Genomic DNA, 56338 nt, shown 5'->3' on the forward strand with positions numbered 1-56338 from the left:
TTGTGAGCGCGAATGGCACCGGCGCTCTCGCATCGATGCCATATCGTGGCTCATGAAGAGCGACGACCCGCTCAGAGTTCTCGATGCCGCCCGGCAATTTGACCATCTCATAACGGAGATGACGCAGCGGCTTCCGCGGCGCACGCCATCGGGACTGCGCGCGCAATTGTCGGAGGCAGCGCAATCAATTAGTGCGCTGCTCGCTGAGGGGTTTGGACGCCAAACGACTGCGGAGAAAATCCACTACTCGCGAATGGCAAACGGATCCGTGGAGGAGAGTCAGGACTACTTACGAAAGTGCATCAACGAACGCCTTATCGATCGTAAGGCGTTTTTCAAGCTCTGGAATCTGTCTGTAGTCGTCGGGCGAATGATCCTGTCTCTCATCGCCCATTACGAGCGAAGCCCGGAGCGCAAACCGACCTAGCTTCGACGCGTTCTGTCTCTTGCGCCGTTTTCTTGCGCCGTTTTCGACGCGCCGTTTTCGACGCGCCCTTCTCGACGCGCCGTTTTCGACGCGCCCTTCTCGACGCGCCGTTTTCGACGCGCCCTTCTCGACGCGCCCTTCTCGACGCGCCCTTCTCGACGCGCCCTTCTCGACGCGCCCCTCTCGACGCGCCCCTCTCGACGCGCCCTTCTCGACGCGCCCCTCTCGACGCGCCCTTCTCGACGCGCCCTTCTCGACGCGCCCTTCTTCCACCCGATCCGCATCGCGCACGCGTTCCCAATTGATATTCTAAGTGAGCACCTGCATACTCCATCAGAATGTCTAAGGGGAAGACATGCCGGACGCGAATGTGAGCTTGTTGCAGGGGAGCCTCGACCTGCTCGTTCTCAAGACCCTCTCCTGGCAGCCGATGCACGGTTTCGGGATCGCGCGTTGGATCCAACGGCTCACCGACGACGCGCTCCAGGTGGAGGAGGGCTCGCTCTACCCCGCGCTCTACCGGCTCGAGCAGCGCGGACTCGTCAAGTCCGAGTGGCGGCTCACCGAGAACAATCGCCGCGCGAAGTATTACCGCCTCACGACAACCGGGAAGCGGCGTCTCGCCGAGGAAGCCGATACCTGGCAGCGATTCACCGTGGCGGTCGGGAAAGTGCTGCAGGCGACGGAGCAGCCGGCCTAACGATGGGCGCCGTGGATCCCACGCCGGCGTGGCGTCGGTACCTGCGCTTCTGGCAGTCGAATCCCCGCGCCGACGTCGCCGAGGAGTTGCGCTTTCACCTCGAGTCGGCCATCGCCGAGTATGTCGCTGGCGGCATGAGTCTGGACGCGGCACGCGCTGAAGCGATGCGCCGCTTCGGCGACGTCGACGCAATTACCATTACCCTGCACGCCCTGAGCCACCAGCAGGAGCGAACGATGGAATGGAGAGACCGGCTGGAGACGTTACGGTCCGATGTGCGCTTCGCCCTTCGCCAGCTGCGCAAGTCGCCGGCGTTCACGCTCGTCGCGGTGCTGACGCTCGCCCTCGGGATCGGCGCCAACAGCGCGATCTTCAGCATTGTCTACAGCGTGCTGCTCGCGCCGCTGCCGTATGCGCACGCCGACCGGCTGCTCGACGTGCGCGAACGTCACGATGCTCGCGACACGGATGGGATGGTCGTGACATTCGGGAACTACGGCGCCTGGCGCGAGCGCGTGAAATCCTTCGACGCCTTCGGAGCGTACAGCTTTGGCGGCTTCACCCTCACCGGCGCCGGCGATCCGCGCCAGATCCAGGTGCTCCGAGTCACGGCCGATTACTGGAAGGCGCTCTACATCCCGCCGGCGATCGGCCACTACTTCGGCAACGCCGACGACGTTCCGGGCGCGCCGAACGTGATCGTGTTGGCACACGATTTCTGGTGGTCGACGTTCAACGGCGATTCGTCGATCGTTGACCGAAGCATCACGCTGAGCGGCGAGCCCTACACCGTGCTCGGCGTCGCGTCCGCGGAGTACCCTCCACCGCGGCGTGCTGGCTGGATCCCGCTTCGGATAACGTCATCACAGTTGCTGGAGCATGCGGACCACGAGCTCGGCGTCGTCGGCCTCGTCCGCGACGGCATAACGACGGAGCGCGCCGTCGCCGAGCTCACGCAGGTCGAGACCGACCTCGCGAAGATGTATCCGAACTCCAATTTCGACGGCGGCATCATCGCGACGCCGCTGCGGGACTCAGTGGTCGGTCCGGTGCAGTCGCTGCTTCTCATTCTGCTCGGCGCGGTCGGCCTGGTATTGCTCATCGCGTGCGTCAATATCGCCAACCTACTGCTCGCGCGTGCCGCGGTGCGGCGCAAGGAGATTGCCGTGCGCAGCGCGTTAGGCGCCAGCCGATCGCGCATCATCGTGCAGCTGCTCATCGAAAGCCTCCTCCTCGCCTTCGGCGGCGCAATTGTGAGCTTTGCCGTCGCCGCAGCCGGGATGCGCTTTCTGGTACGGCACAATCCGTTGGGCGTGCCGCGACTGCAGGATGCCGCGATCAACGGCCCGGTGCTGGCGTTTGCGATCGTCCTCGCGTTGGTGTGCGGAATTGGATTCGGATTGCTCCCGGCGGTGCGCGCATCGCGCCTCGACCTGCAGCAGACGCTGCGCGACGGCATGCGCAGCGACGCTACGACATTGCGCAATCGCCTGCGCGCCACGCTTGTCGTCGCTCAAATCTCGCTTGCGATGGTTTTGCTCATCGGCGCGGGACTGCTCGTGCGGAGCGCGATACTGCTGCAACGCGTCGATCCGGGCTTCGATTCGCATAACCTGCTCACTGCCGGCATCAATCTCCCCGACGCGCGCTACCGATCCGACACGGCGGCGGCCGAGCGATTGAACGAGATTCTCAGCGCGGTGTCGTCGGTGCCGGGCGTAGCGTCGGCCGCATATGTCTCGCTGATGCCGATCGCCGCTTCCGGGAGCGACTGCAATTGGCGGCGGGAAGGAAGCACGGAGCAGGACGGCGCCTTCAATGCGAACGGACGCGTTGCGACGCCGAGCTACTTCGAGACGCTGCGCATTCCTCTGCTTCGCGGCCGGATGTTCGGCTCCGCCGACGGTTCCGACGCGCCGAGGGTCGGGGCGATCAATCGCCGGCTCGCCCACAAGCTCTTCGGCGACGAGGATCCGATTGGGCGGCGCATCACCTGCGCACCGGTGACGTCGACAAAACCGACCTGGGTGACGGTCGTCGGTGTGACGCGCGATCTACACGCGAGGGGCCTCGCTGACGAGATACGCGACGAAGTGTACATGCCGGCGACGCAGAATAGCCGGCGCGACATGACGCTCGTCGTGAGAGGATCGGTTCCCGTGAGCACGCTGGCGCCGGCCATTCGCCGCGCCGTGTCGGTCCAGGATCCGTTGTTGCCGGTGCCGATGATGACGATGGACGAGGTCATCGACCGGAGTCTCGCGACGCCGAAGTTCACGTCGCAGCTCCTTTCCGCGTTAGGCGCACTGGGGCTCGTGCTCGCGGTGATCGGTATCTACGGCGTGATCGCGTACTTCGTCGCGCAACGGACGAACGAGATCGGTATTCGCATGGCGCTCGGCGCCGACACCGGGCGTGTCATCGGCATGGTCGTTCGGCAAGGCGTCATGCTCGCCGCGATCGGTATCGCGATCGGCAGCGTGGTCTCACTGCTCGTCACGGGGATGCTCGGACAGTTGTTGTTCGGGGTGACGGCTCGCGACCCGCTGACATTCGTCGTGGTGGCGGTGGTGATTGCGGTGGTCTCTCTCGCGGCGAGCTTCCTTCCAGCCCGTCGCGCGGCGCACATCGATCCGTTGGAGGCGCTCCGCACGCCGTGAGATGGTGGCCCGAAGATCTGATCTCAATATCCGGCGTGCGCCGCGCTAGAATAGGCGCACCCACACCACCTTCATCTCCATGCGTATCGTATCAATCATTACCGCGCTCACGTTCGTCAGCTCGGCGGCTCTGGCTCAATCCCAGGCGACGCTCATCGTCAACGCCAAAGTCATAGACGGAACGGGCTCGCCTGCGCGTAACGCCGAGGTTCGAATCGTCGATGGCAAGATCTCCGCGATCGGACACTGGACGCGCAATCCCGCTGATCGTGTCATCGATGCCCATGGGCTGACGCTCGCCCCAGGCTTCATCGATACGCACAGCCATCACGATCGCGGACTTCTGGAGCATCGTGATGCATTGGGTGCGGTATCGCAAGGCATCACGACGATCGTCGTCGGGCAGGACGGTGAGTCGCGCTTTCCACTCGCGAGCTTCTTCACTCGGCTCGACAGCACGCCCGCCGCGCTCAATGTCGCGTCGTACGTCGGTCATGGGACGATTCGCACCCGCGTGATGGGCGACGACTTCCAGCGCGTGGCGACTGATTCGGAGGTCGCGCGGATGCGCGAGCTCGTCCGCGAAGAGATGGCTGCTGGCGCGATCGGCCTGTCGACGGGGCTCGAGTACGATCCCGGCATCTACTCATCGCCGTCCGAGGTGTTGGAGCTGGCGAAAGTCGCTGGCGCGATGGGTGGACGCTACATCAGCCACATTCGTAGCGAGGACCGGAACTTCTGGCAAGCACTCGATGAGCTGATCACCATCGGACGCGTCGCGAAGATGCCCGTGCAGGTCTCGCACATGAAGCTCGCAATGCGCTCGCTCTGGGGTCTGGGAGACAAGCTCATTGCCACGCTCGATCGCGCGCGCGCCGAAGGCGTTCAGGTCACGGCCGACGTCTATCCGTACACGATGTGGCAATCGACGCTCACCGTGCTCTATCCCAAACGCAACTTCAGCGACCGCGCCGAAACAGATTTTATCCTGAAGGAAGTCGCGGCTCCGGAAGATCTCGTCATCGGCGACTTTGCGCTCGACACGACGTATGTCGGCAAGGACGTCGGGCAGATCGCGGCGACGCGGAAGTCTGATCCGGCGACGACGCTGATGGCGCTCATCGCGGAATCGCAGGCACAGCAGGCGACGGAGAGTGTCGTCGCGAAGGGCATGGACGAGCGAGACATCGCGTCGATCATGCGATGGAGGTACACCGACTTCTGTAGCGACGGCGCGCTGGACGGCGCGCACCCGCGCGGCTTCGGTTCGTTCCCGCGCGTCCTCGGCCACTACGTGCGCGACTTGAAGGTGCTTCCGCTCGAGGACGCGGTACGCAAGATGACGAGCCTCGCCGCGGCCAACGTCGGTATCACCGATCGCGGAATCATTCGCGCGGGACTCGCCGCCGATCTCGTGCTCTTCGATCCCGAGACGATCGGTGATCTCGCGACGATCAGGAATCCACACGCGCTCTCAAAGGGCATCAAGACTGTCTGGGTGAATGGGGAGATTGCCTTCGAAGATGGTAAGGCGAGCGGGCGCTTCCCGGGGCGTGCGCTGCGGCGGGAGCCCAAATCTTCAGCGGTCGATGATTTCGTCGAAGCCGAGATGAAGCGGCAAGGCATTCCGGGGGTCGCCGTCGGCGTCGTGAACAAAGGGAAGGTGATGACGCGAGGCTATGGCTTTGCGAACGTCGAGCTCAGCGCGCCGGTCACCGACGAGACGATCTTCGAGAGTGGATCGTTAGGCAAGATGTTCACCGCCACGGCAGTGATGCTCCAGGTCGAGGATGGCAAGGTCTCCCTCGACGATCCGCTGACGAAATTCTTCCCCGACGCACCGGCAGCCTGGCAAGCGATCAAGGTTCGGAATCTCCTCAATCACACGTCCGGCATTCCCGACTACACCACGTCGACCTTCGACTATCGAAAGGACTATACCGAGGACGAACTGGCGCGGATTGCGTTCGCGCAGAAGCTCGAGTTTCCGGCGGGATCCCGTTGGAACTACAGCAACACCGGCTACGTGCTGCTCGGCATCATCGTTCACAAAGTCTCGGGGAAGTTCTACGGTGACGTGCTCGCCGAGCGCGTCTTCAAGCCGTTAGGCATGAGAACGGCGCGCATCATCGACGAGGCCGACATCATTCCGAACCGCGCGGGCGGCTACCGCCACGAGAACGGTGAGCTCAAGAACCAGGAGTGGGTCGCGCCGAAGCTGAATACCACCGCGGACGGCTCACTCTATTGGTCGGTTCGCGACCTCGTCGCCTGGGATACCGCGGTCAAGCGCCGCGCCATTCTCAAGCCCGAGAGCTGGGCCCAGATCCTGACGCCGGTTCACCTAACGAGCGGCAAGACATACCCGTACGGAATGGGATGGTCGCTCGAGGAGCGCGGAGGGAAGCCGCTCCAGGAGCATGGTGGCTCGTGGCAGGGCTTCCGAACGCAGCTCTCACGCTTCGTCGGCGACAGCCTCGACATCATCGTACTTGCGAATTCGGCCGAGGCCGACCCGGGTCGCATCGCCGACGGAATCGCGGCGCTGCTTCACTCCGATCTCGCGATCCCGAAGCCGTCGCCCATCACGGACGCGGAGCCACAGGTCACCGCGCGAGTCGGCCGACTGCTGGATACGATCCGCAGCGGGGCGCTCACACCTAACGAATTCGCGTACGTGCGTGCCGGCTTCTTCCCGGACGCGGCGGACTACTACAAGCACCAGTTGCAGACGCTCGGCGAGCAGCAGCGCCTCGTGCTGCTCGACCGCCGCGAGCTCGGCGACGATCGGGTGTACACGTATGAGGTAGTCTTCCCGTCGGGGTCGCGGTACGTGCGAGTCGCCCTGGCGCCCGACGACAAGGTGTCGTCGTTCTCGCTCCGGCCGCGACTGTGAAGCGACGCAAGCATTGCCGCTTGCGTCGCTTTGGCCACCGCTAGATCGAGCTGGGGCGCGGCACCGCGCTCGCCGCCATCGCGGGTGTGGGCGCGGCGATCGACATCACGACCGGGAGCGCCAGTGCCGCCGCGCCGGCGAGCGAGAGGCGGCGCACCACGGCGCGACGCGTGAGCTGCTGCGCGGTATCGCCCGATGTCTCGAGCAGATTCGCTCGCGAGAGCTCGTCGAGGGCGTACTCGACGAGCGAATCGTTAGGCTCCATCCCGAGCTCGTCGCCGAGAATCGCCGCAAGCTCCGGCACCGATCGCTGGCCGTCGCAGCCACGCCAGACGATGCTCGCCGAACGATTCAACGAGTGCATTTCCTGCCGCGCGCCATCGTACACGACAACCTCGCCGGCAACCTGCTCGCTCAGCAGGCCATTCTGCCGTGCCTTCGGATAAAGAGGGGCGTCCGTCATAGTCCGCTCACTGTTGGTTTTGGCCCTGGTCGTTGTTGTTCTGGCCCTGACCGTTCTGGTTGCTGCTCGCGGCCATCGCTTCCGTCGGCGCGACCATCGAAAGCACGACCGGTAGCGCGAGCATCGCGGCGCCAGCGAAGGTCATCCGTCGGACCACATCGCGACGACTGATGGTGTTGTCCTCCATCAGGTGAGCGTCGGCAAGTTTGTCGATCGCGTACTCGACGAGCGAATCGTTCGCATCGATCCCGAGCGCGTTGCCGAGTAGGTCGGCAAGCTGCGGAACCGAGTGCTCGCCGTCGCTGTTGCGCCAGACGATACTCGCCGAGCGATTGAGCGAGTGCGCCTGTTGTCGCTCGCCGTCGTAGACGATGGTCTCGTCGCCAACCTGTTCGACCATGAGGTCGTCTTGTCTTGCCCTCGGGAAACCGGAATCGGACTGTCCCATCGTACCCTCCTCAGGTGGTGCAGCAGGTCGAACAACGGTCGAGAATCAGGTCAGCGAGGCATGCCGCGTCGCCGCGGTCACCAGAAAGCGCATCCGCGTCGTTGACGGAGGCGCAAAGAATCTTGAGGGCGTCGGCTGGGCGACTACGCACCGCGAGTGTGTTCGCCAGGAGAGCGAGCACGGTTTCGCCGGGCGACATGCGCCGCGGAAGCCAGTCGGCTCCAGAGACGTAGTTCGTAACCATGACCATGCGTATCGGCAATGGTGCGCCTCCAACGGTCGACCCGAGGGATGCGGCGTCGACGGGCCAGCTGCGTCCATTTGGGTCGCGAATACCGAGCGGACGCGCGAAGGGATGAACCGAGCCCGCCTCATCGAGGACGGCGTATTCATCCGAGTAGTAGGTAGCGCCCGCGCGAACGAGTGCGGCGACGAGTGAGCTCTTGCCGGAGTGCGTCCGTCCCGGGATGACGATCGCGCCGCCCTGCCAGCCCACAACTCCGGCGTGGACGAATAATCGTGTGCGCGCACCGGCTGCAACCTTGAAATGCAGGCGGCTCTGAAACTCCATCAGGAGCTCGTCGAGATTCGCGCTGCGCGCGGCGCAGTCCGCGTCTTCGTAAAGCGTGTGGATTTGGTCACGGTCGTCGCCAATGACGAGCGAATACAGGGAATCCACGACGTGTGCGTCGCAGACACGCGCTCCCGGTGGGACGACTCTCCGAAGCGCCGGCAGCGCGGCCGAATGCGACGCCCGAAGTCCGATGAGCATGCCGTGCGCGTCGAGGGAGAACCCCGCCCGCCACGCGAAGCGGTCGAGGTGCGCCGTTCGGGCGCTGCCATGCGCGAGCATAGGGACCACCAGACTCTCCCTCGAGTGAGGCGGATGCAGGGGTGAAGTGGCGACGTACCGGGAGGGGACCACAATAATCGGTACAAAGTCAGCACGGCGCAAGCGTGTCGTTATGCGGCGTCGTGCGGGTTACCGTAGCCGCCCGAAAAGTGTAGCAAACACGCAACACTTTCCGCAAAGTTCCTACTCGAGAGGCCTGACGCGACTAGAGCGACACTTCGATTGGCTCCTAACCAGCAACGGGAAGACCAGAATTCCCTATTTCCCGAGCCGGTACGTCAGAGCGAGCTCGCCCTCCCCGCCGTATTGCCTTCTGAATTCGCGTCCGACGAAGTCTCGGACCATGAGCTCGATAGCGAAGCGGCCGACCGACATGCGCGTTCCGGCGCCAAGGCCCGACGAAGCCACCGCGCCCATGCCTCGCACACGGAAGTAGGGGCACGTTGGGCTCGATGTGCATCTGACGAAATTGTATCGATGCAACATGCCGACTTCCCCGTACGGCGCCGCGTACACCGCGAGAGACGCCGCACCATTCCCGTCGCCCAAAGTCAACGCGAGTGGAATCGTTAGGTTCAGCGCGGCCGCATTGCGAGGATATCCCTCGTGTAGATAACCAGCGACCGCCTGTCCGCCGATGCTGGTCTGAACCCCGCTAAGCAGCTGCTGGCGGACGAACGTTCGAGAGAACGCTGCACCGATGTCGAGGGATGGAGAATGTTCGAAGTTGCTGGAAAGGAATCCACGCAGTGCCCCGCCGGCAAACCCAACGCCGCCCGCACCCATCAACAGCGAACCGCCGACTCCGAGTGCCATGCTCGCACCGCGAGTGACGCCGAGTGCGCTCGCGTCGACTGGAGCGAATATCGCGGCCCCCGTCGATGTGCCAGTGATCTGCGCGAAGGAAGAAGTCGGCGCGAGCAGGATGATGCCAGCGGAAATCGAAAGGCGGCAGATGCGCAACATTGTACGCTCCATCGGCGGATTCCTTCACCATAACGACCCGCACGGAGGAGCAGAAGAGGAGTCGACGGCCGTCCCGCGCGGCCGGCGTTGGCGGCTGGGTCGTTAGGCAGGCTCGGCCTTGCGGTAAGCCGGGTGCACGGCGCATTCTATTCTTGTCGTGCCTCCCTTCCTCGCCTTCCACATTGGACACACCGTGAGCGCTCGCCATCTCGTCGCCCTCGTACTCGTCGCCGGGTCGCTCCCCGCCGCAGCGCAGCAGCGCGCGCACATCGACGTCAACCAGGTCGACAGCATCATTCGCCGCAACGTCGCCGAGAAGCACATCGTCGGCGTGTCCGTCGGCATCATGCAGAACGGCCAGGTCGTGTTCGCGCGCGGCTATGGCGTCGCGAATACAGCGTCGAGCGCGCCCGTGACGCCGCGGACGATGTTCGCGATTGGCTCCGTCACGAAGCAATTCACCTGCAGCTCGATGCTCATGCTGCAGGAGAAAGGACAGCTCTCGATCGACGATCCGGTCTCGAAGTACTACCCGCAGCTGACGCGCGCGAAGGACATCGCGCTCAAGGACCTCGGCGGACATCTCTCCGGCTACCGCGATTACTATCCGCTCGACTACGTAGACCGCGAGATGGCGCAAGCCGAGCCGGCGGACACGATCATCATGCGCTATGCAACGCGTCCGCTCGACTTCGAGCCACGGTCGCGCTGGTCGTACAGCAATACCGGCTTTCTCATACTCGGCCGTGTGATCGAGAAGGTGAGTGGAGAGCCGATCGGCACCTTCTTCCAAACGCATATCTTCACGCCGCTCAAGCTGGAGCGCACACAGTACGAGCCCGCGCCTAATGGGACAGACATGGCGACGGGATACACGTCGTTCGGCTTGTCGGATCCAATCCTCGCTGTACCAGAGGCGAGGGGCTGGGCCGGCGCTGCGGGCGCGATCTGGTCCACGCCGACGGACCTTCTCACATGGGATCGTTCACTGCTCGACCATACACTCATCTCGCCCGCGTCGTACGCCGTGTTGACCACGCCGCGTCGGCTCACCGACGGCCGTTCGAGTGGCTACGGCTGTGGGGAAGGCATCAACGATCGTGGCACTGCGGTGACGTTCTCGCATGGCGGCGCGGTGTCGGGATTCGTCGCGCAGAACACGATCATTCCGAGCACGAAGTCGGCGCTGGTCGTGCTGTCGAATAGCGATTTCTCACCGGTCGGCGCGCTCAATCAGGAGCTCATCGCAAAGCTCCTTCCGAGCGCCGACGTGCCGGTCGTGCACGGGCTGTCGGCACTGGACGCGGCAAGGAAGTTCCTCACTGATCTCGAGCAGGGCCGCGTCGATCGTTCGACGATCTCGCCCGACTTCGATGCCTATCTCACGGCCGACAAGCTCGCGACGGCGCAGAAGTCGCTCAGCGCGCTTGGGCCGATCTCGAATATTCGTATCGCGGGTGTGAGCGAGCGGGGTGGGTTGGAGGTCGCCAGCGTGCGCTTCAATGTCGGAACGACGGCCACGCAGGGACTCATGTACCGGCGGACGGATGGGAAGCTGGAGGAGTTCCTGTTTTCGAGGAGTTGACGGAGACGCGTCAGTTGTGCCCTTCGCCTTCCACCAGCTCATGGCCGATCTCCCAGTGGTGCCCGAACGGATCGACGACGCGTCCAATCCGCCAGCCGTATTCTTCACCCACGGGATGCACCTCCTTCGCGCCGGCGGCGATTGCGCGCGAGAACACGGCGTCGGGGTCGGCCACGGTGAGAATGAGTCGTGTCGTGGCGCCCTGGGTCGTCTCGGGGCTGAAGTTGCCGTGCTCCGGTGATTCGTCGCCGAGCCAGAACTCGGCGCCGTCGATCGAGAGTCTCGCGACGACGCTCCCGCTCGGATCCTCGAGACGATAGACCTCGACCGCGCCGAAAGCAGCTTTGTAGAACTCGACGGCGCGCGCACTGCCGCGAACGGAGAGCCAGGGAGCGAGTGAGGTCTGAATGGAAGTCGCGGCCGGTTTTGCGCTCATAATGTCCTCGTTGCGACTCGATTGGCGTTGGTCGTCATGAGCGCTCCCGTTCCTCGATGTCCGCACTCACCGAGTCGAAGATGCGGACCGTGGTCCAGAAGCTCCCGCATTCCTTGCGGAAACGATCGTGCACGGGGTCGTCCTGATAGACGTCGTGCGCCAGCTCATCGTCGAAGACCAGGACGAGCGCGCGCGTGTAGCCGCGCTCGATGACCGGCCGCTCGGTCGGCGCTGGAACGCCGACGTATCCATGACGAACGCCCTCGATGTGGCGCAGCGAGTCGAGGCCGTCCTCGAATCGCCGGCGCTGCGTGGGCGTCAGATCGTTGCGGAGCCAGAAGTAGACGGCGTGAACGAACATCGTTAGGCGTGTTGGAGCGGGAAATGCTAGCGTGCGCGGCGTGTCGAATCTTCGAAGCCGAGCCAGCGATCCATCCGCCAACTGCCGTCGGCTTGGCGCAGGAGAAAGGAAACGTACCGCCCGAATTCCGTCATGCGCACGCCGCCGGAGTCGGTCCACGTCTGCTGAAAGGCGCCAAACTCCGTCGCGTGATCCGGCCCGAGTCGTCGCGCCGCGACATCCAGCCGCAGATCGACGTCCCGCTCCGCCGCCCAGTTGCTTTGCGCCATCTCGGCCAGTTGTGCCCTTCCTCGCACCGTGTTGAACGCCGGCCACTCGAAGGTGGCGCTGTCGGTGTAGAGAGCGGCATAGGCGCGCGGGTCACGATTCCGATATGCGCCGACCACGCGCGCGTTCAGGGAATCGATACCTGCGTTCGCGTCACGTGCGGAAGGCGCCGATCGCGAGCAGGCAGCGACGACGCCAATGGTAATCGCAATGCTCGAGCGAATTATCGAGTGCACGACGCGGGCGATTCGTTATGAAGTCGATCTCGTAGAACGAGACCAGACTGTACCTATTCCGATCGCAGTGCGCTAGCCGGGTTCGTTCGCCCCGCCCGCAACGCGGGCGCGAGCGTCGCAATCGCGCCGACAAGGAGCAGCAGTCCGCTCGCCGTCGCGATGCTCGTAGGGTCCGTTGGCTCGACGCCGAAAAGGACACCAGCAAGCACGCGGCCGAAGGCGACTGCCGCCAGCACTCCGACGATCGTCCCGAGCACCACCGGCGCCAAGCCACGCTGGAACACCTCGCCGAGCACGCGCGTCGGCGACGCACCGAGCGCGACGCGAATCGCGTATTCGGCGCGGCGGCGCGCCACGGAGTACGACACCACGCCATAGACGCCGATGGCGCCAAGCGCGAGGGCCAGCGCGCCGAAGAGCGTGAGGAAGAAGCGAAGCCGCAGTGGCTGTGCGAGCGCGGTCGCGAGCACCTGGTCCATCGTCTCGATTCGCGCGACGGCAACCTGTGGATCCAATTCGGCGGCCGCGCGCCGGACGGCCGTCGTTAGGCTCGCCGGATCACCGTTCGAACGGACGACGAGCACCGCGCCATCGGGCGCGGTGTGCTGCTCGAGAGGAACCCACATCGTGAACGGAATCTCGCCCGTCATCGTGGTCATGCGCGTCTCGGCGGCAACGCCGACAATCGTGCGCGAGATAATCGTTCCGGTGTAGCCCGTGTTGATGTGCTTGCCGATTGCGCTCTGTCCGGGCCACATGCGACGGGCGAAGGATTCACTGATCACCGTCACCGGCAGCGAACCCGCGACGTCGGTGGAATCGATGCCGCGCCCTTCGCGAAGGTGCATGCCCATCGCGCGGAAGAGTGCCGGTGTCGCTGTGCGATAGAGACTGTTGGGTCGCTTGGGCCCCTCGAGCTCGGGATGGCCCTCCGGCAGCACGGGACCCTGAAAGCCGCCATCGCGCACCGGCAGCCGATTCGTTAGGCCGGCCGCGGTGACGCCAGGCATCGCACTCACACGGGCAGCGAGATCGCGGACGAACTGCCGCCGTGATTCGGCCGGCTCATTCTCGCTTGGCATGAGTGTGAACGTCGACACGCCGCGCGGGTCGAAGCCGAGGTCGAGCGACCGGAGTCGCTCGACGGAGCGAACGAGCAACGTCGCACCCGCGACGAGCAATACCGCAAGCGTCACCTGACCGGCGACGAGCGCGCCGTGGATGCGCTTGGTGCTGCGTCGGAGGCCCATTTCGCTGCGCTCGCGATTCAGGCCGCCGATCGCATCGAGCCGGCCGCGAAGCACATTGCGCATCGGCGCCAGCGCGATCGACGTCGCCACGACGAGCGCCAGAATGAACGCCGCGACGAATGTCACCCAACCCATCGTGACCGCTTCGTCCAGGCCGCCCTGAAGAGGCAGACTGGCGATCAACACACCGAATCCACCGACGGCAATCGCGGTGCCAAGCACCGCCGCGCCAAGTGCGAGGACGAACGCCTCGGTGAGAATCTGGCGCGCGAGCCTTCGATGATTGGCGCCTAACGCGACGCGGACCGCGAGCTCGCCGGTACGGTCGCTCGTTCGGGCGAGGATGAGGGCCGCGGCGTTGGCGCAGGCAATGAGCAGCAGCAACGTCACGGCGCCAAAGAGCAACAGCACAGCGCCCCTGACGTTACCGAGGAGGTAAGTGCGGACCGGTAGCGAGCTGGGATTCTTCGCCTTGTCCCAGCCTACCGTGTATGTGTATTGCGCACCTAACGCACGACCGATTCGTTGGATATCGCTCTGTACGAGCTCTGGTGCGACACCGGCACGGATGCGGCCGAGGAGCGTCAGGTAGCCGACGTCGTGATAAAACGAAGTCGACGCGTCGAGCTGCAGCGGCCGCCACGCGCGCATCTCGGGGGTTGGGAAATAAAAACCCTTGGGCATCACGCCGACGACAGTCACAGGCTTGCCGTCGAGAACCAGCTGATGGCCGATCACGTGCGGGTCGGCACCGAGGTCCTGCTTCCACATTCCGTAGCTGATGACGATCACCAGCGGCGCTCCAGGGCGATCGTCCTCCACGTTCAGCGTGCGGCCTTGATAGGCGTGGGTCCCGAGGACGTCAAAGAGCGACGATGTCGCAACGGTGTAACCGAGCAATTTGGCGTCGCCAGGGTCGTTCGCGCTCACGTGATACGGCGCCCCATTGGTGGAGAACGCAGCCACAGCCTCGAACACCCCGGGTCGCGCTCGCACGAAATCGTACTCTTCGCCGCGCCAGTCGTAGTCCATCCAGAAGATCCGGACGTTTTCCTCGTGCGCGTAGGGAAGTGGCCGAAGGAGCAGCGCGTTGACGACGCTCAATAGCGCGACGGTGGCGCCGATCCCGAGTCCCAGCGTGAGGATGACGGTGGCGGTGAACGTCAATCGGCGGCGCATCTGCCTAACGGCATGCCGGACGTCGGCGGCGAATTCGCTAGCGAGACGGGTGAGCACGTGGACCTCCGGGGTGACCCCTGTAAGACAGCGGCACTGAGAAAAAGGGTTGACGTCCGTCCCATGTGATCACCATCCTGAGAAGCATATGGCTCTCGTCGCGTTCTTGCGGGGCGTCAACGTGGGTGGACATCGAAGATTTCGCCCGAGCCTGCTCGCGAAGGAGCTGGGTAAATACGACGTCGTGAACGTCGGCGCGACGGGCACCTTTGTCGTGCGCAGGCCGGAATCGCGAGCGCGCTTTCGCGCCGCGCTGCTCGAGAAGCTGCCGTTCGACGCGGTGGTTGCACTGTGCGACGGCCATGACGTGGCGGCGCTCGCGTCCGACAACCCGTTCGAAGGAAATCCGGCTCGTCCCGACGTCGTGCGGTTCGTGAGCATTCTCTCGAAAGCGGGCCACGTTCCCAATCGGCTACCGGTCGTGCTACCGGACGAGGGAGAGTGGTTCGTACGCGTCATCGGGTCGAGGAAGCGATTCGTCTTTGGCGAATATCGCCGCCACATGAAGACCATCGGCTACCTCGGCAAGATCGACAAGCTGTTTGGCGCGCCGGTCACGACGCGGAACTGGAACACGATGCTGTCGATCGTGCGGATCCTGAAAGTCGGCGAATCCGCCGGCGAATGAGCCACGTACGGTAGGCGTTCTCGTCCCGCTGCTCCCCCCCGCGCCGACCCGTCAGTTCTTCCCGCCCGTTTCGTTCGGAGCGAACACTATGGAACGTCTGCTCGCAGATCTCCGAGTCGCACTTCGCCGAGTGCGCAAACGCGTCGGCTTCACCATCGTCGCCGTGCTGTCCCTCGCACTCGGGATCGGGGCCAACACCGCAATCTTCAGCCTCGTCGATGCCATTCTGCTGAGGCGCGCGCCGCTGCCCGATGCCGCGCGCGTCGCGGAGATCTATCAGAAGCAGCCGGATTTCCCGTTCTCGCCGTTCTCGTATCCCGACTACCGCGATTTCCGCGACGCGACCCATTCCATCTTTTCGCAAGTGTCGCTGTCGCGCTACACGGCGGCCTCGCGCGACATGGGCGATCACGTCGAGCCGATGATGGGCGAGATGGTGAATGGCGATTATTTCCCATTGCTCGGGATCAAGCCAGTCATTGGCAGACTCCTCGGCAACGAAGATGACATATCGCCGGGCGGGCACGCGGTGATCGTGCTCTCATACCAGTACTGGCAGCGCGACTTCAACGGCGACCCGCACGTGGTCGGCAAGCCACTGCGCCTCGCTGGCCGCGAGTACACCGTCGTAGGAGTCGCGCCAAAGTCGTACGGGGGCTCAGTCGCCGGCATCGCGCCGTCGTTCTATGGCTCGGTCCAGATGGTGAACCAGATCGAGGGCGGCAACACGGACGAGCTCACGGCGCGCGGCAACCATTCGGGCTTTCTCAAAGCGCGCCTCGCGCCCGGTGCATCGATGGCGCAAGCGCGTGCGGTGGCAGCGCGCTTCACCGCCGATATGCAGAAGCGCTATCCGAAGGACTGGGCGGGTTCGTCGCTCATTGTCCTGCCAGAGACGGACATTGCCGTCAACCCCCTGCTCGACAGTGTCGTCGTGCCGGCAGCGGGAGCCCTCATGGTCGTCGTGGGACTCGTCCTCCTCGTCGCCTGCGCGAATCTCGCCAGCTTCCTGTTGGCGCAGGCGCGGGATCGCCAGCGAGACATTGCCATTCGTCTGGCGATCGGAGCGAGCCGGCGGACGCTCGTTCAGCAGCTTCTCACTGAATCACTCCTGCTTGCGATCGTCGGCGGTGTCGCGGGGGTGCTCCTCTCGCGCATCGCCCTCGCGGCGCTCCTCGGAGCCAAGCTGCCGGTCCCGCTTCCGATCTCGCTCGACGTCTCGCTCGACGCGCGGGTACTCACGTTCGCGATCGCGGCGTCGGCTGTCGCAGGCCTCCTCTTCGGCCTCGTGCCGGCGCTCCAGGCGACGCGTCCGGCAGTGATCGAGTGGATCAAGAACGAGAACGTCGGCGGTGGGCCGGGCCGTCGCCTAACGATGCGCAGCGCTCTCGTCATCGGCCAGGTTGCCATATCGTTGCTACTGGTCGTGACCGCGGCGCTGTTCCTGCGCAGTCTCCAGGCCAGCATGCATGTGGACCCTGGCTTCGGCAAGGCGCCGGCCGCCATGGTGTGGTTCACGATTCCCGCGGACAAGTTCGACTCCACGCGGCGGGTCGCGGTGCTCGACGAGATCGAGCGACGCAGCGCCGCGGTCCCAGGGGTTCGTTCGGTTGGCGTGACCGACAACATCCTTCTCAATCCGCTGAGCCAGCAAGGGAAGCGGATCAACGTCGCCGGCTTCACCCCACCGAAGGGACAGCTGGGCTTCGACATCGATTACGCTGCCGCGGACTCCGGCTTCTTCGACGCGGCCGGCGTGACCATTCTGCGCGGACGAAACTTCACCACGGCCGATGGTCCCAGCGCGCCCCGGGTCGCGATCATCAACGAAGTGCTCGCTCAGCGTTTCTGGCCGAACCAGGATGCAATCGGCCAGACCTTCCGCGCCGACACGACGACGTTTCGCGTGATCGGCGTCGCTCGGACGACGAAGGTGCGCTCGTTAGGCGAAGCGCCACGGCCTTTCATCTTCGGCGCCTACAAGCAGCAATTCTCGAACAATCCCATGCTCATCGCCCGCACAGACGGCAACGCCGAACGAACGGCGGTGCGACTCCTCGCCGTGCTGCGGGAGACCTCGCCGGATCTGCTCCTGCTGCAAACGAAGACGATGTCGAGCCATCTCGCGGCGATGGTGCTGCCGGCCCGACTCGGCGCGATCGCGTTCTCGCTCTTCGCCGGCCTCGCGCTGGCGCTGTCGGTGCTCGGTGTGTACGGCGTGGTCAGCTACGCCGTTGCGCGACGGACGCGAGAGGTGGGGATCCGGCTCGCGGTCGGGGCATCGCCGGCTGGAGTCGTCAGGCTCCTGATGCGCGAGGGGATGACACTCGTCGTCGTCGGCGCCGCGATCGGCATCGCGTTAGGTCTCGTGGCGACGCGACTGCTCGAGGCGCTCCTGTTCGGTGTGCGCGCCGGGGATCCGCTCACCTTCGTCGGTGCGCCGCTGCTGTTGCTTGCGGTCGGCGCGGTGGCCTCACTCTTACCAGCGCGACGCGCGAGCCGTATCGATCCCGCGCGAGTACTCAAGACGGAGTGAGGGGTGAGAAGGGGCTAGGGGGATACGGGCTAGAGATTCAGACCCTAGCCCCTATGCCCTAGACCCTAGCCCCTCAACGTATACGTGTCGACGACGATGCCGCTGGCGTAGGCAACGGATTTCTGCAGCGCAAGCGCCGTGCGCTGTGAGAAGATCCGCAATCCTTTCCCGATCGCCACGGGATTGATGAAGAGATTCAACTCGTCGATGAGCCGATTCTCAATGAGCGATGAGACGAACGTCGCGCCGCCGTAGACGACGAGGTCCTTGCCGGGTTGATTCTTCAGACGGTTGACCGCCTCGGCCAGCGGACCGTTCTCGACGCGCACATTCTTGCCGTCGATCTTCTTGGCGCTCTTGCTGAAGACCACCTTCGGCATGCCGACCATCTTCTTCGCGAACTCGTATTCCGGGCTGTCGGGCTTCACGTTCTCCCAGTATTTGACGAAACCCTCGGTCATCTTCCGGCCCATGAGGATCGTGTCGCTCGAGTCGGTGAGATGGGTGATGAACGCGAGGAGCTTGTCGTCCATGTCGAAGGTCATCCAGTCGAGTTGCCCTTCCGGTCCGGCGACGAAGCCGTCGACCGACAACTGCATCTGAAGCTTGAGCTTTTTCATGAGTCGCCTCGTGAATCCTGTTTATTAGGCGTCGAACGAGCAGGCCGGTTATCGACATGCGACAAGCGACTCTTTGAAAGCGTTCACCGAGGAAGCACCTGCACCTCGACCCCGCTTGCCGCATCACGTCCGACCCAGACGCGCTCGGTTGCTTTGATGAAATCGCTTGCCTTTGCCTCGTAGATGTTCGGGACGTAGCGCTGCGGGTTGCGATCGAACGCCGGGAACCAGCTGCTCTGCACCTGCACCATGATGCGATGTCCTTTCCTGAACGTGTGCAGGACGTCCTGGAGCCGGAACGCGAGGCTGGTCACCTGGTTCGGCGTGAAGGCTGTGGGCGTCGCGAAGGAGTTGCGGAAGCGGCCGCGCATGATCTCGCCGCGCACGAGCTGCTGGTAGCCGCCCAGGTGCACGCTCGTATCCGGCTGGTAGGGGCTGTCCGGCATGTCGGGCGGGTAGACGTCGATCAGCTTCACGACGAAGTCGGCGTCCGACCCGGTAGTGCTCACGTGAAGTCGCGCCGTGATCTCGCCACCTAACGTGACGTCGTCGCGCAACGTATCGCTCTGGAAGACGAGAACGTCCGGCCGCGACGTGAAGCAGCGCTGGTCGTCACTCATGTAATGATAGAGCGTCAGCCCCTCGATCGTGGGCTCGACGCATCGGCTCGGCACCGGCTTCATCGGATCGCTCGGGTACTCGAGCGAGACGTGGCTCCCGGGCGGCACCGTCGTCGTGAGTGACCCGTCGGCGTGGAAGTAGTACATGCGCCTCGTAGCGTTAGGCGCAGGCCATCGGCTGAACCGCTCCCACTCCTTTCGTCCCGTGTCGAACATGAGCGCCTCCGGGAGCGTGCTCGCGCCGCTGCCCTTGAGATACGCACCGAAGAAAGGCGCCTCGACGTCGCGCTGGAACTTCGTCTCGAGCGAATCGCCGAAGTAGATGTCGCCGTGCACGGTGTGGACGACGTTTCGCGCTCCCCAGCCGCCATGCCGGAACGGACCCATGACGATGCGTGCGTTGGCTGCGTTATCGTACTTGCGAAGTGTCTTATAGACCGTGAGCGGCCCGTACAGATCTTCCGCGTCGAACCAGCCACCGACGATGAGGAGCGCGTGCTTCACGCCACGCAGATCCGGCGGCACGGCACGCGTCTGCCAGAACGCGTCATAGTTTGGATGCGTGATGATGTCCCGCCAGAGCGTGTTGTTCCTGTAGAAGCGCTCGGTCGTATTCGACAACGGGCCTAACGAGAGCTGGTAGAAGTAGTCGTCGGGCGTGCCGCGGGCGGCGATCTTCTCGACCTCGGGTCCCCACCAGTTCTCGGTCGTCAACGAGGGACGTGGGATGCCGAAGATCGGATAGGCGTAGAAGTAGGCCTGCGTCAAAGCGCCGTTATGATGGAAGTCCTCGAAGAAGAAATCGGTCACCGGCGCCTGTGGCGAGGACGCGACAAGGGCCGGATGACGCGAGAGCGCGCCCATCGACGCATAGAAGCCGGGATAGCTGACTCCCCACTGGCCGACACGTCCATTGTTGACTCGGACGTTCTTGAGCAACCACTCAATGGTGTCGTATGTGTCCGACGCCTCATCGATGGCCTTCGGGTCGCGCGCCTTGATCGAGTCCGGAACGAATGGCCGCGCGTTGACGAACTCCCCTTCCGACATGTACCGGCCGCGAACGTCCTGATAGACGAAGATGTACTTCTCACGAAGCATGAAGCGATCGGGGCCCAGCATCGCCGGATAAGAGGTAGGCCCGTAGGGCGCCACCGAATAGCAGGTGCGCTGGATGACGATCGGGTACCGGTTCGCGTCCGATGCGTCGTTCGGGACGTAGGCGATCGTGAAGAGATGCACGCCGTCCCGCATCGGAATGCGAAACTCGTGCTTCGTGTAGTGCTGGCGGACGAACACCGAATCGGCGACGTTCGGCCCTTGCGCGAGCGCGCGGCTCGCGAGTGCAATGCACGCCGCCGAAAGAGTGAGTGTACGAATGGAAAGTTGCATTTGGCGAATGGAGATCACTGCCGACGCATCGAGATTCCCGAGTTGATCAGATCATCTCCTGGCATCTCAATTGCCTCTGAAATTACGCCTCTTCCCGACAGGATGAACGACCACTTCATCCGGTTGCTTCGGTTTTCACTCTCTAAAGCCCGCGCTTCGCTCCTCGTCGCGGCGAGCCTTGCTGTAGCCGTCGCGTTTCCAGCCGTTGGACAACGCCCCGAACCGCCGGACACCACGAAGACCGATTCGGTGAGCCGCCGCCCGGTGATCTTGCCGACGGTGCATACCGAGGAGACGCGCGTCGAACGAAAGCTATTCGACGCCAAGCCTAACGTGAGCGACCTCTCGATCAGCGCACGAGACCTGAGGAGCGCTCCCCGGTTCTTCGCCGAAGCCGACGTCCTTCGCTCGCTGCAGCTGATGCCCGGCGTCGAGGCGCGCAACGATTTCACCGCCGGGATGAATGTGCGCGGCGGCGAGGCCGATCAGAACCTCGTCCTCCTCGACGGCTATCCCGTCTACAACCCCTTTCACTTCGGGGGGCTCTTCGGAACGTTCATCGACCCGTCGGTCGGTCGCGTCGACATGCTCACGGGCGCGTTCCCCGCACAATTCGGCGGGCGGCTCTCCAGCGTGCTGAACGTGCGGTCGGCCGAGGACGACCGGCTGGGCATTCACGGGACCTCGGAAGTGTCGCTGATCGCGTCGACGCTCTCGTTAGGTGGCGCACTCGGTAACGGAAGGTGGTCGCTGGCGGGAAGGCGGACGTACGCCGATCAGGCGATCAATCTCGTGAAGAAGAACGCCTTTCCATACCACTTCTACGATCTCGAGGCGCACTTCGGCTATAAGCTGCCGGGCGGTCTCCGCCTTTCGGCCACCGGCTATGGCGGCGATGACCTGTTGCATCTCGATGCAACGAACGCCGGCGACCGGCAACGCGTGCTGTGGGGGAACCGCGTCGGTGGGGCGACGTTGTCGAAGGTGTTTGGAGCCGGTGCGTTAGGCGACAGCATCGTCGTCGAGCAGCGCGCGTCTCAGTCGAACTTCGACCTCGACGCGCAGATCTCGGGTGGCGGCCTGAGTCTCACGAGCACGGTGCGCGACCTTCGCGCGGCGGGCTCTCTCGACGCCTATTCGGCGAACCACGCCCACCGCATCGGCTACGAGATCGCCGGCCAGCAGCTCGGCTACTCGGTGAATTATCCAATCCCGCTCTTTCCGCCGGATTCGCTCGCTCAGCGTGTCCGATCGGTGAGCGGTTACGTCGACGAGCTCTGGCGCCTAACGCCATCGCTCATGATCGAGGGCGGACTCCGCTACGATCGCCTGCAGAATACCGGCGAAGGCGCCCTTCTGCCGCGTCTCTCGATCAAGTATTTCGTAAATCCGAACCTGGCTCTGACCGCCGCCGCAGGCGAGTACACGCAGTGGATTCGCTCGCTCGCACGCGAAGACATCCCCCTACGCCCCGTCGATTACTGGGTCGGCAGCGATTCACTATCGCCGATGTCGCGCGCTCGTCATTACGTGCTTGGGATGGAGCGCTGGGTGACGCCGTCGCGATCGGTCCGCGTCGAGGGATTCTACAAACGCTATAGCCGGCTCCTCGAACCGAACCCCTTCGATGATCCGCAGGTGCAGGGGGACGAGTTTCTGCCGGTGAAAGGCTGGTCCAGCGGGGCCGACGTGCTGCTCCGGCAATTCGAGTCGCCCGATCGGCGTCTCAGCGGTTGGCTCGCATATACGTATACGCTCAACAGCCGCACCGACGTGACGGGGTATCGATTCTTCCCGAGCCAGGATCGGCGGCACGACGTCAATCTCGTCGGCAGTTGGCGGCTCCCGCGGTACACGCTCGCCGCGCGCTTCAACCTGGCGACGGGGACGCCATACACGCGAATCCTCGGTGAGTTCGATCGCATCGTATACGACCCGCTCGGCGGTTCGTACGGAACGCGCACCGATCTGGATCTGCTATTTCTCACCGGTCCACGGAATGGCGAGAGACTACCACTTACTCAGCGGTTGGACGTGAGCATCACGCGCACTTTTGTGCCGGGACGCATTGCCGTTACTCCCTATCTCAGCGTCATGAACGCGTACGACGCGCACAACGTCTTCGGGTACGTGTTCGATTACTCGCAGGCACCGCCGACGCGAATCTCCCTGCCGCAACTGCCGATCTTTCCGACGTTCGGGCTTTCCGTGAGTTGGTGAGTGAATGCTTACGCATGGCAGAGAATTCGCTGTTCGCTTGGTCGGTGCTGCTGGTCTCGCGGGATCGATCGCCTGTCAGAGTCTCGAGGATCCGGCGCCGGCTACGATGCCGCAGCTCGTCGTCCAGTCCGTCATGAACACGCAAACCCTCAGGGAGATCGTCATTGTGACTCGGGCGCGGACCGGAGTCATCGCGACGGTGAGCGGCGGCATCGGCGACGACGAGCCAGTACTGGGCGCGAATGTCATGGTGATGGCGCCTAACGGGCGAACGATGATCGCGGCGAAGCACGATCCCGACTGCGACTGTGCGCCAGGCATGTATACTTTCTATCCGTCGCGCAACGGCGTCGACCTGAGCCAAGGTGGCACGTACACTTTGCACGTGCGCACTGCGTCGGGCGAGGAGGTTTCGGGAAGCACGACCATTCCGACAAATACGTCGCCGCTCCTCGCGGCCACACGACGCGTCTTCTTCCGTTCGCGAGACACCCTTCGCCTCAGCTGGCCGCGCATTCCGGGCGCGCGCAGCTACCAGGTGACGATCGGAGCCGCGACAAATACGTATCAAGTCTTTACCGATACCTCGATCACGATGGCTGGAACCGCATTGACTGTAGGAGGCGAAGACATCTTCCCGGTTGGGCCAGTCGACGCGCTCGTGAATGCGGTCGATGTAAACTACTACGAGTACTATCGAGCGCAGAGCGACCCTTTTGCGGGCGCCCCGCCCACGAATCTCGTCGGGGCGGTCGGCGTTTTCGGCTCGGTCGTGCCGATGCTTATCGCCGACCTGCTGGTGCGTTAGGCGTCACGTCCGCATGCTGCGTCGACAGGCGCTCGGGGCTATTTCGTCCAGATCACTATCGCGCCGCACAGCGGATCACCCTCGAACCGAAGAGGCCTCGGCTGCTCGGTCGAATAGACCTCGATGCCCTTGACGTTCGTCGGCGTGAACGGCGCTTCCGCCGGCGTGTTGGGAGTGAGATCGACCGCGGACCCCGTGTGCGGATTCCACAAGAATCCGTCGACGAAAATCGAGGGCTCGCAGTACGCTGGTGGAATCACCGCCGAGCGCATCGAGGCCTTGCCGCACTGCGAGTTGCGAGATCGCTCGGGGCCGCAGGCACCGATCGTCACGCCGCGTGCCTTCACGAGAAGATCAGCGATGTTCTCGCTCTGGTGAACTGCGAGCACCGAATCACCGAAGCAAGTCGCTGACTTTGTCTGACAGCGCTGCGCGAAGCCTGCCCATCGTCCCGCGTCGCGGTCGATGCGGTAGCGCTCCGTCGTGATGACCGGGGCGAGCGTCGCTACATGGTCCAGCAGTTCGGTGAGTGACACCGTGTCGTCCTGCGCTACGAGGATCGTTTTCGCTTCGTACCCGAGCTTCATGAGTTGAACGACTGCCGCGGTACCGCGATAAGAGAGAAAGCTGAGACGAACGGTTCCCGTTGCCGTCGTCAGCGCATACGTCCCGGTAAGTGCGTCCCGCACCTGCACGCCGGCGAGCGGTTCACCGCTCTGCGCGTCGAACACGCCGAGAATCGGTCCACTGACTGGGCGGCTCGTCGAGTCGCGGCCCTGAGCCAACGCCCCACGCGCGAGACTGATGGTGAGGATGATCACCGTTAGGGTGGCATGTCGCATGCGACTACGAGGTGGCGGCTTCGACATTACTCGGTCAGGCTGGATCACTCGTAAGGCATCTCGATGGTGATACCCGCGTCCCGCAAACATATGCCCAGCAACGCCATTACCGGAGCACACATGAATTATCTCATTCGTCAAGCTGGTGTCGCCACCATGGCCGCGATTCTGCTCGCGTCGGCCGCATGCCAATCGTTAAACAAGGAGGCGCAGGGCGGCGTGATCGGCGCCGCGGGCGGTGCGGTCGTCGGCGGTGTTGTCGGCCACGCCACCGGATCGACGGCGCGCGGCGCGATCATCGGTGCTGCAGTCGGCGGCGCGGCGGGAGCGATCATCGGCCATCAAATGGATCAGAAGGCGAAGGAGATCCAGCAGACGGTGGCGGGCGCTACAGTCACGCGGGTCGGCGAAGGCCTCGTCGTCACTTTCGAGAGCGGCCTCCTCTTCGACTTCGATTCCGATCAGCTGCGCGAGGCGTCGAAGTCGAATCTCGATAACCTCGCGAAGAGCTTGTCGCAGTTCGGGGACTCGAAGCTGCTGCTCGTGGGCCACACCGACGACAAGGGCACGGAGACATACAATCTGGATCTTTCACGCCGCCGCGCGGCCGCGGTCGGGAGCTATCTGAGCGCGCGCGGTGTGCCGAGCGCACGTATCGCGACGTCGGGTCGCGGCGAGGCGGAGCCAGTCGCGCCTAACGATAACGACGCGGACCGGCAGAAAAATCGGCGCGTCGAGGTGGCAATCAGCGCCGGTGACGAGATGAAGGCGCAGGCGAAAGCCCAGGCGGGTGCGAGCAACTGAACTCCCTTTGTCATCCCGACCGCAGCGCGGGATCTCTTGTTCGGGATCTCAGACCGTTTCTTGGTGCCGTCTGGGGGCGACCATCGAGGGCTTGATCACGGACAGGGCCGAACGAAGCCGGACACTGCCGGACTAAACCAAAAAAGCGTGAATGAATCTTGGAAAGGAATCGTCCACGCTCCTTTGATTTATCCGGCAGTGTCCGGCTCTGTCCGGCCATGTCCGTGTTAACCCGTTGATACGTGTTCTACGATGAGACTCCCCTGGCGACAGAAGAGTTGTGAAAACTGCAAAAAGGAAGGACGGTCAAGAGTGAAATCATGACCGTCCCGGGAAGGATGCCGGCAGGCTCGGGCTACTTGAGGTTCTGACGGAGGAACGCGAGGGTCCGCGGCCACGCGTCCTTCGTCGCCGCGAGGTTCGCCTGTTCCTCGGCCTCGTCGCGCTTCGGCGTCTTCGGATCATCTTGCGCGCGCAGGAAGCCGTGGATTGCACCCGGATAGTTGATGCCGACGTACGACTTGCCGAGCGCCTTCATCGCCGAATCGATCGCGGGCATCGCCGCGCCGATGCGCGCGTCTTTCGAGCCGCTGAGCAGCATGACGGGCTTGTTGATCCTGGCGAGTGAATCGCCGTTGGGCGCGGCGCCACTCATGTAAGGCGTCCCGTAAAAGGCAACGCCACCGACATAGCCGGTAGTGCCACCATTGACCGCGTGCGCCCAGACCGTGCTTCCACCCCAGCAGTATCCGATGACTGCGTACCGCGGCGCCGCCGAGGGCTGCGACATGGCATAACGAGCCGCCGCGGTGATGCCCATGTTGCGGTCGGTCGTATTGACGCTTGCGATCAGCTTCCGCGCCGAGTCGCCGGACAGCTCCTGAGTGCTCGGTCCGCCACGCGCGCGCGAGACGAGATCGGGCGCGATCGCGATGAATCCGTCGGCGGCCACCTGGTCGGCGACCCCGCGGACCCACGTCGCGAGACCGAAGATCTCGTGGACGACGACGACGACCGGCGTCTTCGCATTCGACGTCGACGGATAGACGATCCACGCCATGAGCGAGTCGGACGAGGCGGGTGCCCAGGCGATCTTGACCCACTCGCCATGGCGCGGGCTCGCCGCCAAACGGGCCGCGGCAGTGTTGTAGCTCGGCGGGAGCGCCGGATTGCCCTGATCGACGGCGGCCATCCCGTTAGGCACCGCCATGTCGGCGGGGCTCATGTGCCCCATGTGTTCGTCGGCGTTGGGGCGATGGCAGGCGGCGAGAGAGAGCGCAGCGAGAGAGCACGCAATGAGACCACGCGTTCGCATGAGGGACCTCGGGGTGGATTGTCGCACGTTGTCGCCGGATGGATCTTGGTGACCGAAATCTACCAATCCACACCAGCTCCAGAAGAGACTGGTATAGAGGAGTGCAGCCCGAGACCGACGGATGAACTGTATCGCTGCTCCGTCATTGGAAAACCTAACGAGTAGCGCAATGGCCATTGTCAAAGCTCCCCGCGCAAATACTGCTGCCGGCGAGACTCCGGGAGCCGCTCGATCGCGTAGCGGAGCATCGTGCGCGGCATGTTACGATAATGCTCACGAAGGAACTTCTCTTCTACCGCGCGATCACGCTTGCCGACCTCGCGCAGCATCCACCCGACAGCCTTGTGGATCAGATCATGGGAGTCTTTCACGAGGAGATTCGCGATGCGAAGCGCCGGACGGAACTCGTCCTGCTTGATCCAGTGGAACGTCGCCAGCATGGCGATCCGCCGCTGCCACAATGATTCCGAGCGCGCGAGCTCCTCGAGTGCGCGCACGTTCCGCGGATCGACGTGTGCGCCGACGATGTGCTGCGCGGAGCAGTCGACCAGGTCCCAGTTGTTGACGTGCTGACTGTGCGCGAGGTAGGCGCGGTAGATCGTGTCGCGCTCGGCGTCGGTGCCGCGCTTGAAGCGCTCGACCAGAAGCAGCAGCGCGAGGAGCCGTTGCTCGTGCCACGGTGACTCCAAGAGTCTGAGCGCCTGCTCATGCTGCAGCGTGCGGAATCGGCGCGCCAACGCTCGAAGCTGAGGAACACGAATACCGAGGAACCGGTCGCCTTCGCCGTACTGTCCGGGGGCCGTCTTGAAGAAACGCTGGAGGAATTCGGCGTCTCGCGAGTCGGCCAATTCGTGCAATGCGCGCTGGACCTCGGCGAGCGTGGGCATTGGCATTAAACCTTAACGATGCGGTCCTAAACTTATGATTCACCGCGGCGAACTGAGCTTCTTGACAGCGCGTCCGGAAATCGCCAAGTGTCATCCACCTTCCGTCGTCAACGTAGCGTCCCGAACTCCCGAGGTTCGCAATGCGGATCATGCTTCGCGTCGTAATCGGCTGCACCACGGCTCTCGTCATCGCTGGCTGTGCCAAGAGCGATCAGACCGCGAAGGACACGACGTCGGCTGCTGCCGCGACACCAGCACCAGCCGCCGCTCCGACGCCTGCCCCGGCGGCGACACTCTCACTGGCGGACGTCGCGGGCAAGTGGCAGATGCGATCGGCCCCCGAGACAGGGAAGGACACCGCGGCGACGACGTATGTGCTCACGGCGTCCGCCGACACGACGGGATGGATGATGACCTTCCCATCCGGCGTCAAAGTCCCGGTGCACGTGATGGTCTCCGGCGACAGCCTGATCGAGAAGACGGGCACCTTTGCCAGCCAGCGCCGGAAAGGCGTGAAGGTGACGACCGAAGGCTCGCTCAGACTGGAGAATGGAAAGCTCGTCGGAACGACGACCGCGCACTACGCGCATGCGGGTGCGGATTCGGTACTTCGCCTTCACACCGAAGGAACAAAGACGCCGTAGTTCTCAGCGCTCGGCCTGCCGGCGATGCCTGTCCGTCGCCGGCGGTGCCCGAACGGGCGCAGTGAGTATCGGGAGCGAAGTGGCCGCTTCGCGTGCCCTTCACTTCCGACGCCTACGCTTCTTGGCAGGTTGGTGTCGCGCTCGCGCGGTGTCGATTGCCCGCTGCGCCCACTGCTGCAGCGTCTCGGGCTCCTCGAGGACCTCTTCCGGAATTTGATAGTAGCTCATCACCGGTCCGTGTTCATCGAACGGCCGAAATGGCGCCATACCTAACGACTCGAACGCGGGTCGGGTTGTCTCGTCCGTCCTGAAGTAGAGCACATCATTCGCGATCAATGCGAAGAAGATCTTGCCGGCGTACAGGCCGACGCCGCCGAACATGGCGCGAGCACGCACGGGTGGGACCGCGCGATTCAGTTGCTCGAGCACGAATGTTCGATAGCTGTTCGTCACTGCCATGGAGAATCATACAGCGGGCGGAACGGGCTTCCTGGCAGTTCCCATCATAGAGCCCGCTATTCTTCATGACGTATTCACTGAGCAATTGCAAATCCCACGAATCCCGGAACGCCTCCTTCTCGTATCGCCTTGCCAGACCATCGGAGCGTCCGTCATGAGCACAGATGCGGTGGAAGCCCTCTCGTTCTTTTTCGGTGTTGCCGCCGTAGCGTGGGCCGCCGCATTCGCCTGGGCGAAATGGCTCAAGCATCGCTATGACGGTGAGAAACGATCAGTGCCCGCGCCCGCCGTCGACGCAGAACGCCTCGCTCGGCTCGAAACCGCGGTCGAAACACTCGCGGTGGAGTTGGAGCGGATCGGCGAGGCGCAGCGTTACACGGTGAAGGTCCTCGAGGAGCGTCTCCCGCGAGCTATCCCGGCGGGTCGGCAAGGCCAGGCGCCCGAAGGCGGCCGGATCGTCACACCGCACTAGCCGAGAGGCCTCCCTGGCGCAGCCTAAACCGTGAGATCGCCGAGCGCCGCGACGGGGACAGCATCTCGATCGCACCACCACGCCCCGTCACGATAGGTCAGCGCATGCGATGGATGCCGCGGGCACGGCGGCCAGCTCGAGTCGATGAGAACGTCGTTTAAATATTGCTGAACGTCGCTCACGAGCTTCTCGACGCGAGTCGCTATGCCGAGGCTTGCGACGTTCGCGCCTGTGTCGCGCACGATCGCCCGATGACGTGCGCCCACTGTGCGCGCGACGTCCTGCTCGAGGCGCGGGATCGCCTCGGCGAGACCGAACGACTCAGGCTTCTGGCTCACGAGTCTGCAAGTCATCCGGACGCAATTTCGTCCGGCGCCACTCGTAATGCGCGAGCAGGGCACGCTCGGCGTCGTCCCACTCGGCGTTGTAGAGATGGGCGTGCGACGCGGGGATCGTCGGCCATCCTTCGCGAAAGCCACCCGATTCGAGCAGCATGGTGTAGCGCTCCAGCGGTCCGTAGGCGTACATGAGATCGTGCCTATCCCAGACGATCGTGCCGCCCCCCGCGTCGCACAACACCCAGAGATCGTGTCGGGAATCCTGGCTGACGAAGTCGCCGAAACGGTTGAGAAAGGCCGATAGTTCGCCGCTCTCGAGCCACGGGCTCTCGTAACGCCCGAGCTCGGCGTCCGTGCGCGTCGTGTGGAGCACGTACAGCAGTTTGTGCGGTGGCCCGACACACGCTGCGAGTTGTTCGAAGAGATACCGCTGTCCGCCGCGCGGCCCGACGCGGAGTCGCTCCGGACCGCTCGTCTTCTCGCGCGCAAAAGTGTTCGCGTGATGGAACGTCTCCAGCTTTCCCGAGACGAAGTGTTGCAGCTTGTCCGTCACGTCATGAGTCCGTGTGTTACTCCGTCTTACTCTGCGTTAGTCCGAAGCGTTGCCAACACCTCGACCCAAGTCCGCGCGGTTGAGAGCGGTCCATCGGCGCGATCTGCGTCGGGCGCGGCGAACCAGATCGGACGCATCCCGGCCGCCTGCGCCCCCGCGACATCGGTATCGAGCCGATCGCCGACGAACCAGATATCCGACGCGCAGATGCCGAGCAGTCCCGCCGCCGTCTCGAAGAGCAGGGGGTTCGGCTTACGTACTGCGTAATCGGCAGACGCAACGACGACCTCGAGGTGATCGGCGAGGCCGTGCTTCGAGAGCTCGTGGCGAATCACCTCGCCGCGAAATGAGGAATTGCTCACGACCCCGAGCCGAACACCGGCGTCGTGAAGTGTGTCGAGTGCTTCGCGTGCTCCCGGCATCGGGTGCGTCGTGACCGAGGCGTCCCAGAAGGCCAGCTCGAGCTCGTCGAGCGAACGGGCAAAGCGAATGCCAAAGTAGTCGTAGATGAGCCGCGTGACCGCCGGCCACGGTGCCTCGATCTGAAACGCATCTCGGCGCGCACTGATCTCCTGGTTGATACGATGGACCCGCTCGATGATCGCGTCGACTGACACGTTAGGCGGTCGATATGCGACGTTCGTGAGCAGGATCTGCATGCCGGCCCTGGCGTCGAAGGCGGCCTCCTCGACGAGCGTGCCACCATAGTCGAGGAGCACAGCCTGCGGTGATGCACTCTTGCGATCCTTCATCGGCTTAGGCGAGCATCGTCGGCTCACCAGGTGCGAGCCATCGCAGCCGCTCGCGCAGTCCAGCCTCCGCGAAGGCGCGCTCGATCTCAGGACGCCCCTCGGAGAAGTGCGCCCACCCTTCGTAGTGCAGTGGAACGATGAGGGCTTGGGGCATTACGCGTGCGAGGAGCACGCCCTCGGCGCCGGTAAGGGTGAGATGCGCGGGGCCAACCTCGCGCACGCGCGCCGCGCCCATGAATGCGAAGACGACGCGGATGTCCGCCCGTCTGGCGATCTCCTCGACACCCTCGTACCACACCGTGTCGCCCGAGACGTAGACCGCGGGACCGCGCGCGTCGGATACGTCGGTGATGAGGAAACCTGTAACCGGGCCGCGGTCTCCTCCCGGCGGACCGTGTCGCGCCGGCGTCGCCGTCACGCGGAGTCGCGTGCCATTCGTCGACCCGAGGTCGATGCCTTGCCACGGCGACAATCCAAACGCGCCAGCGCCGAGTCGCTCGGCTCCTGCCGGCGGCACGAACACGCGTCGCGCCCGCGACAGCATCGCGCGGCCGGCCCGGTCGAGATTATCGAAGTGGTGGTCGTGGCTGAGGATAACGGCGTCGATCTGCTCCAGTGCGTCGGCGGCGAGCGCGGGACCAATCGTCTTGCGAAGTGTATAGACCGTCGTCTCATAGCTCGAACCCGCGGGATCGAAGGTTGGATCGGTGAGAAGGCGCAGCCCGCCAATCTCGATTAGCGCCGTGGGCCCGCCGACATAGGTTCCAGTGACGCGCATCCGTGAGATATCCTCCCTCGCTCTCCGTTTCGCGGATCGAATGCACACGTTGAATCCTATCGGGCGAGTCAGCTCGCCGCTGACGAGTCGTGCCGACGCGCCGAAGCAGGGCGACGAGGGTGCGCCGCATGCCTGGCTCGTGCTCGACGCGGAGTTCGCGGACGGTGCGCGCGATCTCCGCGTCGGCCAGGAGATCTTCGTTTTCACCTGGCTGCATCAGGCGAACCGCAGCGTCCTGCGCGTGCGTCCGCGATGCAATCCTCGCGCGCGGCTCTATGGTGTGTTTAGTACTCGCTCACCAGATCGGCCGAATCCGATCGGGTTGCATCGCGTGACCGTCCTCGAGGTCGATGGCGACGCACGCATCCGCGTCGACGCCATGGAAGCGATCGACGGAACGCCGATCGTGGACATCAAGCCCGTGCTGAAGCCTGGGCGCGAGCGCTAAAGTCCCCACGGGAGTCACGCATCTTCGGCGTACGCATACCCCTTTTCGGCCAGTCGCTTTCCCGACATCTCGTAACCCATCGCCGGCATATCGCTCACGCCCGTCGCGTCGATCCAGGTGTTATAGAACTGGAACAGTGCGCAAACCGTGATCGCGTCGTATAGCGCTTCGTCCGTCCAGCCTGCCTTACGAGCACACTCGAGATCCGCCGCGGTGATCGACGTCGAATCCTCGACGACCTTTGCGATCAAGGCGAATAGCGCGCGCTCCGCCTCCGAGATGGGCGCGGTGGTGTAATCTTCGAGTACCGCTGCGACGAGCGCCCGATCTCCCAACAACTCCGCCGCGACCGCGGCGTGAGAGCCAATTCAGAAAGGACAGTCGTTGCGACGCGATGTGAACGCCGCGATGAGCTCGCGCTGGCCCGGCGACAGCGGCGACGGCCCGCGCATCACACCGTGCGTGAACCGTGCGAGATGATCGGTGCGGTCCGTCTTGAAGGCGAAGAGATGCTGAATCTGCGGAATCGGAATTCCCGCGCCGCGGAGTCTCGCCATCATCTCGCCACGGCTTCCCGTTGCCGGAAAGGATTCGACCCCCGGCAGGAACATTGGATGCATGCGGTGCAACTCGTCAGGGATGCGTGACTTGCCAGATCTGCAACCGGCCGGACGGCTCTTCGATGGTTGCGACGTGCCCAAACCCTAGGCGCCGGGGCAGGGCTGCGCTAGGAGCATTGCGCTCGTCGCAGTGTATCGTGACGCGCGACATGCCCGGCAGCGACAGCGCGAGGTCGATTGCGGCGCGCGCGGCCTCGGTCGCGAAGCCCTGGCCCGTTACGTCGGCGCGCAGCCAGTAGCCGATCTCGATGTGATCGGCGCTGTCGAAGGGGACGCGACCCCACTGCGCTCGTGGGAAGAGGCTCACTTCACCGATGAGACAAGACTCGGTGGTGAAGAGCGCGTAGCGCCACTCACGGCCGTCGTCGAAGGCCGCCGCGTACGTCTCGAGACGCTTGGTGAGCACTCCGGGCTCCGCGGGCGTGGCAACGCGCGCGGGGATCCACGGCGCCAGATGTGCGTGGTTCGCCTCGAGGATTGGCCCCAGCTCGGGCGCATCCGTCGCACGCCAGCGCCTCAGCACCAGGCGCGGCGTGCGCAGCTGATCCGGTACAATCAATGCCTAACGACCGTCGTCCAAATGAGACTGCCCGCCGTCACGTCCCTTTGTTGGTGTCGGGACGCTTCGTCGTGATGATGATGACGCCATTCGCGCCGCGTACCCCGTACATCGCGGTCTCGGCCGGATTCTTCAAGACCTTGATCGTATCGATGTCGTACGGATTGACGCCGTTGAGGGCGCCGCCCGGGCCAGGCGTCACCGGAACGCCGTCGATCACGAAGAGCGGCTCGCTCCCGCTGTAGAACGACGGGACGCCGCGAATGCGGATGGCGATGCTGCCGTCCGACACCCGCTGGACGATGATTCCCGGCACCTTCGCCTCGAGAATCTGCTCGATTGGTTGGCCGGCGCTGTGCGAGATGTCGTCAGCCGTCACCATCGGCTGCTGTGCTGTCTGCGCTTGGCTCGTGTGCCCAGAGGCGCAACCGATCGCCAGCCCAACGAGAACGAACAGGGCCAGCGTCATGCGTGATGTCGCGGAAGTCATGGGCGTTTGCCCTCCTTACCGCACGTCCAAATAGAAAAGCACGCGCCGGACCGAGTGTCCGGCGCTGCTGTCGAACAAATAGCTCGTTGGGCGCCAGGGGCAAGCCTCGATTCGGTCACGACGCCAAATATCAACCCTTGCGTCCTTTGCGCGCCGAGCGGCGCGTTGGCGCCGCCGCCTTTGGTTTGTCCGGCTTCGTCAACTCGCGAGGCGACTGGCTCGCCCAGGCGTCCGCAAGGAGAACTTTCAAATCAGCCACGGTGACAGCGTCGAGCCGCACGAGGACGGCGGGAAATCCGCTGTAGTGCGGCTCGGTGAAGAACTTCTTCGAGTCGGTGGCGAGGATGAGATCCCGCTGGCTGAGGTTGAGGGTTCGGATTGCCATCACGCCGTCATTGGGGACACGCGGCTTCTTCGGATTCACCCGTTCCTTCCAGACCCAGGCGAATCCCTTGAGCTTGCCTTTGTTCCACACCGAGAACGCAAAATCGTCCTTGGCTTCCTCGGTCTCCGGGAAGGAGAGCGCGATACGCCGGACGTCAGCCTGCGTCGCCATGGCTGCCTAACGTTTTTGGCAATGGTTTCACGATCTCCAAGCTCCAGTCCTAGTCACTCGTCCAGTAGTCACCATAGCGCGTGACCAATCCCACCTCGTCCAACTCGAGCACCGCTCGAAATTGTCCGCCGGAGCTTTCGTATAGATACTGGTGCTCCGCCTGGCGCGTGTAAACCTGCTCGAGCGACACGAATTCCATTTCAGGAAAGCGCAGCCATGCGGCGCGCACTGCTGCCGCACCGCCGACTTGAAGCGTTAGGCGCCGAATCGGGAGCGTGTTCGTCGCCGGCGTGAAACCCAGATCGACGTCGACGGCGCCGGCAACCTGCGGCTGCTCGACGCCGTCGCGCGTCCAGCGTCCAGTAGGAACGTCGTGCGCAATCGCGGTCCGCACCGGCTGGCGTCCGATCGTGCCCGAGACGTCGGCGCGGAGCGTGCACCACGCGTGATCGCACTGAACCACATACTCCAGACGATATTCCCGCGCGTCGTCGAGACGCCCCTCGACGACACCGCCGAGCGACCAGCCTTGGCCCCTCGGCGCGAGGCGCGCCGTCTCGAGCGCGGGATGGTCGAGACGGCGCCAGCGAATGATCCGATCGCTCGTCAGGTCCGTAATACGTTCTGGATACGGTGGATCATATCCGTCAACTGCTGCGCCGCCTCGGGTGACATGCGACCCGAGATCACCGCCGCACCGATCTTGTTGATCAACGCGCCGAGCTCGTTGAACGCAGGCGTCATGTCGCCGCGCTGGATCTGCTTCGCGGCAGCGTCGATCGATGCGAAGAGTGGTTGCGGTTGAGCGATCGCGCCACTCTCGGCGAGGAGTTGCACCTGTGTCGACATTTCCTTCGTCGCCGCGAACGGAGTCATGACGCTCACCGTCGACGACGACGAGCCGCCCGCACCTCCATCGTCGGAGACGGTTACCGTGACGCGGAACGTGCCTGCGCTCCCATAGACGTGCGACAGTGTGAAGCTCTTCCCGGCAAGCGTCAACGGTTGCGGCCCACTGCCGTCGCCGTAGTCGACGGTCCCCGTCCATGAATCGGTGCCCGGATCGGCGAAGCCGGCGCTCGCTGAATAGGTCTCGCCAGCGATGAGGCTCGCTCCGGCGGGCGCGGTCACCACGGGTGCTACGTCATCCACCATTAGCGTTTGCGAAACCGTGCTCGGCCAACCGATCGCATCGGTCACCGTCAGCGTCGCCGCGTAGGGTCCGAAATGCGCGAAGGTGTGCGACGTCGTGCGTCCAGTCGCCGTCGCGCCGTCGCTGAACTGCCACGAGTATGTCAGCGCGTTGGAGATGCCCGACTGGCTGAGGTCCGCGTCACTCGAGGATGAAGCGTCGAAGGTTACGGGACTACCTTCCCGGGCATTCCCGGTGACAGCGTATTGCGCAATTGGCGCGCGATCCCCGACCTCGAGTGCGTCCCGATAGACGGATTGGAGCAGCGAGAAGAAGTTGTAACCAGTCCCTTGCTCGATTTTCGCGACGGTCGTCAGGTACTTGGACCAGGGATCGTTCCGAACGCCAGCCACGTTAGGCATGTTGACGGCGAGAATCGTGATGCCGGCGAGGTCGCTCCATCCCTGTACATTCGCGCGCGCGAACGGATTACCCGCGTTCCGCGGCCCGATGAGCGCGATCTTCCAGGTGCTGTCCGGAATCGCGACCTTCCCTTCGTTCTTGAGGAAGGTGAGGGCATGCGACTGGCTGTACAGCGGGCCGGTGATGATGTACACCGCGCGGCCGCTGCGATTCGCCGAATCGGCGAGCGCGTTCTCGAATTGCGCCCAGACGCCTTGATTCAGATCCGCCTGCTGAGGGACGACGTTTGTCAGATAAAAAGTCGACGCATTGTCGACGTTACCTGCCGTACGATCGGCCGAGCGCGTCATATGGCCGCGGTCGTAACCGCCGTTGGTGTAATCGGCGGTGAGTATTTGCTTATCGGCTGGGAGTGTCGGATCGGCGGTGAAGCAGTTGCAGCGATCCTGGCCGGCGACCATCTGCCGTGAGTCGAGCTCGTATGACACCCAATTCGGCGTCCCGTGCGACTCGTTGTACGACAAAGTGTACTGCGTGCGGCGAATGAGCAGGTCGTTCGGGTTCGACGATGTTGCCGGCGTCGGATCGCCGAATTCGTCGTTGACGGCGTAGATCGATGCAGGCGCCGCGGCCGGCGTCTCGATCGCAACCGGATGCGAGACGAAGCTGTAGGTTGGTCCGCCCCCAACGGGTGTCGCGGTGACCTTGAAGCCCGGACGCGACGTGCCGTCACTTGGCGGGGCGACGCCGGCGATGATGCCGGTGTTCTCCACCGTGGCGATCGTCGCCATTGTCGGGTCGACCGCCTCGAACGTGAAGGTCGCCGGGATAACCGTGCCGCCATCGGCGGTTCGCGCGGTCGCGAAGAGCTGCGTCTGGAATCCAGGCGGGAAGCTCGTCGAGGAACTACTCACGTCGATCCAATTGATCGTCGGCGTGGTGATGGCGATCGTCAGCGTGCCCTTCGCGGTGATGTTGTCGTCGGTCGCGGTCGCCGTGATCGTGACTGGCGTTGCGCTCGCTGCGACAGCGGTGACTTTGCCAGTTGCGTCGACCGTCGCGACACTCACGTCGCTCGTTGTCCAGGTGATCGTCGCCGTGGTGACGGTTTGATTATTCGCGTCCTGCGCGGTCGCAGCGAGCTGCGCCGAGCTCCCGGCGGTGAGGTTCGTTGGTCCGGCGACAACCACATGATCGAGCGGGCCTAACGGCAGCGCGCCGGCGCAGACGTGGACGGGGCTCGCGCTGTTGCGCGGTGCTGGAGCGCCCGTCGAGAAATCAGCCGATGGATCGCCGGTGTACGCACAGCCGGTCGGCGGCGTGTTCGCCACCGGATCCTTGCGGAAGGCAGCGGTGGTGTTGCTCAACGTCGCGGTAAAGGGGCGGCAGTTGGTCCCTGTACCGTAGCTCACGAGGTCGACGACGCTGTGATTGGAGGTGTCCGGACATGCACCGATCGCGGTGGTCGTTTGCGCAACCAGTACCTTACCCGAGCCGGCAGCCATCGCGATGCTGCCGGTGGCGTTCGGTGTCGGTAGGGAGACGGTTCCACCGGTGCCCGCCGCCTCCTGCACGAGGTAGTAACTGCCGGGAGTAATCGAACCGCTGAGTGCGGTCGTTTGCGTGAACGATCCAGCCGCCGACGCGTACTGCACGCTCCAGCCGGCGAGCGAAACGTTCTGGCTGCCAGGATTGAACAGCTCGATGAAATCGTTCTTGAGCGTCGCGCCCGAATTTCCGCCGCCGCCGTAAATCTGACTGATCACGATCGTGGGCGTCCTTACCGTCACGTCCGCGTTGAAGCCTTGCGGCGTGATAGCCGATCTCACGGCAGTCGGCGAGTCCTTGCAGGAGAGAATGCTCGCTCCAAACAACAGCAGGAGCGCAGGGCGTGCGGCGGGGAATCGCATGCGATGAGGGGTGCAATGAATTGAATTGGGAGCGGACGGCGTAAGGTGCTAACCTCGACGCCTTCGCGCGTCACGATCGTGTCTCGGAAGGAACACGGCCGAGACCGAAGCCGTGGAAACTGGGGGTGACGCGCGAATTCGCAATAGCTGAAATTGCGGTCCTGTCAAAACGCCCTAACCAGCGACCGCGGCTGCGCCTCTATGCCGCTTGCCTTGACATCGCAGTCGTGGGCAGGGTGACGTGGAACGTCGTCGTCTGGCCGGGTGTGCTCTCGGCCCAGATGCGGCCACCGTGCGCGCGAATGACGCCCTTCGCGATGTAGAGACCCAATCCCAATCCCAAGACGCCAGAGCCGCGACTTGTCTTGGAGCGAGCAAAACGATTGAAGATGCGCGTCAGGTCGGCTGATTCGATACCGTGACCATAGTTGGTCACCGCGATCTCACACTCGCCGTCTCGACGCTTCTCCTCGACGATGATCTCGCGGTTCTTGTCGCCGTACTTGATTGCGTTGGAGAGGAGGTTGCCGAGCACCTGGCCGACGCGCATCGGATCAACGAACACGTTAACGAGCGCCTGTTCTTCGACCACCTTGATGCGCCGTTCACCGATGAGGTGTGCGACACGTTTCAAAGTGTCCGAAACGAGAATTCGTGGATCAACCGATTTCCGTTCCAGCTTCAGCTGATCTGCCTCGAGGAGCGAGATGTCGAGCAGGTCATTCACCATGCGAGCTAGCGTCTTCGCGGCTGATTGAATCCGTTGGGTGAAATCGCGCTCCTTGTCCGCCAGCTTGTCGTCGTGAAGCGTCGGCAGGAAGTCGGCCGCCATCGCAATGAAGCCGATCGGCTGGCGGAGGTCATGCGCGATGATCGACGTCCACTCGTCGCGCATGCGCTGGAGCTCCTTTATGCGAGAGATGTCCTGAACGGTTCCGCGAATGCCGGTGAGACGTCCGGTGGAGTCACGAACGCCCTCGCCGCGTGCCGCCACCCAGCCTGTCGAGCCATCGGGTCGTGGAAACTCGAGCTCGATCTCGAATGGATCTCCACCGTCGACGAGCTTGCCGATCGCTGTGCGTAACTGCTCGGAGCTTTCTGGCGTGAAGACCGATGAGCCGTATCGGAACGGCATCGCCACAGGAGACGAGGGATCTCGGCCGAATATCCGATAGAGCTCGTCCGACCACTGCACCTTGTCGGCCAGGTCCCAGCTCCAGCTTCCAATGTGTGCGAGACGCTGCGCCTCGCGCAGGTCGGTCGCCGTCTGTGTCATCGCCTCCTCGTCACGCTTTCGATCGGTGATGTCGACCCAGATCGCGCAGATCGCAAAGAGGCGTTCGGTAACAAGGGGAAATTTGCTCACGAGAAAGACGTGCAAGCCGTCTCGCAGCTGGAGGGCCTCCTCCGTGCTGAGCGGAGTCGCGGTCTCGGCGACGATTCGATCGTCTGCGCGAAAGTGTTCGGCGACGGCTTCGCCGAACAGGTCGACGTCGCGCTTTCCCTGCACTTCGTTCACCGGAATTCCAAGCAGCTCTTCGACGCGGCGATTGGCGATGATGTAACGCCCAGTGAGGTCCTTGATGACGATCGCATTAGGCGAATGGTCCAGAATCGCCTGCAGGAAGCGCTGGCTTCTCGCGAGCTCGTCGCGAGCGCGTTTCATTTCGGAGATGTCGCGTGTAATCGTACCGATACCGAGCACCCGCTTCGTTAGGGTGTCGTTGATCAGGAACGCTGTCACCGAGACGGGGATGGCCTGGTTGGTCTGCCAATGTCGCAAACTTGCCTCGCCCTGCCATCGTCCCTTGGCCAGAGTCTCCCTGATGATCACGCTCGTTACGAAGTCATGAAGCTCGGGCGGATAATACTCCGATATCGGCATCGTGCTCACGGGGAAGTCCTGGGCAATACCAACCATGCGGCGCCCTGCGGGGTTGATGTAGACCGGCGTGCCGCTCGTGTCCGCGACACCGATGAAGTCCGAGGAATTCTCAATGAGCGAAGTAAAAACGTGTCGCTCGTCGATCACCTCCTGCAGTTGATTCGTCGCTTTGTTCGCGGCGAGCAGCGCGTCGCGAACGCCGTGATTCGTGTGTCGGAGTCGTCGGTGAAGTGTGCTGACCATGATCCCCATGAGGATGAAAATCGCCTCGGCGACGTATTGTCTGGGGTCAGTCTTTACGAAAGTGTGGAGAGGAGGGATGAGGAGCCACCAGAGCAACACGCTGGAGATCAGCGTTGCGCTAATACCGCTCGCGTACCCTCCGATCCAGGAGCTCAGGAAAACAGCAGGGTAGAAAAGCGACCAGCGGGCCGAAGTAATCCAGAGCAGCTCCTGTGCGATGAAGGCGGCGAGTGGCGGCAGCATTGCCGCCAGCACCGCTCGAAGCGACGATCCGCGATTGCGCCCCTCGTCACTCGCCGTCGCCGCCGTCACTGCTTCGTTAGAACCGACGCGATCCATGCCGTCGTCCTCCACTGAGTACTACGCCGCCTTGGCTGCAGCCACGGTTGGCAGGGTCATGTGGAAAGTGGTCGTCTTGCCAGGTGTGCTATCCGCCCACATCCGGCCGCCGTGCGCCCTGATGACGCCGTTCGCGATGTAAAGGCCCAGTCCGAGGCCTCGCACACCCGGGCTGGGCCCGGCTTTCGAGCGCGCGAAGCGGCCGAAGATCCGCGGTATGTCCTGCGGATCGATCCCCTTCCCGTGATTCGTCACCGCGACCTCGACGTGACCGTCCTGCCGGCACAACTGGACGAGAATCTCGCTGCCCTTGTCGCCGTATTTGACCGCGTTCGAAACGACGTTGCCCAGAACCTGGCCGATCCGCATCGGATCGACGTACACCGGAAGCAACCTTCCTTCATCACGCACCTTGATCCGAGTGTCTCGCGTTAGGTGCGACAGCCGACCGATGGTCTCTCGCACGAGCGTGCGCGGATCGATCCAATCGCGCTCGAGCTTGAGTCGATCCGCCTCGAGCAGCGACATATCGAGCAGATCGTCGACCATACGTGAGAGATTGTGCGCGGCCGACTGAATACGATTGGCCATATCCTTCTCGCGATCGGTGACCACGCCGGCATGCAACGTTGGAAGAAATTCCGACGCCATCTCGATGAAGCCAATTGGCTGCCGCAGGTCGTGCGCGATCACCGACGTCCACTCTTCGCGCATCCGCTGCAGATCCTTGAGCGTCGTTATGTCTTCGACCGTGCCGCTGATCGCGACGATCTTTCCGTGCTCGTCGCGCACGTTCTCGCCGCGCGCAGCGACCCAGCCTGTCGATCCGTCGGGCCGGATGAACTCGAGCTCCATTTCATACGGCGCGCTTCCCGCGACCAGCTTCTCGACGGCGGCACCCAGTCGTTCGGTGCTCTCGGGAGTGAAGATCTGCGCCCCTGGCGTGAACGGAATTGGGAGCGGCACCTTTGGATCTCGGCCGAAGATGCGATAGGTCTCCTCGGACCACACCATCGCGTCGTGAAGGTCCCAACTCCAGCTGCCGACGTGCGCGAGGCGCTGCGCCTCTCGCAAGTCGCGCGCGGTCTGACGGAGCGCTTCCTCGACGCGCTTGTGCTCCGTGATGTCTGTCCAGATGGCGCAGATCGCGAAGGCGCGGCGTTGATCGTCGAGCAGCGGGAACTTGTTGACGAGAAAAACGCGAGCGCCATTCTTGACCTCCGCTCGCTCCTCGGTGGCGAGTGGCGTGCCGGTGTCGAGCACGATCTTGTCGTTGGCACGGAACCGCTCGGCCAGGACACGAGGGAAGAGATCGAAGTCCGTCTTCCCATTCGCCGCCGCCGCGGCAATTCCCGTGAGGATCTCGAGTCCGTTGTTCATCAGCCGATAACGGCCGTCGAGTCCCTTGATGATGATGCCGTTGGGCGAATGGTCGAGAATCGCCTGGAGAAAGCGTTGGCTTTCGGCGAGGTCTTGCAATGCTTTCGTTAGGCGTTGATTCGCCGCCTCCAGCTCGTCGCGGCTGCGTTTGACCGCCGAAATGTCCCGAGTCACCGTGCCGATGCCGCGCACCGCTTTCGTGTCCGGATCGCGCATCTGAAAGGCATGAATCGAGACGGGAATCGATTGTTGCGTTTGCCAGTTGCGAATGCTCGTCTCTCCCTGCCACTGCCCCTTTTCGAGCGTCTCCTTCACGATCACGTCACTCGCGAAATCGCGCAGATCGGGTGGAAAGTACTCGGGTATTCGCGTCATCCGAACCGGAAACGTGGCGTCGAGACCGATCATGCGGCGGCCGCCGGGATTGATGTAGTTAGGCACCCCATGATCGTCCGCAAATCCGATGAAGTCCGGGGTGTTCTCGATGAGCGTCATCAGCATGCGCCGCTCGTCGACGAGCTTCTGCAGCCGTTCGGTCAGCTTGCGCGACGCAATCAGAGCCATCGCGACGTCGCTTGTCAGACGCCGCAGGCGTCGGTGTAGCTCGCTCACGACGTAGCCGAGAACGATGAAGATGAGCGCGGTGAGGTAGAAGCGAGGATCCCGCTTGAATAGGGTGTGCTCGGGCGGCATGAAGTACCACCAGAGCAACGCCGTCGAGAGAAGCGTTGCGCCAATGCCACTGCGGAATCCCCCGAGCCACGAGGCGAGGAAGACCGCCGGATAGAACAACGACCATCGGACGGCTGGCAGCCAGTAGAACGACTGAATGAGGAACGCGGCCATGGGCGGAAGCGTCGCGGCGAGCAACGACCTCGGCCACGACGCGCGATGGTTGGCCGCCTCCTCGACGCGCGCAACCTCGACAGTTTGTTCCTCGGCTTCGATCGGTTCCATGCGCCTCACGTCCGCCGAACTTCTGATGATCTCAGAGTGCGCCGATCAAAAGCTCAATGACAATCAGACTTTCGGCCGACCCGCGGGAACACTCGACGCCGCGTTAGGGACAGCTTTGGACGTTGGAGACGTCGACGAAGTGCACGTCGGCATCGATTCGCGGAATCCATGCGTCCGCGTCGCGAAGTCCAGCCGCTCGGATCACCCCTCCCCAGCCAAACCCGTAAGGCTGACGCCGCCGTCACTCTGAGCGGACCGAGGTACGCGCGCTTCGCTGGCGAGCCGCCGATAAACCAGCACGTGGCAGCAAAGCGCGGCGAGCACCATGACGGAGGGACGTATATCGTATCATCGCGGGACTATCGCACGGGTCACACGCGCAGTGTGTACGCGGCGGAGTTGGCGCAACTCGATACGGAGTACGCTCGGACGCTCAATGACGTCGAGGCTGGTAGCTCGACGACGGCCACTCTGCCGTCAGCGTTAGGCCACGCCGCGCCGAAGTGCGTAGCGGCCCTTGGGGAGAAGTGCAGCCGATTTCGGTCGGCGACGCAGCAAGTACGCCCATGCGGCTCGGCGCTTACCGCTAGAGAGCCTCACGTACACGCGTCGTCGCACATACTCGGCTCCCTCATACTCATCGAGGGCGTCGAGCAACTTCGCCGACGCGTCATTCGGCAGCTCGTACAGCTCACCGGCGACTCGGCTTCGACTGTGCGACGGTCGGACGAGCCCTGGATATTCGCCAAGATCGTATAAGACACCACTGATGGAAGCGCTCGTGACGAAACGCGCGCCGTGCAACAGCGGATGCTGTCGTCGCGGAGCGCGGCGCTTCAACGTGCCGTAGACGAACAACGTGGTCGGCCTCACGATCCTAACCGGAAATGTTTGGTCTCGAGGAGCGCGGCGAGCCGCTCGAATCCCTGTGGTCTGAGGGCCGTAGCGACAAACTCGTGCTGCTTGATCAGTCGCAGATCATAGTCGAACAACCCAATAATCTCTTCGTCGGAAATCTGACCGAGCAAGCGCAGACCTGCCAGCAACTCGAAGAAATTCAGGTAGCGATAAAGCTCGTCGGCCAGCGGGTGGTGTGCTCCCGCCGCAATGGCATTGGCCAGGTCCGAGTACTGGGGCTCCGAGTGATAGTCGAGGACGCGGCGGACCTCTTTGTATCGATCGCTCTCGAAGAATTTCTCATGCAGCGACGCGAGCCACTCCGCGCGCCTGGTCTTCACCGATCGGCGATAATTCACGAGTCCAACCGCCAACCCTAACAGAGCAACGATGCCGCCTAGTGCTTTGAGCCACTCCAGCAACTCGCCTGAACTCATGATGCCAAATCTCTAATCAACGAAACAGCAAGGGCACGAACGTATTGAGATACGCCCGCCAGTTCGGCCACGTGTGCCCGCCCTCGCTCGGCGTGAAGCTGTACTTGATGTGGTGCGCGTCGAACAGCGCCAGCGTCGCTTTCGTGAACGGCAAGATGAAATCCTGCGTCCCCGTCGACAGCCAGAGCACTTTGATCTTGTCGTTGATTTTCGGATCCTCGAACAGACCGGCGTTCTGTCGGGCGAAGAGCGCGGTGGCGCTGTCGGCGGCAGCCGGACCCATGTTGAAGGCGCCGAGGAGTCCCGAGCTGAACACGCCGAGGTACGCAAACTTGTCGAGGTTGGGCAAGCCGATTCGCAAAGTGTGATCGCCGCCCATCGAGAGACCAGCGATCGCGCGGTTCGTGCGGCCCGGCAGCACACGGTAGTGCTGCTCGACGTACGGCATGATGTCTTTCAGGAAGTCGTCGATGAACGGATCGCGCGACCCCGGCGGACCGAAGAGACCTCCCGGCCGCGGCGTGTGGCCGGCCGGCATGACGACGATCATCGGCTTCGCCTTTCCCGCCGCGATGAGATTATCGAGTATGAAATTCGCGCGACCGACCGCCGGCCACGCCTCATCGTTGTCGCCCGCGCCGTGGAGCAGGTAGAAGACGGGATAGCGCGTCGAGTTCTTCTCGTAGCCGGGTGGCGTGTAGACGTGCATTCGCCGCGCCACCCCGAGGGAAGCCGATTGATACCATACTTCGGCGACGTCGCCGTGCGGCACGTCGCGATCGGCGAAGAACTCGACGTCCGGGCCGGGAACGTGGAGCAGGCTCCTGACCGTCGTCATGTTCACGCGCGGATGGTTGTTGCGCGGATCGGCGACGGTGACGCTGTCGACGTCGTACCAGTAGATGTAGAGATCGGGCGCAAGCGTCGTCGTGTATGTCCAGACGCCGTGCTCGCTCTTCTGCATCGGCTTGTTCTCGAACGCCGCCGGTCCCTCGCTACGAATCGTCACGGCGTTCGCCTTCTGGGCATAGAGCTGGAACGTCACGCTTCCATTCGCACCGACGACGGGCGAGTGGAGTGTGTCGTTCGGTGTGCGTGGCCCTGGCTGCGCCTGTAACGCAAACGGAATGAGCAGCAAGGCACAGCAGACCCCGCGCGCGTTCGTCATACTGTCGGTGCCCAACCGGGCTCGTACGTGCGGTCCCACTTCGCCGCAGCCTCTGGATCGCCGACGATGCGTCCAGTCTTCGCATCGAGACGCAGCTTGTGCTCCGTCTGGTGCGCGATCGTGCCGACGTGACAGAGCAGCCCGGTCTTCGCGCCATCCTCGATCGGTGCGTTGAGCTTCACGCCCATGCGCACGGAGTCCAGGAAGTTCTGCATGTGCAAATACGTCAACGGATCGTCGCCGAGCGTATCGAGACCGTCTGTCGCCTGGCCGATGGTCGATCGCCTAACGACCTTGCTCTTCAGGTCGCGAATCTCGTAGCCGTCGCGGTCGACGATGACGCTGCCGCCGGTGCCAAGGATGGTCGTGCCGCGGTCGCGATCGTACAGACGGAGCCCGTTGCAGCTCTGGCCATACCAGGCGATCACCTTGCCGCCGTTGTCGCCGAACTCGTACGTCACTTCCTGTGTGTCCGGGAACTCCCAGTCATCCTGGAAGTGAAAGCGCCTGCCCACGGACGACACGGTCGTTGGATAATCGACGCCGAGGAACCAGCGTGCGACGTCGAGCTCGTGCGTCCCGTTGTTACAGATCTCGCCCGTGCCCCAGTTCGTGAACCAGTGCCAGTTGTAGTGGACGAGGTTGTCGCGATACGGCCTACGGGGTGCGGGACCTTGCCAGAGCTCGTAGTCGAGATTTGAAGGCACTGGCGTGAGCTTCCCTTTGCCGATCGAGCCGCGCGTGTTCGCATACCAGGCGCGCGCGAGGTACGGCGTTCCGATCTCGCCACGCTTGATGTGATCGAGCGCCTCGAAGAAGTGCGGACCCGAGCGGGCCTGCGTGCCTAACTGGATCTTGCGATCATACTTCCGAGCCGCCTCGATGAGCAGCTCGTCTTCGCGCGGATTATGTCCGCTCGGTTTTTCGACGTAGACGTGCTTGCCGGCGTGGAGGCCGAGCAACGTCATCGGCGTGTGCCAGTGATCGGGCGCGGCGATGCTGATCGCGTCGACGCTCTTGTCGTCGAGGATGCGGCGAAAGTCGCGCTCGGCCTTCGGCGTGCGCGATTGCGACTTGGCCGCGGTCATTCCTTTCTGAATGACGTTGGCGTCGACGTCGCAGATGTAGGCGACTTCCGAGTTGCGCAGCTTGGAATAGTTCTGCGCGTGAACGATGCCGCGTCCGTTGACGCCGATCACAGCGACGCGCACTGTCTCGTTAGGTGACCAGCTCACGCCGCGCGAGCCCGCGAGAATACCCAATCCGGCCACGGTGGTTTGCTTGACGAAGTCACGTCGGTCGATGTCGGACATGGCGTCTCCCGTGCTAGGGGCTAGGGGCTAGGGGCTAGGGGCTAGGAGCTAGTTCATCGGTCTAACACCTAACACCTAGCCCCTCGCCCCTAGCCCCTAGCCCCTCACTTAAGTACACGAATCTTGATGTCCCGAAACCATACCACGTCGTCGTGGTCCTGAAGGACGATCTGGCCCTTCCGCCGCACCGGGAACCACGAAGGGTACTTGGCGTACTTGCTCTTCGCGAACGCCGAGTCGAACGCGGGCGTCCCAAGATCGAAGCTGACGATCCGGGCACCGTTGAGCCAATGCTCACCATGATTCCCGCGGAAGACGAGCCGTGAGCGATTCCACTCGCCGGCGGGCTTGCCGCGCTTGAATTCGTTAGGCGCGATCATGTCGTAGAGCGCGCCGGTGCGGTGCGTCGGAAGCTTGTTGTCTTCGTTGAGGGAGTCGTCGATCATCTGATATTCCCACCCCTTTGCGGCGTGCGGCGGATCGAATGTCGTCGAGAGATGCTCGTCGACGTTGTATTTGAGGCCGCTGTTGCCCGCCTTCGAAATCTTCCACTCCCACGTCAGCTCGAAATCCTGATACGAATCATCGGAGATGAGATCGAAGCCGACGAGTGGCTGGCCGTCCGCTTGCACCGCGCCTTTGCGCTTCTCGAGGTGCTTGATCGCGCCGTCCTCGACGGTCCACAAGCCGGACGGAATGTGCGAGAAGCCTAGCGCATGCCAAGCATTCAACGTGTGTCCATCGAAGAGCGACTGCCAGCCGCCATCTTTGCTCGATTGCGCCGCGGCGGACGCGGCGACAATCACGCAGAGTGTGCTGGCATAGATGAATGTTCGCATACGTGAGCTTGCAACACGCCGAACGGGAATGCTAGGGTGACGAGGTGCACAGTCCGTCGCCATCGCGAGCCCGAGCACAATGTAAAATCTTGCGCGCCACGATCGACTTCCGGGAAAATGTCGGCAATCGCGCATCAGCCTTGCATCACTCCAACCGTTGCCGCTACGCCGCGGCAATTCACGTGAAGGGAGGTCAACATGGCGAAAGCAAAAAAAGCAATCCCCGAAGGACACCACACCGTGACGCCAGTGCTGTCGATGGACAATGCCGCGAAGACTCTCGAGTTCTATAAGAAGGCATTCGGTGCGGTGGAAGTATCGCGGGCGATCGGGCCCGATGGAAAGATCCTGCACGCCGAAGTAAAGATCGGCGATTCTCCGATCATGCTGAACGACGCGATGGGCGCGAAGGGGCCGAAGTCGTATGGCGGCTCACCGGCGTCGCTGTGGATCTACGTCGAAGATTGCGATGCGCTGTATAGCCGCGCGAAGGCGGCTGGCGCGAAGGAAGCCGAAGGTCCGATGGGCCATATGCAGGATCAATTCTGGGGCGATCGTGCGGGCACACTCATCGACCCCGAGGGCTACCTCTGGACGATCGCAACGCACAAGGAAGATCTCACTCCGGACGAAATGAAGAAGCGGCAGGATGCCTGGATGGAATCCTTCGCCACGCAGCCGGCGCACTAGCTGTATCGCGGCCTCGCGGTCTTGACCGCGGGGCCGCCTCGCTGGAGCATTGGTCATCCCGCTCTCCTTCTATGACCAGCGCACTTCGATTGCTCCCGGCTCTGCTGATCGGCACGGCGGTGGCAGCGCAAACACCACATGCCACATCACGCTGCACGCCACTGGCCTCGATCGTTTTTCCAGCGGATTCGGGGCAGGTCCGCGTCACTGATGGCGCGGTCTTTCGCTCGCTGGTCGATACCGCGACGACGAACCTGTCGCGCCTCGAGATGCACGTCACGACGCTCGCGCCAGGTCACGCGCCCCACCCGCCGCACCGGCACCCGCACGAGGAGATCATGATCGTACGCTCGGGGACGCTCGAGGTCCTGCAGAACAACATCACGCGACGCGCGGGGCCAGGTGCAGTGATCTTCGAGGCATCGAACGAATTGCATGGTTTGCGAAATCCCGGCCCCGACTCGGCGACGTACGTGGTAATTCGGATCGATCCGCACGACCTCGCGACTCCAGACGCCAATCGTTGCACGCGGTGACGTCTGAGGATTGTGGGACTCCGCACGCTGCGCTCAGGACGACAATCGGTAGGCACGTTTCGCAAGTTCGTACGCCAGCAATTGCGCCAGCTGCTGCGCGTCGTTCATGTCGATGATGTGACGAGAGACCAGGCGCGCGAGCCAGTTCGCCTGCACGCGGCGCGCAAGGTCATGCCGAGCAGGGATCGAGCAGAAGGCGCGCGTATCATCGACGAAGCCAGCCAGCTTGTCGATCCCGGCCGTCTCCGTCGTGCGCTCGAGAAATCGCGTCATGCCTTCGACCGAATCGTGGAACCACCACGGCGCGCCGAGCCTAACGGCTGGATAGTGGCCGGCGAGGGGCGCCAGCTCGCGACTGTAGGCCGATTCGTCGAGCGTGTACAGGATCAACCCGAAGCGTGAGTCGTTGCCGTACGCGTTCAGCAGCGGTTGCAGATTGCGCGTGTACTCGGTCGCGATGGGGATGTCGCCGCCACGATCGGGCCCGAATCGCTCGAAGAGCCATCGATTGTGGTCGCGGAGCGCACCCGGATGTAGCTGCATAACGAGGCCGTCGTCGACCGACATCTTCGCCATCGTCATCAGCAGGTGCGCCTCCCAGCGACGCTGGTCTTCCGGCGTCGCCTGGCCGGAGCAGCCGCGCTCGTACAGATGCTCGGCTTCGTCGCTGCTCATCGACACCGTGAATGGTTCGAGCACCCCGTGATCGGTCGCGGTCGCGCCCATCCACTTGAAGAACGCACGCCGCTCGTCGAGCGCGTCGAGGAGCGCGTCGTAGCTGCCGATCGCCGCGTCGATCGTCGTTGCGAGTGCGTAGACCGCCTGATGCCATTCGGGCGCCGCGAGGCGAAAGACTGAATCCGGGCGGAACGTCGGAATGACGCGGCCACGCCACCCGGAGCGCTTGATGGCCGCGTGATGCTCGAGCGTGTCGCTGGCGGCATCCGTCGTCGCCAGCACCTCGATATTGAAACGCTCAAAGAGCGCGCGTGGCCGAAACTCCGGCGACGCGAGTCTCTCCGCGATCGCGTCATATGCGCGATCGGCGTTTTGCTCGGTGAGACGTTCGGGTACGCCGAACAGGTCGTGCAGCTCGTGATCGAGCCACAGTCCGCTCGGCGTCGCTCGCAACGCGCCGTAGTGTGCCGCGAACAGGCGCCAGATCACGCGCGGATCCGTCTCGACGGGCGAGCCGTCGCGCCGCGGAACGCCTAACGACTCGAGCGGCATGCCCCGCGCGTAGAGCATGCGCAGCACGTAGTGGTCGGGCGTGACGAGGAGCGCCGTAGGATTCTCGAAGGGCTCGTCCGTTGCCAGGAGTCGTGCCTCGACGTGACCGTGAGGCGATACGATCGGGAGCGTCCGTGTACCCTCGTATAGCTCCCGCGCGATGCGACGCACCGAGGAATCGACGTCGAAACACCGATCGGGATGAAGGCTGGTCACGCGACGGGCTCCAATCGTGGCGACAATAGCTGGATGAGTAACCACGCAACAACGTACGCGCTTCCGCACACCACGAAAATCGGCGCGTAATTGCTGCCGTTCGCGTCGAGCAGGCGGCCGACACCGCGCTGGAAGAGTACGCCGCTGATCGCGCCCGCACAGGCGCCGATGCCGACGACCGACCCAACTGCCGCGCGAGGAAACATGTCACTGGCAAGCGTGTACACGTTCGCCGACCACGCCTGGTGCGCGGCGGCGGCGACCGCAACGATGCCAATGGCGAGCCACGCGCTATTCGCCTTGCCGACAAGCATCGTTGGCACAATGAGCAATGCCATTGCGAGCATCGCCGTCTTCCGAGCGCGGTTCACAGACCAGCCGCGCCCGATGAGCCAGCTCGAGAGCCAGCCGCCGCCAATGGAGCCCACGTCAGCAGTGACGTACACGGCGATGAGAGGTAGCGCGATGCCAGACAATTTGATCCCGTACTTCGAATCGAGAAACTTGGGGAGCCAGTACAGGTAGAACCACCACACCGGATCGGCGAGGAGCTTGCCGATAGCGAAGGCCCACGTCTGTCGATAACCAAGCAGGCGCATCCAGGATTGCGAGGGCATCGGCGCGTCGGCTGCATCGCTGCGAATGAGCGAAAGCTCATCGAACGTCACGTGACGCGACATCGTTGGACTTGCGTAAAACGGAATCCAGAGCGCGAGCCAGAGCAGCCCGAGGGCGCCCGTGACAACGAATGCCCACTGCCAGCCCCAGTACAATGTGAGCGGCGGGACGATGAGCGGCGCGACGATCGCGCCCGTATTTGTACCCGCGTTGAAAAGGCCCGCCGCGAGTGCCCTTTCGCGCTTTGGAAACCACTCGGCGACGCTCTTGATCGAGCCCGGGAAAATCGCCGACTCGCCAAGGCCGAGCGCGGCGCGCGCGATCGAGAATCCGGCAGCGGTGCGCACGAGTGCATGCGCCATCGATGCCAGCGACCAGAGCACGACGGCCGCACCGAGTCCACGCTTCACGCCGATGCGGTCGAGGAGCCGGCCGGCGACGAGAAAGCCTAACGCGTAGGCAATCGTGAACCAGGCAACGACGTCGCCGTAATCGGTCTCGCTCCAGTGGAGCGCGCGGCTCAGCGTCGGCGCGAGAATGCCGAGGATCTGGCGGTCGACGTAATTGACCGTCGTCGCGACGAAGAGCAGCGCGACGATGGTCCACCGATAGCCGAATCGTCGTTCGCTCAACGCTCGCTCGCGAGCCCTTCCCACAGCCCGTAGAGGTACGTTGCGCCGAGGGCGCGGTCGTGCAGTCCATAGCCGGCGCGGCCTCGTTCGCCCCAGATCATGCGGCCGTGATCCGAGCGCATCGGACCCGCGAAGCCGCCGTCGCGAAGGGCGGCGAGGACGCCGCGCATATCGACGTTACCGAACGCCGACGGATGCGGCACCTCGAGGAATCGGCGCTCGCCCGTGAGGCGAACGTTACGGCAGTGAGCGAAGTGGATGCGTCCCGCTCTGGCAAAGCGGCCCGCCATCGCCACGACGTCGTTGTCGGGCCGGCTGCCGAGCGAGCCAGTGCAGAAGGTGAGACCATTCGCGCGTGCATCGACGAGTGACACCACGCGATCGAGCGCCGCGCAGTCGGTGATGATTCGCGGCAGGCCGAAAATCGGCCATGGTGGGTCGTCCGGATGCAGCGCCATCACGACGCCCGCTTCTTCGGCCACGGGCACGACGCGCTCGAGGAAGTAGGCCAGGTGCTCCCACATCTGGTCGTTGGTCACGTTCCGGTACGCGGCAAGCAGCGCCGCGAGCTCGTTAGGCGAATAGGAGTGCGCCCATCCCGGCAAGTCGCCGGTCCCGTTCGACAGGTCAATACGCGCAAGGGCCGCGTCGTCGTAGGCGAGGGTCGTCGACCCATCGGGCATGCGCATCGCGAGGTCGGTGCGCATCCAGTCGAAGACCGGCATGAAATTGTAACACAGCACGCGCACGCCCATCGCGCCGATCGCGCGAATGCTCTCGACGTAGCTGTCGATCAGCCAGTCACGGGTCCGATGGCCGAGCTTGATGTCTTCGTGAACCGGGATGCTCTCGATCACCGAGAGCTCGAGGTCCGCCTCGCTCACGGCGGCGGCGAGGCGTTCGACCTTGTCGCGCGGCCAGGCCTCGCCGATGGGAACGTCGTAGAGCGCGCTGACGATGCCCTTCACGCCCGGAACCTGCCGGATGTTGCGAAGGGCGACGGGGTCGGGAGGGCCGAACCAGCGAAAGGTCAGGTACATAGTCTCACGCGCGCCTAACGGTTGCCGCGGCCTTCACGAATTGTTCGGCGCGCCGGCCGATCTCGTCGTAATCACCGCGCGCGAGCGCGTCGCGCGAGACGAGCTCCGAACCGACGCCGACCGCGGTCGCGCCGGCGCGGAGGAAGTCGGCGACGTTGCCGATGTCGACGCCGCCGGTCGGGACGAGCGGGAGGTCGGGAAAGGGGCCGCGCAGCGCCTTGATGTAGGCCGGGCCGCCTAACGACTGCGCCGGGAAGACCTTGACGAGATCGGCGCCCGCGCGCACCGCCTGGAGAATCTCGGTTGGCGTGAGTGCGCCGGGAATCACCGGCACCCCCGCGGCGATGGCGGCCTCGATGACCTCCGGCACCAGGCATGGCGAGACAATGAACCGCGCGCCCGCGCGAATTGCGTCACGTGCTTCGTCGGCCGTGGTCACCGTGCCTGCGCCAATGAGTGCGCGCCGGCCAGCGTTCCCACGCGCGAGCCGACCGATCGCGTCGACGGCGTTCGGTACGGTCAGGGTGATCTCGGCGACACAGATACCGGCATCGATGAGAACTTCGGTAACGCGGACCGCGACGTCGGGCGAATCGCAGCGGATGACCGGAATGATGACGACGCCGTCGAGAACGCTCATCGGTCCGTCACCGACGTCGCCTGCGAGAAATCGCCGAGCGTGCCGTGCTTCTTTGCGGCGAGACAGGCACCATGCCGCGCGGCGACATCCCACGGTTCGCCACGCAGCCTCCCGTAAATCAGCCCGGCGACGAACGCGTCACCCGCGCCAATGGGTTCGATGACCTCGCACTCGAAAGAGGGCGCGCAGTGCGCCTCGCCATCGGAGATGACGACGGCGCTCCAGCTCGCATTCCGCGCGCGCTTGCTGCTACGCACGGTGATCGCGACCGCGGGAATCCCGTACCGATCGTGGATCCCGCGGGCGAGGTCTTCCGCCGAATAGTCGCGCGCCTCGAACACGAGCCGCGCGCCATCCTCGCTGGCGATGAGCACGTCCACGTAACGAAACAGAGTCTCCTGCGCGGCGCGCGCGCGCTCGGGACGCCAGAGCTTCGGCCGGAAATTGAGATCATAGCTAATCGTTAGGCCGAGTCGTTCCGCCGTCTGGATTCCTTCGACCAATGTCTGTGCCGCCGATTCGCTGAGCGCCGGCGTGATTCCACTGACGTGAAACCATTTCGCGTCGCTCAGAGCGCGCTTCCAGTCGATCATGCCGCGGCCCACGCGTGCCATCGCCGAGCCGGAGCGGTCGTACGTCACATTCGTCGTGCCCGGCTCGGCGCCGACTTCCACGTAGTAGATGCCCGCGCGACCATCAGGTGTCCACGAGATGCACGAGACGTCGACGCCTTGCTCGTGCGCGCGGTCGGCGATAATGTGACCGATTGGATTGTCGGGAAGACGCGAAACCCAACGCGATGCGACGCCGAGCCTCGCCGCGGCGACGGCAACATTGAGCTCCGCACCGCCGACGTAGACGTCGAAGCTCTTCGCTCGTGCCAGCGCTTGATTGCCCGGTGGCGTGAGACGCAGCATTGCTTCGCCGAACGTGACGAGTTGCATCCTCGTATGCTATCTTCGCCGGGACATGAATCAATGAGCGGCCTCGATGAGGGATCTGGTCCCGGAATGAGTGACGTTACGGCCCCGGGTGACGTCGATTCAGCGGCCGCAGTTCAGCTAGGCAACCGAACGAGGCTCGTCCCATGTCCAATCCGTGCCGCATTTTAGTTCTCTCAGTGGGAGCGCTGCTCAGTGCTTGCTCAGCGGGTCTCGGCAGCTCGCCATCCGACGGGTTGCTGGCGATCGGGACGTGGGGCGGGAACGGCGCCGCGATAATCGTCAACGACACGTCGATGCACGTGCACGTCGGCTGCACCTTCGGTGATGTCTCCGGGCGCGTGCAGCTCGACCAGGGCGCCTTCGACGTCGCCGGGAGCTACATGCTTCGCGCGTACCCGATCACGGTCGGGCCGACCGTTCCCGCGCGTTTCACGGGCACCGTTTTGGGCAAGATCGCGACGATCACCGTGACCGTGAACGATACCGTGCAACACCAGACGGTGGTGAAAGGGCCGGTCGTCGTCACGCTCGGCGAGACGCCGCAGCTCGGCCCGTGCCCGCTCTGCCGGCGGTAACGGTCACGGAACGAACGTCTTCTGCGCCTCGCCGCCGATGGCATCACCGCCGACTGTTGAGAGAATGCTCACACGGTAGGTGATGCCGGCCTGCAACGGCTGGGCTACGGATTGCGACGTTGCGCCGGCCGGGACGTGGCCGTAGACCACCGGCGGGGCAATCTGCGCGCTCTCGGACGCCGAGAAGTCCCACACGACCGCCGGATCGCCAATGCCCTGAGGCAAGACGATGACCGTGAGGTTGGTAATGCCGCAGCGGGGCGACCAGTCGAATCGCGGTTTGCCGGAACCTTCGAATGAAGGCGTGACGTTGACCGTCACGGCGCCATAGCAACCAACCGGATGGGTCGGCGACTCGTTGCAGGCTACGAGCGCCGCCGGGATCGCCAGCACGGCGACGCGGGATAGATTGGCACGTATTGACATTGGGGGCCTCGAGGTCAAGCTCCGAACAGCCAAACCATGCCGTTGCGCCGGCGGTCACCGGTTCCGGCAGCTCGTTAGGCATCCAAGTGCACTATCGACATGAGCCACCGGATCCACAAGATGCTTCAGGTCGAGCGGAACCTGCGGCGAGATTCCATGTCCGCCCCGCGGCAGGTCGGCGCGACGCGTGATCGTGCCGTAGCCGAGGTACCACCGCTTCTCGCGCGGCGAGATCGAAACGATGGACGCACTCTGGTAATCGAGCGCACCGGCGGTCCGCTCGCCGAACACCGTTGCGCGTGGACTGCGCAGCGCCGTGAGCACCAGCACCTCCGACGCGCTCACTGTACCGCGATCGACGATTACGCCGACGGCGCGCGGACCTGACGCGACGACCCAGTCGCGCGGATCGTGAGGTCGAGCTGGCGCGGCGGGATCGTCGAGTGGCACGAGCTCGCCCGGATGTGCTTTCATGCGATCGACGAGGCTTCGCACGAACGCGGTTGTCTCTGCGCCGAAGCTGCGTCGCGCGTACGCGATCTGATCGTCGGACGAGAGCATCAGCGCGCCGGTGGTGGGGAAGGGATCGGGCCGGTCGTCCTTCAGCGTGATGAACGGCTCGAGGCTCTCCGTCATCCCGGATCCGCCGCCCTCGTTGCCGCGCAGGTCGATGATCATGCGGTCGGCATGACTCAACACTTCGAAATTCGCCTTTACCAAACTGTCGATGAGGCTCCGAAAGCCATCGTGCGACGGCACGGCAAACACCAGCGTGCCATTTCGCTTGTAGAGCCTCGGCCGATGCGGATCGACGGGATCGAGCGTGCCACTGTCGGCCGGTAGCACCGGGAATTCCTTTCCCCATATTCCCGGCGACATTCGGAGCAGCACGTTCCGGTAGATCTCGGCCTGCCGATGTACCAGTGCATGATTTCGCTCAGAAAGGAGCATCTCGTAGGTGTTCTCGGCGCGGCGCGTGATGTGCGCGCGCACGGCACCCGCGGGCCAGGTACTCGTGTCACTCGCGAGTAGAACCGCGACAAACGCGTTTCGGCGCGCCGAGTCGGGCACGATGGCGACGCGGAGCCCGCGATCGTACCAGATGCCCTCGATCGGGTCGAGCGTACGCGCGTGCGCGCGGAAATACGCTCGTGCACTTTCCTCCGTGACATTCCGTCGCTCGACGGCGGCGGCACGTCGGGCGGACTCGGCGCTATCGAGCGCCGGATTTTCATAGACGAAAAGATGCGGATCGTCGAACCAGGCGACGAAGTCGCGGAGGACGAAGTAGCATGCGTCGCCAGTGGTCGTATCGGCGCGCGCTTGCGCCGCGGCTTTCATCGCCGCGAAGGCGCGCAGCCGGTCGCCGCGGAGCTCGAGGGTGTAGCCGGCATAATCGAGGTGAAGCTTGCGCTCGAGCAGCGCGAGGTCGGTCGCGCACGAAAGTTGAGGTTCGCGGGAGCGTCCCGCGACGAGAGTCGCGGCGAGAGCGATGCAAGGAATTCCGAGAACTCGAAGTTGGCTGGGCATTGTGCCTTTCACCGTCCGGGTCGGGAGCGCCAATGTCTGACACGTATTCGGGGCGAAGAGTTTGCCATGGATCGAGAGAACGAGATACAAGTTCTGATCGTCGGCGCTGGTCCGACCGGCCTCGCGCTCGCGCTCTGGCTGGCGCGCTTTGGTGTGCGCATTCGCATCGTCGACAAGACGTCCGACGTCGCGCCAATCTCGCGCGCCCTCGGC

The 56338-nt window shown here is 63.8% G+C and carries 57 protein-coding genes (1 of these 57 cut by a window edge); 18 read left to right on the top strand and 39 right to left on the bottom strand.

The features are described from left to right. The 4 genes from VGH98_04330 to VGH98_04345 form a co-directional block, all read left to right on the top strand. Positions 1–427 (top strand): four helix bundle protein (locus VGH98_04330; GenBank protein HEY2375178.1); only part of this gene is annotated, 427 nt, incomplete at its 5' end. Positions 428–782: 355 nt separating this feature from the next. Further along, complete coding sequence (locus VGH98_04335; protein HEY2375179.1) at positions 783–1127, top strand: PadR family transcriptional regulator; 345 nt, start codon at positions 783–785, stop codon at positions 1125–1127. Positions 1128–1129: 2 nt separating this feature from the next. Then, a complete protein-coding gene (locus VGH98_04340) occupies positions 1130–3787 on the top strand; it encodes an ABC transporter permease (protein HEY2375180.1) in 2658 nt (885 codons plus the stop codon). Between the two features lie 79 nt (positions 3788–3866). Beyond that, on the top strand, positions 3867–6683 hold the full coding sequence (locus tag VGH98_04345) for a serine hydrolase (GenBank protein HEY2375181.1): 2817 nt from the start codon (positions 3867–3869) through the stop codon (positions 6681–6683). Between the two features lie 40 nt (positions 6684–6723). Here the strand turns inward: VGH98_04345 and VGH98_04350 are convergent, their stop codons facing one another. The 4 genes from VGH98_04350 to VGH98_04365 all read right to left on the bottom strand — a co-directional run bounded on the left by VGH98_04350 (position 6724) and on the right by VGH98_04365 (position 9413). After that, positions 6724–7146 carry a PqqD family protein gene (locus VGH98_04350; protein ID HEY2375182.1) on the bottom strand — a complete coding sequence of 141 codons (423 nt, stop codon included), beginning with the start codon at positions 7144–7146 and terminating at the stop codon, positions 6724–6726. 7 nt (positions 7147–7153) lie between these two features. After that, the gene (locus VGH98_04355) at positions 7154–7594 is read right to left on the bottom strand and encodes a PqqD family peptide modification chaperone (protein ID HEY2375183.1); all 441 of its coding nucleotides are present in this window, start codon (positions 7592–7594) and stop codon (positions 7154–7156) included. Between the two features lie 10 nt (positions 7595–7604). Continuing rightward, complete coding sequence (locus VGH98_04360; protein HEY2375184.1) at positions 7605–8456, bottom strand: hypothetical protein; 852 nt, start codon at positions 8454–8456, stop codon at positions 7605–7607. A gap of 249 nt (positions 8457–8705) precedes the next feature. Beyond that, complete coding sequence (locus tag VGH98_04365) at positions 8706–9413, bottom strand: hypothetical protein (protein HEY2375185.1); 708 nt, start codon at positions 9411–9413, stop codon at positions 8706–8708. Positions 9414–9606: 193 nt separating this feature from the next. Between VGH98_04365 and VGH98_04370 the strand changes: the two genes are divergently transcribed. Further along, positions 9607–10998 carry a serine hydrolase domain-containing protein gene (locus VGH98_04370; protein HEY2375186.1) on the top strand — a complete coding sequence of 464 codons (1392 nt, stop codon included), beginning with the start codon at positions 9607–9609 and terminating at the stop codon, positions 10996–10998. 10 nt (positions 10999–11008) lie between these two features. Here the strand turns inward: VGH98_04370 and VGH98_04375 are convergent, their stop codons facing one another. From VGH98_04375 to VGH98_04390, 4 genes are read right to left on the bottom strand one after another with little or no spacing between them, the layout of a single operon-like run. Further along, positions 11009–11434, bottom strand: a complete 426-nt coding sequence (locus VGH98_04375) for a VOC family protein (GenBank protein HEY2375187.1) — start codon at positions 11432–11434, stop codon at positions 11009–11011. A gap of 34 nt (positions 11435–11468) precedes the next feature. Then, the gene (locus tag VGH98_04380) at positions 11469–11795 is read right to left on the bottom strand and encodes a Dabb family protein (protein HEY2375188.1); all 327 of its coding nucleotides are present in this window, start codon (positions 11793–11795) and stop codon (positions 11469–11471) included. Positions 11796–11821: 26 nt separating this feature from the next. Further along, on the bottom strand, positions 11822–12298 hold the full coding sequence (locus VGH98_04385; protein ID HEY2375189.1) for a DUF4440 domain-containing protein: 477 nt from the start codon (positions 12296–12298) through the stop codon (positions 11822–11824). A 53-nt stretch (positions 12299–12351) separates the two neighbouring features. Next, a complete protein-coding gene (locus VGH98_04390) occupies positions 12352–14784 on the bottom strand; it encodes an ABC transporter permease (protein ID HEY2375190.1) in 2433 nt (810 codons plus the stop codon). 88 nt (positions 14785–14872) lie between these two features. Here VGH98_04390 and VGH98_04395 point away from each other — a divergent pair, with 88 nt between their 5' ends. Together VGH98_04395 and VGH98_04400 are read left to right on the top strand one after the other, a co-directional pair. Further along, positions 14873–15412, top strand: coding sequence for a DUF1697 domain-containing protein (locus VGH98_04395; GenBank protein HEY2375191.1), 540 nt, complete (start codon positions 14873–14875; stop codon positions 15410–15412). Positions 15413–15500: 88 nt separating this feature from the next. Continuing rightward, positions 15501–17948, top strand: a complete 2448-nt coding sequence (locus VGH98_04400; protein HEY2375192.1) for an ABC transporter permease — start codon at positions 15501–15503, stop codon at positions 17946–17948. A 65-nt stretch (positions 17949–18013) separates the two neighbouring features. Here the strand turns inward: VGH98_04400 and VGH98_04405 are convergent, their stop codons facing one another. Together VGH98_04405 and VGH98_04410 are read right to left on the bottom strand one after the other, a co-directional pair. After that, positions 18014–18568 (bottom strand): dihydrofolate reductase family protein, encoded by a 555-nt coding sequence (locus VGH98_04405; protein ID HEY2375193.1) that lies wholly within the window; start codon positions 18566–18568, stop codon positions 18014–18016. Positions 18569–18651: 83 nt separating this feature from the next. After that, positions 18652–20580 carry a CocE/NonD family hydrolase gene (locus VGH98_04410; protein HEY2375194.1) on the bottom strand — a complete coding sequence of 643 codons (1929 nt, stop codon included), beginning with the start codon at positions 20578–20580 and terminating at the stop codon, positions 18652–18654. Positions 20581–20682: 102 nt separating this feature from the next. On the opposite strand from VGH98_04410, the gene VGH98_04415 reads away from it, so the two are divergent. Next, on the top strand, positions 20683–22800 hold the full coding sequence (locus VGH98_04415) for a TonB-dependent receptor plug domain-containing protein (protein ID HEY2375195.1): 2118 nt from the start codon (positions 20683–20685) through the stop codon (positions 22798–22800). A gap of 4 nt (positions 22801–22804) precedes the next feature. After that, the gene (locus VGH98_04420; protein ID HEY2375196.1) at positions 22805–23608 is read left to right on the top strand and encodes a DUF4249 family protein; all 804 of its coding nucleotides are present in this window, start codon (positions 22805–22807) and stop codon (positions 23606–23608) included. A 38-nt stretch (positions 23609–23646) separates the two neighbouring features. Here the strand turns inward: VGH98_04420 and VGH98_04425 are convergent, their stop codons facing one another. Further along, positions 23647–24450, bottom strand: a complete 804-nt coding sequence (locus tag VGH98_04425) for a hypothetical protein (protein HEY2375197.1) — start codon at positions 24448–24450, stop codon at positions 23647–23649. Positions 24451–24570: 120 nt separating this feature from the next. On the opposite strand from VGH98_04425, the gene VGH98_04430 reads away from it, so the two are divergent. After that, positions 24571–25254, top strand: coding sequence for an OmpA family protein (locus VGH98_04430; GenBank protein ID HEY2375198.1), 684 nt, complete (start codon positions 24571–24573; stop codon positions 25252–25254). Between the two features lie 355 nt (positions 25255–25609). Here the strand turns inward: VGH98_04430 and VGH98_04435 are convergent, their stop codons facing one another. Beyond that, positions 25610–26569, bottom strand: a complete 960-nt coding sequence (locus VGH98_04435; protein ID HEY2375199.1) for a dienelactone hydrolase family protein — start codon at positions 26567–26569, stop codon at positions 25610–25612. 179 nt (positions 26570–26748) lie between these two features. Further along, positions 26749–27456 carry a DNA alkylation repair protein gene (locus VGH98_04440; protein HEY2375200.1) on the bottom strand — a complete coding sequence of 236 codons (708 nt, stop codon included), beginning with the start codon at positions 27454–27456 and terminating at the stop codon, positions 26749–26751. A 140-nt stretch (positions 27457–27596) separates the two neighbouring features. Here VGH98_04440 and VGH98_04445 point away from each other — a divergent pair, with 140 nt between their 5' ends. Then, positions 27597–28100, top strand: a complete 504-nt coding sequence (locus VGH98_04445) for a hypothetical protein (GenBank protein HEY2375201.1) — start codon at positions 27597–27599, stop codon at positions 28098–28100. A gap of 99 nt (positions 28101–28199) precedes the next feature. Here VGH98_04445 and VGH98_04450 read toward each other — a convergent pair whose 3' ends face one another. Continuing rightward, positions 28200–28559: a TfoX/Sxy family protein gene (locus tag VGH98_04450; GenBank protein ID HEY2375202.1), complete on the bottom strand. Its 360-nt coding sequence runs from the start codon at positions 28557–28559 to the stop codon at positions 28200–28202. 154 nt (positions 28560–28713) lie between these two features. On the opposite strand from VGH98_04450, the gene VGH98_04455 reads away from it, so the two are divergent. After that, on the top strand, positions 28714–29031 hold the full coding sequence (locus VGH98_04455; GenBank protein ID HEY2375203.1) for a hypothetical protein: 318 nt from the start codon (positions 28714–28716) through the stop codon (positions 29029–29031). A gap of 23 nt (positions 29032–29054) precedes the next feature. Here the strand turns inward: VGH98_04455 and VGH98_04460 are convergent, their stop codons facing one another. Genes VGH98_04460 through VGH98_04475 form a run of 4 tightly spaced genes read right to left on the bottom strand, consistent with a single transcriptional unit; the run spans position 29055 to position 31452 of the window. After that, positions 29055–29369, bottom strand: a complete 315-nt coding sequence (locus tag VGH98_04460; GenBank protein HEY2375204.1) for a hypothetical protein — start codon at positions 29367–29369, stop codon at positions 29055–29057. Beyond that, positions 29353–29922 (bottom strand): hypothetical protein, encoded by a 570-nt coding sequence (locus tag VGH98_04465; protein HEY2375205.1) that lies wholly within the window; start codon positions 29920–29922, stop codon positions 29353–29355. The genes VGH98_04460 and VGH98_04465 overlap by 17 nt, the downstream gene beginning before the upstream one ends. Before the next feature lie 26 nt (positions 29923–29948). Continuing rightward, the gene (locus tag VGH98_04470) at positions 29949–30674 is read right to left on the bottom strand and encodes an HAD family hydrolase (protein HEY2375206.1); all 726 of its coding nucleotides are present in this window, start codon (positions 30672–30674) and stop codon (positions 29949–29951) included. 4 nt (positions 30675–30678) lie between these two features. Next, on the bottom strand, positions 30679–31452 hold the full coding sequence (locus VGH98_04475; GenBank protein HEY2375207.1) for an MBL fold metallo-hydrolase: 774 nt from the start codon (positions 31450–31452) through the stop codon (positions 30679–30681). Between the two features lie 40 nt (positions 31453–31492). Between VGH98_04475 and tsaA the strand changes: the two genes are divergently transcribed. Continuing rightward, positions 31493–31900 carry a tRNA (N6-threonylcarbamoyladenosine(37)-N6)-methyltransferase TrmO gene (gene tsaA / locus VGH98_04480; protein HEY2375208.1) on the top strand — a complete coding sequence of 136 codons (408 nt, stop codon included), beginning with the start codon at positions 31493–31495 and terminating at the stop codon, positions 31898–31900. 14 nt (positions 31901–31914) lie between these two features. Here the strand turns inward: tsaA and VGH98_04485 are convergent, their stop codons facing one another. The 9 genes from VGH98_04485 to VGH98_04525 form a co-directional block, all read right to left on the bottom strand. Further along, positions 31915–32235, bottom strand: a complete 321-nt coding sequence (locus VGH98_04485; GenBank protein ID HEY2375209.1) for a hypothetical protein — start codon at positions 32233–32235, stop codon at positions 31915–31917. Between the two features lie 33 nt (positions 32236–32268). Continuing rightward, positions 32269–32520 carry a peroxidase gene (locus VGH98_04490; GenBank protein ID HEY2375210.1) on the bottom strand — a complete coding sequence of 84 codons (252 nt, stop codon included), beginning with the start codon at positions 32518–32520 and terminating at the stop codon, positions 32269–32271. Between the two features lie 13 nt (positions 32521–32533). Beyond that, positions 32534–33079, bottom strand: coding sequence for a GNAT family N-acetyltransferase (locus tag VGH98_04495; protein ID HEY2375211.1), 546 nt, complete (start codon positions 33077–33079; stop codon positions 32534–32536). A 37-nt stretch (positions 33080–33116) separates the two neighbouring features. Continuing rightward, complete coding sequence (locus tag VGH98_04500) at positions 33117–33569, bottom strand: TonB-dependent receptor plug domain-containing protein (GenBank protein ID HEY2375212.1); 453 nt, start codon at positions 33567–33569, stop codon at positions 33117–33119. A 130-nt stretch (positions 33570–33699) separates the two neighbouring features. Next, a complete protein-coding gene (locus VGH98_04505; GenBank protein ID HEY2375213.1) occupies positions 33700–34125 on the bottom strand; it encodes a hypothetical protein in 426 nt (141 codons plus the stop codon). A 49-nt stretch (positions 34126–34174) separates the two neighbouring features. Beyond that, a complete protein-coding gene (locus tag VGH98_04510; GenBank protein ID HEY2375214.1) occupies positions 34175–34744 on the bottom strand; it encodes a putative glycolipid-binding domain-containing protein in 570 nt (189 codons plus the stop codon). Beyond that, on the bottom strand, positions 34732–37590 hold the full coding sequence (locus tag VGH98_04515; GenBank protein ID HEY2375215.1) for a DNA/RNA non-specific endonuclease: 2859 nt from the start codon (positions 37588–37590) through the stop codon (positions 34732–34734). The genes VGH98_04510 and VGH98_04515 overlap by 13 nt, the downstream gene beginning before the upstream one ends. Positions 37591–37789: 199 nt before the next feature. After that, entirely contained in the window at positions 37790–40057 is a 2268-nt protein-coding gene (locus VGH98_04520; protein HEY2375216.1) for a PAS domain S-box protein, read from the bottom strand. A 21-nt stretch (positions 40058–40078) separates the two neighbouring features. Beyond that, positions 40079–42394, bottom strand: a complete 2316-nt coding sequence (locus tag VGH98_04525; GenBank protein HEY2375217.1) for a PAS domain-containing protein — start codon at positions 42392–42394, stop codon at positions 40079–40081. A 25-nt stretch (positions 42395–42419) separates the two neighbouring features. Here VGH98_04525 and VGH98_04530 point away from each other — a divergent pair, with 25 nt between their 5' ends. Beyond that, a complete protein-coding gene (locus VGH98_04530; GenBank protein HEY2375218.1) occupies positions 42420–42644 on the top strand; it encodes a hypothetical protein in 225 nt (74 codons plus the stop codon). A 233-nt stretch (positions 42645–42877) separates the two neighbouring features. On the opposite strand, the gene VGH98_04535 is transcribed toward VGH98_04530, so the two are convergent. The 5 genes from VGH98_04535 to VGH98_04555 all read right to left on the bottom strand — a co-directional run bounded on the left by VGH98_04535 (position 42878) and on the right by VGH98_04555 (position 47048). Continuing rightward, positions 42878–43267, bottom strand: a complete 390-nt coding sequence (locus tag VGH98_04535) for a gamma-glutamylcyclotransferase family protein (GenBank protein ID HEY2375219.1) — start codon at positions 43265–43267, stop codon at positions 42878–42880. Further along, positions 43264–43728 (bottom strand): hypothetical protein, encoded by a 465-nt coding sequence (locus VGH98_04540; protein ID HEY2375220.1) that lies wholly within the window; start codon positions 43726–43728, stop codon positions 43264–43266. Before VGH98_04540 ends, VGH98_04535 begins: the two co-directional genes overlap by 4 nt. Before the next feature lie 16 nt (positions 43729–43744). Next, entirely contained in the window at positions 43745–44911 is a 1167-nt protein-coding gene (locus tag VGH98_04545) for an alpha/beta hydrolase-fold protein (protein HEY2375221.1), read from the bottom strand. Beyond that, positions 44893–46209 (bottom strand): Gfo/Idh/MocA family oxidoreductase, encoded by a 1317-nt coding sequence (locus tag VGH98_04550; protein ID HEY2375222.1) that lies wholly within the window; start codon positions 46207–46209, stop codon positions 44893–44895. Before VGH98_04550 ends, VGH98_04545 begins: the two co-directional genes overlap by 19 nt. 104 nt (positions 46210–46313) lie before the next feature. After that, the gene (locus VGH98_04555; protein HEY2375223.1) at positions 46314–47048 is read right to left on the bottom strand and encodes a DUF1080 domain-containing protein; all 735 of its coding nucleotides are present in this window, start codon (positions 47046–47048) and stop codon (positions 46314–46316) included. A 198-nt stretch (positions 47049–47246) separates the two neighbouring features. On the opposite strand from VGH98_04555, the gene VGH98_04560 reads away from it, so the two are divergent. Together VGH98_04560 and VGH98_04565 are read left to right on the top strand one after the other, a co-directional pair. After that, complete coding sequence (locus VGH98_04560; protein ID HEY2375224.1) at positions 47247–47738, top strand: VOC family protein; 492 nt, start codon at positions 47247–47249, stop codon at positions 47736–47738. A 71-nt stretch (positions 47739–47809) separates the two neighbouring features. Next, positions 47810–48274, top strand: coding sequence for a cupin domain-containing protein (locus VGH98_04565; GenBank protein ID HEY2375225.1), 465 nt, complete (start codon positions 47810–47812; stop codon positions 48272–48274). Positions 48275–48307: 33 nt separating this feature from the next. Here VGH98_04565 and uxaC read toward each other — a convergent pair whose 3' ends face one another. Genes uxaC through VGH98_04590 form a run of 5 tightly spaced genes read right to left on the bottom strand, consistent with a single transcriptional unit; the run spans position 48308 to position 53594 of the window. After that, a complete protein-coding gene (gene uxaC / locus VGH98_04570) occupies positions 48308–49720 on the bottom strand; it encodes a glucuronate isomerase (protein ID HEY2375226.1) in 1413 nt (470 codons plus the stop codon). Then, on the bottom strand, positions 49717–50970 hold the full coding sequence (locus VGH98_04575) for an MFS transporter (GenBank protein ID HEY2375227.1): 1254 nt from the start codon (positions 50968–50970) through the stop codon (positions 49717–49719). Before VGH98_04575 ends, uxaC begins: the two co-directional genes overlap by 4 nt. Next, the gene (locus tag VGH98_04580; protein ID HEY2375228.1) at positions 50967–52010 is read right to left on the bottom strand and encodes a mannonate dehydratase; all 1044 of its coding nucleotides are present in this window, start codon (positions 52008–52010) and stop codon (positions 50967–50969) included. The genes VGH98_04575 and VGH98_04580 overlap by 4 nt, the downstream gene beginning before the upstream one ends. A 4-nt stretch (positions 52011–52014) precedes the next feature. Further along, a complete protein-coding gene (locus VGH98_04585; protein ID HEY2375229.1) occupies positions 52015–52650 on the bottom strand; it encodes a bifunctional 4-hydroxy-2-oxoglutarate aldolase/2-dehydro-3-deoxy-phosphogluconate aldolase in 636 nt (211 codons plus the stop codon). After that, positions 52647–53594 (bottom strand): sugar kinase, encoded by a 948-nt coding sequence (locus VGH98_04590; GenBank protein ID HEY2375230.1) that lies wholly within the window; start codon positions 53592–53594, stop codon positions 52647–52649. Before VGH98_04590 ends, VGH98_04585 begins: the two co-directional genes overlap by 4 nt. 143 nt (positions 53595–53737) lie before the next feature. Between VGH98_04590 and VGH98_04595 the strand changes: the two genes are divergently transcribed. Continuing rightward, positions 53738–54169, top strand: a complete 432-nt coding sequence (locus VGH98_04595) for a hypothetical protein (GenBank protein HEY2375231.1) — start codon at positions 53738–53740, stop codon at positions 54167–54169. A 3-nt stretch (positions 54170–54172) separates the two neighbouring features. Here VGH98_04595 and VGH98_04600 read toward each other — a convergent pair whose 3' ends face one another. Together VGH98_04600 and VGH98_04605 are read right to left on the bottom strand one after the other, a co-directional pair. After that, the gene (locus VGH98_04600; protein ID HEY2375232.1) at positions 54173–54595 is read right to left on the bottom strand and encodes a hypothetical protein; all 423 of its coding nucleotides are present in this window, start codon (positions 54593–54595) and stop codon (positions 54173–54175) included. Between the two features lie 54 nt (positions 54596–54649). After that, complete coding sequence (locus VGH98_04605) at positions 54650–56125, bottom strand: hypothetical protein (protein ID HEY2375233.1); 1476 nt, start codon at positions 56123–56125, stop codon at positions 54650–54652. A 66-nt stretch (positions 56126–56191) separates the two neighbouring features. On the opposite strand from VGH98_04605, the gene VGH98_04610 reads away from it, so the two are divergent. Next, on the top strand, positions 56192–56338 hold the 5' end (the start) of the coding sequence (locus VGH98_04610; GenBank protein HEY2375234.1) for an FAD-dependent monooxygenase. 1416 nt of this gene lie beyond the right edge of the window; the window shows 147 of its 1563 coding nt (coding positions 1–147); the start codon lies at positions 56192–56194; its stop codon lies off the right edge, out of view.

It is taken from the genome of Gemmatimonadaceae bacterium (assembly GCA_036496605.1).
Lineage (GTDB): Bacteria > Gemmatimonadota > Gemmatimonadetes > Gemmatimonadales > Gemmatimonadaceae > AG2.

What these genes read in the sequence shown, in the direction of transcription:
- VGH98_04420 (HEY2375196.1), top strand. Translation starts at nt 22,805, where the DNA reads ATGCTTACGCATGGCAGAGAATTCGCTGTTCGCTTGGTCGGTGCTGCT.
- VGH98_04340 (HEY2375180.1), top strand. Translation starts at nt 1,130, where the DNA reads ATGGGCGCCGTGGATCCCACGCCGGCGTGGCGTCGGTACCTGCGCTTC.
- VGH98_04405 (HEY2375193.1), bottom strand. Translation starts at nt 18,568, where the DNA reads ATGAAAAAGCTCAAGCTTCAGATGCAGTTGTCGGTCGACGGCTTCGTC.
- VGH98_04530 (HEY2375218.1), top strand. Translation starts at nt 42,420, where the DNA reads ATGATCTCAGAGTGCGCCGATCAAAAGCTCAATGACAATCAGACTTTC.
- VGH98_04350 (HEY2375182.1), bottom strand. Translation starts at nt 7,146, where the DNA reads ATGACGGACGCCCCTCTTTATCCGAAGGCACGGCAGAATGGCCTGCTG.
- VGH98_04580 (HEY2375228.1), bottom strand. Translation starts at nt 52,010, where the DNA reads ATGTACCTGACCTTTCGCTGGTTCGGCCCTCCCGACCCCGTCGCCCTT.
- VGH98_04450 (HEY2375202.1), bottom strand. Translation starts at nt 28,559, where the DNA reads ATGGCAGTGACGAACAGCTATCGAACATTCGTGCTCGAGCAACTGAAT.
- VGH98_04595 (HEY2375231.1), top strand. Translation starts at nt 53,738, where the DNA reads ATGTCCAATCCGTGCCGCATTTTAGTTCTCTCAGTGGGAGCGCTGCTC.
- VGH98_04500 (HEY2375212.1), bottom strand. Translation starts at nt 33,569, where the DNA reads ATGACTTCCGCGACATCACGCATGACGCTGGCCCTGTTCGTTCTCGTT.
- VGH98_04415 (HEY2375195.1), top strand. Translation starts at nt 20,683, where the DNA reads ATGAACGACCACTTCATCCGGTTGCTTCGGTTTTCACTCTCTAAAGCC.
- VGH98_04445 (HEY2375201.1), top strand. Translation starts at nt 27,597, where the DNA reads ATGCGGATCATGCTTCGCGTCGTAATCGGCTGCACCACGGCTCTCGTC.
- VGH98_04395 (HEY2375191.1), top strand. Translation starts at nt 14,873, where the DNA reads ATGGCTCTCGTCGCGTTCTTGCGGGGCGTCAACGTGGGTGGACATCGA.
- VGH98_04365 (HEY2375185.1), bottom strand. Translation starts at nt 9,413, where the DNA reads ATGTTGCGCATCTGCCGCCTTTCGATTTCCGCTGGCATCATCCTGCTC.
- VGH98_04560 (HEY2375224.1), top strand. Translation starts at nt 47,247, where the DNA reads ATGGCGAAAGCAAAAAAAGCAATCCCCGAAGGACACCACACCGTGACG.
- VGH98_04540 (HEY2375220.1), bottom strand. Translation starts at nt 43,728, where the DNA reads ATGAGTTCAGGCGAGTTGCTGGAGTGGCTCAAAGCACTAGGCGGCATC.
- VGH98_04515 (HEY2375215.1), bottom strand. Translation starts at nt 37,590, where the DNA reads ATGCGATTCCCCGCCGCACGCCCTGCGCTCCTGCTGTTGTTTGGAGCG.
- VGH98_04600 (HEY2375232.1), bottom strand. Translation starts at nt 54,595, where the DNA reads ATGTCAATACGTGCCAATCTATCCCGCGTCGCCGTGCTGGCGATCCCG.
- VGH98_04455 (HEY2375203.1), top strand. Translation starts at nt 28,714, where the DNA reads ATGAGCACAGATGCGGTGGAAGCCCTCTCGTTCTTTTTCGGTGTTGCC.
- VGH98_04605 (HEY2375233.1), bottom strand. Translation starts at nt 56,125, where the DNA reads ATGCCCAGCCAACTTCGAGTTCTCGGAATTCCTTGCATCGCTCTCGCC.
- VGH98_04590 (HEY2375230.1), bottom strand. Translation starts at nt 53,594, where the DNA reads ATGCAACTCGTCACGTTCGGCGAAGCAATGCTGCGTCTCACGCCACCG.
- VGH98_04335 (HEY2375179.1), top strand. Translation starts at nt 783, where the DNA reads ATGCCGGACGCGAATGTGAGCTTGTTGCAGGGGAGCCTCGACCTGCTC.
- VGH98_04490 (HEY2375210.1), bottom strand. Translation starts at nt 32,520, where the DNA reads ATGCATCCAATGTTCCTGCCGGGGGTCGAATCCTTTCCGGCAACGGGA.
- VGH98_04375 (HEY2375187.1), bottom strand. Translation starts at nt 11,434, where the DNA reads ATGAGCGCAAAACCGGCCGCGACTTCCATTCAGACCTCACTCGCTCCC.
- VGH98_04585 (HEY2375229.1), bottom strand. Translation starts at nt 52,650, where the DNA reads ATGAGCGTTCTCGACGGCGTCGTCATCATTCCGGTCATCCGCTGCGAT.
- VGH98_04430 (HEY2375198.1), top strand. Translation starts at nt 24,571, where the DNA reads ATGAATTATCTCATTCGTCAAGCTGGTGTCGCCACCATGGCCGCGATT.
- VGH98_04440 (HEY2375200.1), bottom strand. Translation starts at nt 27,456, where the DNA reads ATGCCCACGCTCGCCGAGGTCCAGCGCGCATTGCACGAATTGGCCGAC.
- VGH98_04380 (HEY2375188.1), bottom strand. Translation starts at nt 11,795, where the DNA reads ATGTTCGTTCACGCCGTCTACTTCTGGCTCCGCAACGATCTGACGCCC.
- VGH98_04470 (HEY2375206.1), bottom strand. Translation starts at nt 30,674, where the DNA reads ATGAAGGATCGCAAGAGTGCATCACCGCAGGCTGTGCTCCTCGACTAT.
- VGH98_04565 (HEY2375225.1), top strand. Translation starts at nt 47,810, where the DNA reads ATGACCAGCGCACTTCGATTGCTCCCGGCTCTGCTGATCGGCACGGCG.
- VGH98_04345 (HEY2375181.1), top strand. Translation starts at nt 3,867, where the DNA reads ATGCGTATCGTATCAATCATTACCGCGCTCACGTTCGTCAGCTCGGCG.
- VGH98_04435 (HEY2375199.1), bottom strand. Translation starts at nt 26,569, where the DNA reads ATGCGAACGCGTGGTCTCATTGCGTGCTCTCTCGCTGCGCTCTCTCTC.
- VGH98_04555 (HEY2375223.1), bottom strand. Translation starts at nt 47,048, where the DNA reads ATGCGAACATTCATCTATGCCAGCACACTCTGCGTGATTGTCGCCGCG.
- VGH98_04520 (HEY2375216.1), bottom strand. Translation starts at nt 40,057, where the DNA reads ATGGATCGCGTCGGTTCTAACGAAGCAGTGACGGCGGCGACGGCGAGT.
- VGH98_04425 (HEY2375197.1), bottom strand. Translation starts at nt 24,450, where the DNA reads ATGCGACATGCCACCCTAACGGTGATCATCCTCACCATCAGTCTCGCG.
- tsaA (HEY2375208.1), top strand. Translation starts at nt 31,493, where the DNA reads ATGCACACGTTGAATCCTATCGGGCGAGTCAGCTCGCCGCTGACGAGT.
- VGH98_04475 (HEY2375207.1), bottom strand. Translation starts at nt 31,452, where the DNA reads ATGCGCGTCACTGGAACCTATGTCGGCGGGCCCACGGCGCTAATCGAG.
- VGH98_04355 (HEY2375183.1), bottom strand. Translation starts at nt 7,594, where the DNA reads ATGGGACAGTCCGATTCCGGTTTCCCGAGGGCAAGACAAGACGACCTC.
- VGH98_04410 (HEY2375194.1), bottom strand. Translation starts at nt 20,580, where the DNA reads ATGCAACTTTCCATTCGTACACTCACTCTTTCGGCGGCGTGCATTGCA.
- VGH98_04400 (HEY2375192.1), top strand. Translation starts at nt 15,501, where the DNA reads ATGGAACGTCTGCTCGCAGATCTCCGAGTCGCACTTCGCCGAGTGCGC.
- VGH98_04505 (HEY2375213.1), bottom strand. Translation starts at nt 34,125, where the DNA reads ATGGCGACGCAGGCTGACGTCCGGCGTATCGCGCTCTCCTTCCCGGAG.
- VGH98_04550 (HEY2375222.1), bottom strand. Translation starts at nt 46,209, where the DNA reads ATGTCCGACATCGACCGACGTGACTTCGTCAAGCAAACCACCGTGGCC.
- VGH98_04525 (HEY2375217.1), bottom strand. Translation starts at nt 42,394, where the DNA reads ATGGAACCGATCGAAGCCGAGGAACAAACTGTCGAGGTTGCGCGCGTC.